This is a genomic window from Bacillus sp. JJ1566 (assembly GCF_036962685.1).
Classification (GTDB): domain Bacteria; phylum Bacillota; class Bacilli; order Bacillales; family Bacillaceae_L; genus Ferdinandcohnia.
This window is the reverse complement of record NZ_JBALOP010000039.1, coordinates 1-57671: the sequence shown is the minus strand read 5'-3', so window position 1 is coordinate 57671 and position 57671 is coordinate 1. Positions and strand designations below refer to the sequence as shown.

The following is a 57671-nucleotide window of genomic DNA, read 5'->3' as shown; positions in this document are numbered from 1 at the left end:
AAACCCTAAATATCGTGTTCCTTGAAATGTTAGTTTCCCCATGTCCCCTTCAGCTAGCTGACCATATTCACTACCAGAAACCCTAAACTCAGACCGATCCCCACTTTCAAATTCAAATGTAACATAGTAGCTAGTGGACGATGTAACATGGTCGTGGTGGTGTGGCTCTGTATGATGATGGGTATGCCTACTAACGTCAGTGCGCTTTATTTTTACAAGTGCAGGAACACTTAGTCTAGGTGAATCTTCATTCTTCTTCCACTGACTGATTCCCTTTCCCATATTAATAATAAAAAATCCAATCACAATAATGAAAACAATGATCACAAGAACTGGGACAACATTGAACATTACATCTCCTGGATACATAATTCTTCCCCCTTTTAAAGGAATCTATATTAAAGAAATACGCTTAAATATCCGGAAAGTTTCAATGTTCAAAAAATTTTCTGTGAAAAGACTTGTTGTGGGACAGTGGACCTGTCCCTCTGTCCCATAAAAAAACAGACCTTCACATGGGACAGTGACCTGTCCCAAGGGTCTGCGTTTGTTGATTATTCGCCTAGGTCGACGTTGTGGTACACCTGGCGCACGTCTTCTAGGTCTTCTAAGGCGTCGATCATTTTTTCGAATTTTTCTTTTGCATCGTCTGGAAGGGTTACATCATTTTGGGCAAGCATGGTTAATTCTGCTACTGTAAATTCAGTAATTCCAGCGCTTTTAAAAGCTTCTTGGACTGCGTGGAATTGTTCAGGCTCCGCATACACGATGACTGAATCGTCTTCCTCAAGAATGTCACGTACATCTACATCTGCTTCCATTAACAGTTCCAACACTTCATCTGCTGTTTTTCCTTCAATACCGAAAACAGCTGTCGCATCAAACATATACGCTACAGAACCGCTGACACCCATGTTACCGCCATTTTTACCAAAAGCGGCACGTACGTCTGATGCTGTACGGTTTACGTTATTTGTTAAAGCATCTACAATGACCATTGATCCGTTTGGTCCAAAGCCTTCATAGCGGAGTTCATCATAGGTTTCCTCTGAACCGCCTTTTGCTTTTTCAATCGCGCGATCAATGATTGCTTTTGGGACACTGTATGTTTTTGCACGCTCAAGAACGACTTTTAAATGTTGATTTGACTCAGGATCAGGCTCGCCTTGTTTAGCTGCTACATAGATTTCACGTCCAAATTTTGCATAGATTCTACTCGTATTCGCATCCTTGGAAGCTTTCTTTTCCTTAATATTGTTCCATTTACGTCCCATCTTGAACACTCACTTTCAACTATATAGATCTAATACTATTATAATGTAAGTTTTGACTACTTCAAAATGCCATCGTTCCATAAAGTGAAACTTCATTCAGTGGGGGTTTTCCTCATCCCCCACTGAATGTTAGTTGAACCAATCGGGCTTTTACTGGCAGTTGATCCCCCACTTATACTTCTTCGGCTTTCCCTAAAATCTTAAAGTGGGGGTCCTACTTCCAGTTAATGCGGGACAACCTACATTTTTAACAAATAATATTATACTCCAACAAATCGCGCTTTTCGAGAAAAAAATAGAAGAAAATGTAACCAATGCGGCACCATCTTCTTGAACTCATGTGTAAATGATTTTACTTTACTTTCTTCTGAAATCTAGTGTTATTGCATATGAAATCAACAATGCTACGCAAAGTAGCAGAGGTGTAAACATATATATCTTGTTTTTAATATACCCAAAAGGATAAGCTTAACCTATCAATCTAACATGGAGGAACCGATTTATGACTTTAGCAGAAAAATTGAAGCAGATGAGAAAAAATGCTTCCTTATCACAAGAACAATTGGCAGAAAAATTGTGCGTATCTAGACAGGCGATTTCAAAATGGGAAAGTGGCAGAGGTACCCCCGATGTTGAAAATCTGCAAAGCGTCGCAAAACTTTTTGGTGTTAGTGTCGACTCCTTATTAGGGGATGGGACTCTGTCAACAGAGATCATTAAGGAGAAAATTGATATTTCCCAATACGAAAAAACGGGTAAGGCTAGATCAAAATACGATGCAGTGGTCAGAGAAAAATACCCACATGCAACGGCAATCCGCCCTCTTGTCAGAAGAAAAAAATTAAACCGTTGGGAATCAATAATCGATTTCATTGTGCAACCCGGTGTACTTGCAGCGGCTGATTCATTCAATGATATGACATCTTATTATCTTGTAGAATTACAGCATAAACGAATGCTTGTAAACGTAACAAAGGAATTTATTGAAAGTCAGGATCTAAATGGTGAATTTAACGGTAAAAAGCGTGTAATTGGGGATAATCTGTTCATTAAAGCACCCTATACTCTCTAATATAGGATGCTAAAAATAAAATAAGTTGGGGTAGATAAAAAAGACATTCTTACCTACTCCAACATCATTATTTATGAATTTAAAGAAGAGTTAGTTGCCAGGAAACACCGAAGCGGTCATTAATCCAACCGAATTTTTTACTGAATCCATAATTGCCTAAAGGCATTAGTTCTCCCCCACCTTCTTTTAGCTGTTGATAGATGGAATCAATCTCTTCTTCCGTACTGCAAGTCAAGTAGATTGAAAATGAAGGCGTAAAGGTAAACTGATGCTTTATATTGCTATCGATGCACATGAACTCTTGCCCTTTTAACGTGAAAGTTGCATGCATGACGGTTCCTTCGTCACCCCCAGGTTGATTTGGTCCATATTTCACAATACTTGTTATCTCTGAATCCTCAATAAGTGAGGTATAAAAATTCATCGCTTCCTCTGCATTGCCTTCTTGAAACATTAAAAATGGTGTAACTTTTTCCATGATTATAATCTCCTTTATATTTCAATTCTTACTTTTTAGTATACCCTATAGTGCTTTATCAAGGTCACTCGATACGTTTATTCGAGATTCTTGAGTACTTTTACTATTTACAATCCATATCCCTACTAATACAAGTAAAATCCCCGCTAACGTAATTAGGCTTAAGTTTTCATCTAAAAGTATGTATCCTGAAATAACTCCCACAATAGGTACAACTAATAGAGAAGTCGATGCTTTGCTAGCTTCTGTACGCCTCAAAATATGATTCCACATCACAAAAGCAAGGGCCGAGGCAACAACTCCAGAAAACATAATATAAACTACTGGCATGAAGCCCCAATGTGATTCACCGGTTTCAAATGAAAGTGTATATACCAATAAACCTACTGCTCCAATCGTCATCTGCCAGGTGGTGAATTGAACGGTATCACAATGTTTTAGTTTTAATTTAAAAAGCAAGCTAGCTATCGCCCAAGAAATTGCCGAGCTTATCGCTAACAACACAATCCAAATAGATCCTCCAAAATGAATGTTCATTGCAAGAAATAATCCGGCTATGCCTATCATAATTCCGAACGTCTTTTTTACTGTCAGTCGTTCACCAGGTATCCACCTATGTGCCATAATTGATAGAAAAAGTGGCATACTGTAGGTCAGAACAGAAGTAAGTCCTGCACTAATATAGTTAAGCGAAATTTGAATAGCAATATTAAAATAAGTAGTTTGGAGCAGTCCACATAGGACGAACCACTTGAAATCAGATTTGTTCGGAAGCGGAATTTTTTTTATGAAACATAGGCCTAGAAGGACAATGGAGCCGGTCAGAAATCGCCAAGCTGCAAATTCGCCCGGGGGAAAAACACCGTTTCCTAATTTCATGATAACAAAATTAAATCCCCAAATTAGACAAAGAATGGCGATAGACATATACATAAGATGGAGCCTCCCTTCCTTACACCCAATAAGGGAACCTTTTAATTTGATCCTTTACCCTACTATTCTTCCATATTAATATACTCAAGCTGTTCCTCATCTAGATACATGACGGGCTGCAAATCAATACCACTCCATGAACCTCCACCATTATGAGATTTATTGGCATCTTGCCTTTCATGCTCCTTGTTATATGGAAGCCATCCTAAATACACATCATGTAGCACAGGGAAATAATCATTAAAAAATGAATCTGGTTGCCGAGCTTCCTCCACTCTTATTGTTGTTTCCATTACTTTCTGCCATTCATTCGGAAGTTCAATAATCCCATATGGTTTTTCCTCAAAATCAAGGATTGTCTTCATTTGCAGTCGAGGGTAATAGTTATCTATTCCTTCTATTCTATGATAATTTCGATTGCGAATATAATACAACTCTCCATAGCTTAGATGATCATCAGGGTGTATATTCCAAAAGACCCTGTAGCTGCTGGGGTCTTTACTATCAACCTTCAACAATTTTGGTGCACCATTGTCGCTTTCAGCCACTAGCTCCCATTTATGTTTTTCCCATATCCATAAGCTTGTTCCATATTTATTATCCTTTGTAATAAACGGTACATATACATGGCGATCATCAATTTCAAGCGTTTCAAGTATTTCAGTAGCCTCGGGGTCAGGAGAATATTTATTTAATTCTGCGAGAATTTCTTCTGATGACAGGAAGCTACTTGGCTTTGCTAGGTAAAAATAAAATACAAAGGCTACAGCACATAAAGTTAGAGCAATACCAACAATCAATTGAACTTTTCGTTTTCTTGTCATTCGTGTTTCACCCCTTCTAGAAATGAATCATCGGAGCGAAAATAATATTGTTTTTTAGAAGTTGCGATTAATAGACCTTTCCCATCTTCTTCAATGAAAATAGTTGTATGTAGATTGCTCCCCCATTTTCCTTGTATTCCAACCACTTGGTAAGGAAAACGTTCTTTCCTTGTATTCGGTTCACCAAGCATATATGTTTCCTCATACCATATATCACTAAAAAATTCGGTAATTTTCATATTAGGAAGTTGTTTATTTAATATATCCTTTTGCAATGTAACATCCTCAGCGGAAGGATGAGTATTAATAATTGTTACATTTTCCACATTAGAAATATAGGTTGAGATATTGTTAGGGGGATACAGTACATGCTGAAAGCCAATCGTTAAAAATGTCAATCCCAAAAAAATAAAGTTCCCTAAGAAACCCAACCATGCATACCTACGATACCTCTCCCATCGACCTTCTTTTGATCTAAGGAAAAAATAAAGAATCCAAACACCAAGCGGTAAGATCGGTATTTTTATGATTGTTTGAAACATATTCATATTGAAGGAAAATGAAAAAAGTCCAACCCATATTACAAAGATGACTTTCCAAAGTTTAATTTTCATCTCTTGCTTTCTATGAATTCTATAAGCAAGAACAGTAATTATTCCCCACCCTATTACTAAATAAATGAGAGAAATCAGATCTATGTCAAACTCAAATGGAAACATAATTGCTATCACCTCTTTTTCTTGTACCCTACTATATATTCGGAATGATGTACTCAATTCCTTTTTTAGGTAATTAAAAAAGTGCAAAACCATATCAGTTTTGCACTTCTTCCACTATATTTCTGTAGGCACAGCTTTCGTCTGTCCAAGTTAAACCTTGATTACTATGCTGGATTTTCTTCTTTCCAAACCTGTTGTAGTGCACCTAGGAATGTAGAAGTTGGCTGAGCACCAGAGATAGCGTATTTTTGATTGATTACGAAAAACGGTACGCCCGTTACACCAATTTGTTGGGCCATGGATTCGTCAATTCGTACATCATTCGCATATTGCTTTTCGTCTTGTAACATATCGAGCGCTGCTTGACGATCAATACCTACAGATTTTGCAAGATCAGCTAATAGTTCATGATCACTGATGAGTTTACCTTCTTCGAAATAAGAGTGTAGAAGAATCTCTGTCATTTCTTTTTCTTTCCCCACAGTTGCTGCAAACTTTGTAAGACGATGTGCATCAAATGTATTTGTGTGTTTCATACTATCAAAATTATATTTAAGCCCGACTTCTGCAGCCTGCTCCCCAACATTTTCATTCATTTGCTTTGCTTGTGCAACGCTTGTACCGTATTTTGAAGCAAGCAATTCATGGATGCTTTGTCCTGAATATGGCTTTGCATTTGGATCTAGCTCGAAGCTTTTGAATTCCACTTCTACTTGGTCGCGATTTGGAAATTGTGCTAGAGCTTCTTCTAAACGTCGCATTCCGACATAACAAAAAGGACAAACAAAGTCTGACCATACCTCAATTTTCATTTGGACACCTCATTTAGGTTATTTTTCACTATGGTAACACATACGATTGTCAAATGCTCTTGGGATGACTTCGGTTTGAAAAGGTTCCCCTGAAAATACTCTCTTCATGTCCTTAGCTCCTGTCTAAGACATTACTCCATACTTCTAACAACGATATGTCTCTGAAGGACTGTCTCAAAGACACTTCTCCCCAGTCCTGCCACCTATTTGTCTTCGAGAGCTTTTCTCAAAGACATTTAACCTCATTCCTGCCACCTATTTGTCTTTGAGAGCTTGTCTCAAAGACATTTAACCTTAGTCCTGCCACCTATTTGTCTTCGAGAGCTTGTCTCAAAGACATTTAACCTCACTCCTGCCACCTATTTGTCTTTGAGAGCTTGTCTCAAAGAGACATTTATCCTCAGTCCTGCCACCTATATGTCTTCGAGAGCTTTTCTCAAAGACATTTAACTTCAGTCCTGCTACCTATTTGTCTTCGAAACCTAGTTTCAAAGACAATTCCCACAAAACGTACTCTTGATTTGTCCACGACCCCGTCTCTCAAAGACTATCCTCATAACTCCAGTACCAATTATGTCTTCGATACCAATTAATCCAGCGATTCCTCCTGCCCAAAATACTATTTTTGAACATTTGGTGAAAAGTATTTGACAATTTTGTGAACAAGGTGAATAATTTATAGTAGGAGGATGAGGAAAAATGAAAACTACTATGCTTGAGGCTGTTAAGTATTTTGGGGGAACAGTACTTATTGCCGGTATCATTATTTTTTGTCTTGGATTCTTCGCAAGCGGTTCCAGTGTGTTAACACCGATCGGAATCGGAACGGTTATGGGGGCTATTTTCGTATTTTTAATGGGGTTATTTTTAATCGCTTCTGAAGAAGTGTTACTTAAGACACAAGGTGCAAAACAAGAATAAATAACATTCGGTTACTTATAGGCTTAGCCACTCAATCGGCTAAGCTTTTTATTTTGTCCAAATAAAAGATTTCATTCATTTCGCACATAAAAAAGAGTGCCTATAAAAGACACTCCTTGAATTTATTACATATCCCAAACAAGAATAAATAACGTACCAAAGATTGTAATTAACGCTATAAAAATCATAAAATAGACATTCGCGTAAATTGCCCATTTATCCTTTGTTTCACCTGCATGCATGAAGACGATCAGTTGCACCAATGCTTGCACAAACGCTGTAACAATGAGTATTGTTATGCCTGCCGTAAAGGACAAGTCAAGGAAGTACACGGCAAGTGCAATAACTGTAAGGAGCAATGAAAAGACAAAGCCCATTATTTGTTTTGCTGGAAATAGCTCTCTCATATTACATCATTCCTTTCAAATAGATGAAGCTGAAGATGAAAATCCAGACAACATCTAGGAAGTGCCAATACAATGAAAAGATGAATGATTTACCAGCAGTCTCTGGAGTTAAGCCTCTTTTTCTAATTTGGAGGATAATCATAGTTCCCCAGAATAATCCAAAGGTTACGTGAATTCCGTGAGTTCCTAACGTTGTTAGCAACATCGCTGTAAATGCACTTGTTTGTAAACCAGCTCCTACATGGACATAGTGAACAAACTCATAGATTTCAACACCTAGGAAGGATAAACCTAGAATCAATGTGATTACGAAGAAGCTCATCATTGCCTTAACTCTGCCTATGCGCATTGCATGAACTGCAAGACCAATTGTAAAACTACTCGTTAATAGTAAAAATGTTTCGATTAACACAGGTGTGATCTCAAAAATCTCTGCACCTGATGGACCGCTTCCGACGCGGTTCTCTAATGTAAAATACGATGTAAACAAGGTTGCGAAAAGCATGATTTCTGCACCAATGAAAATCCAGAAACCAAAAATATTTAACTCGTTATGGTGCGTACTATATTCAAGAGGTTGCGAGTGTCCTAGTTTCATAGTTTAGCACCTCCAAGTTTTTCTTCTGTTTCTTTTATTTTATCAACTGGAATATAATGTCCAGGATCCTTTTCAAATGAACGGTATGCCATACATACAAAGATAGCAATTGTTGAAATAATCAACAGTGTCCACATTGCAAATACGAAGGAGAAGCCCCACACAAAGAAGATGCTACTTAAGATAAATGGAAGCCCGCTTTTGTTAGGCATGTGAATTTTTTCAATTTTGCCTGGGAACAGCTTATGCTTTTTCTTCTTGTCATCCCAGAATGGTTCGCTTGAGTTCACATTTGGAGTTACTGCAAAGTTATACTCAGGAACTGGTGTATGTGTTGCCCATTCTAGTGTACGTGCATCCCATGGGTCACTACCGATATCTCTAGATGCGTAGCGAATGCTGTGGTAGATGTTATACACAATTAGAGCAAATCCAATTGCCATAATACCCGCACCGATGAACGAAATCATGTTCAATGGACCAAAACCAGTGCTTTCAGAATATGTGTACATACGACGAGCCTGACCGTCTAATCCTGAAATGTACATTGGGAAGAATGCAAGTACAAATCCGATTGAAAGTGCCCAGAACGTCCATTTTCCAATACGTTCACTTAGCATAAATCCGAACATTTTTGGCCAGTAATATGTGAGTGCAGCAAGCATCGCAAATACAACACCTGGAATAATTGTGTTATGGAAGTGTGCCACTAAGAACATTGTGTTATGGTACTGATAATCCGCTGCTGACATCGCAAGCATTACCCCGGTTACCCCACCGATTGTGAATAATGGAATAAACCCAATTGAGTAAAGCATTGGAACTGTCATTCGGATCTTACCTTTCCATAATGTAAACAACCAGTTAAAGATTTTCACACCAGTCGGAACAGCAATCAACATAGTTGAAATTGAGAAGAAGCTGTTCGATGCAGCCCCTTGCCCCATTGTAAAGAAATGGTGCGCCCAAACTAGACATGAAAGTACTGAGATGATGACCATTGAACCAACCATTGATTTGTAACCATATAGGTTTCTTCCTGAGAAGGTAGAAATGATCTCACTGTAAATACCGAACGCAGGTAGGATTAAGATATATACTTCTGGATGCCCCCATACCCAGAATAGGTTAGCCCAAAGCATATCCATTCCACCGTTTGTACTAGCAAAGAAATGTGTTCCAAATAGACGATCCATTGTTCCCATTGCTAACAAAACTGTTAAAATTGGAAACACTGTTACGATAATGAGGTTAGCAATTAAAGTAGACCATGTGAACATTGGCATTTTCATCAATGTCATACCAGGTGCTCTCATTTTTAAAATCGTAGTGATCATATTGATACCTGTCATCATTGTACCAAGACCTGAAATCTGCAGTGCAATCATATAGTAGTTTGTACCAACTGATTGACTGAAATCATTGCCAGCAAGTGGGAAATATGAAGTCCATCCTGCATCAGGTGATCCCCCAATTACAAAGGAGATATTAAATAGCATAGCCCCCATAAAGAAGAGCCAGAAGCTAATTGCGTTTAAACGTGGGAATGCCACGTCACGCGCACCGATTTGCAAAGGTACAACGTAGTTCATAAACCCAATGATAAATGGCATCGCCATGAACATGATCATGATAACACCATGAGTTGTAAATATTTCATTATAGTGCTGTGCGTCTAACAGCTTTGCTTCCGGTGTAGCTAACTGTGCACGCAACATAACTGCATCCACCCCACCACGGAAAAGCATAATCAAGGCGGAGATTAAATACATGATTCCAATTCGTTTATGGTCAACGGTTGTTAGCCATTCGCGCCATAGATAACCCCATTTTTTAAAATAGGTTAAACCAGCGATAATACCGATTACGGTAAGTCCAATTGCGACCATCGCTGCATAGATGGCTGGACTAGGATGTGGTATAGCAAAACGTTCAAAGAATTCCATCCGTTTGTTACTCCTTTCAATTGAAGTGAAAATTCGGCGTTCAAAATTTATTTAAAAATTAATGACTCTCATGCTCTGTTTGATCTTCCTCGTGAACCTGATGATCTTCTTTGGCATCACCTGATCCGTGGTTATGCTCCGGCGGTGGTGCGAACTCAAGGTGAGTTCCAGTAAACGTCATTTGACCAAGGTGTCCTGGTTCTAAAATCTCATCAAATTTTTCTTCAGTAATCGGCTTCGCAGTTTCTTTAACCTCGTCTACCCATTCTTCAAAATCCTTTTGAGATACGGCGTTTACGCTAAATGTGTTTTCGGCAAATCCTTTACCACTGAAGTTTGCGTTACGTCCCATTAATTCACCCTGCTCATCAGCAGCAAGATGCAAAGTCGTAATCATATCGGCCATCGCGTATTTTTGCCCGCCAAGTTGTGGAATCCAAAAGCTTGTAATTGGCCCGTAAGAATACAATCTGAATTCAAGTGGTCGGTCTGTTGGAATGTATAGGTAATTGACTGTTTCAATATCCTCTTCCGGGTAGCTAAAATGCCATTTCCAGTCTGAGGAAGAAGCATAAATCACCAATGGTTCTTGGTCTTCGTAGCCTATTGGTGCAGACTCGACAATGTAGTTACTTTGAACAGATACAACTGAAAGATAACCAACGATTAAGATTGGAATCCCGATACAAATTGCTTCAACCCAAGGATTTCCCTCAATATGTGGTGGCTCGTAATCCTCTGGCATTTTTGAAGCTCGATATTTCACAAGCATATATACTAACAATACGAAAACGACAATAATCACTACTGACATAATTCCAATTGAGAGTAGGATATCATGGGCTTGCCTCTCAGCTTGTGGACCTTTTGGGTCTAAGACCATTAATGGTTCACATCCTGTTAACACTGTGGCAATAGTAATAACCATTGATAAGAAAAACCATTTGATTTTCATAAAAGTACTCCTTTCCGAATGGATGCTCTTATTTCACAACTATGTACGTCATACCGAAATTGTGTACAACTTCACAAAGTTGTCAAAAATTTTTTAGCTACTCGTTTTTTTTGTAATATGTTGAAAACTATAGCTAAAGTTTATTTTGTAAAATAATTTCTTAAAATCTTTGTCACTGTGTAAATGATGATAACATCAAGCTCCTTGAAAAGTTGTTACAGAAAAGGGAAGGAATTTTTTGTAAAAAGAAAATCTTCTTAGCATAAACGCCTTAACCCCTGATGTGATGCATATCACAGGCATTTTCCCGTTTTTGAACATTTTGTTACAATATTAATTTTAAAAAATTCCCGCCATAATTTAATGGAATTATGAATATCCATCCATACTATAAAAAAGAATGATTCGTAAAGGTGGTGGGGACTCTGAAATTATTATGGGCTATGATGCTTTTCTTTTCTGTACAGCAATTTCATCCTCAGGATAATCTGTACATTACCTATAAAGGAAATCCGATTGCCACGGTGAATCGGGCTGAATATTCTCTTCCATTACTCGGTGTTCCTGCATTGAACACGAAAAAATATTCTGATTTTCTAACCTATTTAGATGAACAGGTATACGAGGAAGCAAAGGACGCAAAAATCGGAAAAACGGGAGAGATCGTTAAGGAGCATGTTGGCGTAAAATTAAATAAGGATAAATTTACGAAGTTATTTTACACTACTTTTTTTGGAAAAGGGGATTTCCTTGAGGTACCGATTGAGCGAATTTATCCACGAGTTGACAGTGAACTTTTATCCACAATTCGGGTAAAAAGGATTGGGCAGTATGTGACTCATTTTAATTCATCTAATAGAGAACGTTCGACCAATATTGCTCTTTCAGCCGCAGCTATCGATAGTTATGTGCTCTTTCAAAATGAAACCTTCTCATTTAATAAGGTCGTCGGAAAGCGAACCGCTGCCAGGGGCTATCAGCCGGCCCCCGAAATCATTAGAGGTGAACTGATTGAAGGGATCGGAGGTGGGATTTGTCAAACCTCCTCCACCCTATTTAATGCCGTTGACCTAGCGGGGGTTGAGATTATTAAGCGCTATTCCCATAGTAAACGTGTTGGCTATGTGCCTCCGGGACGCGATGCAACAGTTAGCTGGTATGGGCCTGATTTTCTTTTTAAAAATACATATAATCAGCCGATTTTAATTCGGGCAAAGGTGCACGGAGGAACACTTATCGTAACCATTTATTCGTCGGAGGATATCAATTATGCACCACGAAAAATTATCCCTTAGGCCAATAAAGGATAAAACAACACGACACAATAATCAACCTGGGTGAATATAATAGAATAGGGTCATGAGGACAGGTTCCTTGTCCCACCATATTTTTACTCAGGACAAGGGACCTGTCCCATAGTTTATGGAGGGAGTGTTTATGAATAAGGATAAAAGGGATGCCGTTATTTCCTCTGCTGCCAATAATATAGTGAAAAAGACGAACTCGACTTTAGATACTTTTCAATATAAACCACCTAACAATAGCGGATCAATCTTATCGATAATAGGTGGTGTCTTAGCTACGGCGGGAGACGCTTTGTCAGCTATTGGAGACTTCATTCAGCTAAATATAGATGTTTCTGAGGACTTTCAAACACAAGTTGAAAATTTTAAATCGGATCAAGAGAAGAACAAGATGCAGGATGAGATTGATGATCTTCAGGAAAAAGTGAAGCAGCTTGAGGAAATGATTAAGAAGAACCAAAACCAAAAGAGAGACCAATCCTAATTACTTTGGTCTCTCGATTTCAAACACTTCTCCTATTTTTGCATAATAATTGCCCGCCAAACGACTTACCGCTCCTAGTTTTTCTCGATCAATCCGTCCCACGCTATAAAGCTCCTCTTCAACATGAAACTGGACAACTTTTCCAATCAACAAATCACAACCTGGCATTTCCTGTCCGCCTAATTCAATTGCCTGTTCTAAAACGCATTCCATTCGGATTTTGGCTTCCTTAATCCCAGGTACTTTTATTTGTGTACTTTCGACTGGTGTTAGCCCAGCAAGTTCAATTTCACTTTCATCAGGCGGAAGATTTGCTGCCGTTTGATTTATTTTTTCTACATTGTTTTCGTCAACGATATGAACGACAAACTCTTTTCCTTCTATAATATTTCTAGCCGTGTCCTTCATGATCCCCTCTTTTCGTTGAATCGATAATGAAATGAGAGGTGGATTGGATGATACTATATTAAAATAACTAAATGGTGCGCCGTTTAGCGTACCTGTCTTTGATTTTGACGTTACAAATGCAATTGGTCTTGGGATAATGCTTCCAATTAACAGCTTATAATTATCTCTTTCTGAACTTTTACTTGGATCAATTGAAATCATTGCTCTCTCTCCTTCTAATCCAGACTTCGTATTTCAAACGGGAGTAATACATCTTTTATTTTTTGACGATGTTGTTCATATTGTGGAGGAAGCTTTAATTCTGAACCCATTTTTTCATATTCCTCATCGATGCCAAAGCCCGGAGGATCTGTTGCAATTTCAAAGAGAATTTCTCCGTGTTCTCTAAAATAAATCGCATTAAAGTAGTTTCGATCCCTTACCGTTGTTACCCCGTAGCCATGTTCGCCAATATATTGTTGCCACTCTATTTGCTCTTCGTCATCCTTCGCACGCCATGCAATATGGTGAACTGTTCCAACACCCATTTTACCTTTTTCTCCTGGAGTTCGTTTTACATCAATCACATTTCCAATGTCGCCTTCAGCTTTAAAGCGAATAAAATCGCCATCTTCACCTAAACGCTCTAGACCCATAATCGTTAGAAGCTTTTCTGTTTTTTCAGGCTGTGAGGAAAATAAAATCGCACCTCCAAAACCTTTAATGGCAACTTCAGAGGTTATTTCTCCAATTTCCCACTTATTGTGTGCTCCTTCTTCCCGTTCTACAATTTCAAGATGCAGTCCGTGGATATCATCAAATTGGAGATATTGCTCTCCAAAGCGTTCTGTTTTCTCATATGAAATATTGAATTTAGTCAATCTTGATTCCCAAAAAGATAATGCACCTTTTGGAACAACATAAGTGGTGATCCCAACCTGACCATCGCCAATCTTTCCTTGATGCGCATTTGCCCATGGGAAAAAGGTAATTATGCTGCCTGGGCTACCTACATCATCTCCAAAATAAAAGTGGTACGTTCCTGGGTCATCAAAATTAACTGTTTGTTTTACAAGACGAAGTCCTAAAACACCAGCATAGAAATCAACATTCTCTTGAGGATGTCCAACAATCGCAGTAATATGGTGAATACCTGCTGTTTTCATAGTTTCTCTCTCCTTTTTCTTTTATTTTCAACAGTTTAGGGCGGAATATTCGCTTCGATATATCATCTTAAATTAATTTATCTTGAATTCAAGATAATAGTAAAATAAAAATCACTCTTTGTCAATATATCGGACAATCGCGGCCGGATATCACCAATTCAGCGATTTATCAGACATTGCTCGAATTATATCGGACAAAAATATCAATATATTGGACAAACCCCAAATTCCCCTCCAGAAAACCAACAAAAGGCCCCCTCTGGAATGAGAGAACCCTTCTAGTGTTACTAGTCGTTAAGCTTTTCGGCAAATTGTCTGCCAAATTCTTTGCATATCAATTCGTCTTGATGGTTAGGTGTAAGTTCGACTTTTAATGGATCTGCAATGACGCTAGCTCCACGTTCTTTTAACTTGGCCACTAGTAAGTCGACAGCGCCGCCATAATTCGAGTATAGTGTGCTACCAGATCCGAACACAGCCCCTTTTTTAAAATGAAAATCAAGATGGTCCATTTCGTCATAAAAATCTAGTAATTCATCGGGGAGCTCTCCCTCCCCCCAAGTATAGCTACCAATGTAATTCCATCGTAGTTAATAAGTTCTTCGGGGTCAATTTCAAAGCACTCTTTGACGTCCAGTTGGACCCCTTTTTCCTTTACCCCTTCTGCAATATACGTTGCCATTAATTCTGTATTCCCCGACATGCTTGCATATATGAGAATGGCATTGTTCAAGGCTATCACCTTTTTCTTTAGTTGTTCGCTTTCTTTTTAAGAGGATGTTTAAAAAGTGCGGTGAATATGACGCATCGAATTTCTGCGTTGGCTTGCTTCTCCGGTCCTCACGTATTAACTGCATACGCTCCGGTCCTCAAAGCTGCACCGCCTTGAAATTCTCGGTCCTCTTCATCCTCCTTTTTAAACTAGTTTTTTAAGCTCTTCTAGTTGTTTGATGATGATTTTTCTTTGTCCTTTTAGCTCAATTAGGCCTTGGTTTTGAAATGCCGAAAGCCTGCGACTGAGTGTTTCCTGTGAGGTTCCAAGGTAGGATGCGAGGTCTCCTTTGCTAATCGGTAATTGAATGATCATCGATGCTTCATCTTGGGCATCAATTAGTTCCACTAAATATCCCGCGACACGCTTTTCTACATCCTGTGAGTTTAATTTTTCAATGAGTGATTCCGTTTCATTCAGTCTACTCGTGAATTCCTCTAGGATTTTTAACGAAATGGTTGGATAGCTTAGGAGTAGTTGATGAATGTCCTGCTGCTGGATGGTACAAACTTCAGTATCTTCCATTGCCTCCGCAAAGCTTGTTGTCATTGATTTTGAAAAGAGAGCAAGCTCGCCGATGAAGTCACCTTCTTCAACAAACCGAATAATTTGTTCTTTCCCATTTTCAGTAATCCGGTACATTTTTACCAAGCCTTTGTGGACAATGAAAAGATGTTCTGAGAGCTCTTCTGAGTGGAATAAAAGCTCGCCTTTCTTGAGACGTTTGCTCACTGCCACCTGTGAGATTTCAGCCATTTCAGTTTCGGTCAAATGGTTAAAAATCGGAACCCTTGAAATACATGAGGTTTTCATGTGGTCGCTGTGATTACAAGAATGACTAGACATTTAACAACTCTCCCTTGTATATAGTCCAAGATAGTCGTAACTACTGTTTGTTGGTTTATTTTTTTTGGAAGTTAAGCAAGACACTTCCCTTATGGTTAAACATACCAGATTCAGGAAACTCTGTCCTCGCTGGGATAACAATTAATAAATTTGTCATAATTTACAACCACGATTTTTTTCTACAACTTTATTTTAAGCTAAGGTGAAAGGATAAACTTTGACGCAGGTCAAAATTGCGAAGGGATTTAGTTTTTGAGGCAAATAAAGAAGAGGAGGCGACCCTCCCCTTAGTTTTGTCTGGTATTTTTCGAATAGCCATCACGCGAGCGGTATTGCTGAGGTGCTCTTGCTGGGTAGCGCAATGGGAAACTGAACATATGGACTAGCTTTGTAAAAGGAATCGATGCAAATAAAAGGAACGACAGGATGACATGAATTTTAAATAAGGTTGGAACTCCGAGCATTAACTCAGGTTGTGGATTAAGTGTGAATAAGCTTCGAAACCACGGCCCAATTGAAATTCGATACTCATATGCCGCAACTGTTGTGTTATACACTAGTGTCATATACGTCCCTAAACCAGCAATTATTAGCAGTAGGATGATTGTAAAATAACTACCTGCCGAAGTATGAACATGGACGCGCTCAATTACAAATTTCCGAATCAAAAATAGAATTAATCCGAGCACAACCATAAGCCCTGCTAGGCCACCTCCAGCTATGGCAAATAGGTGATAGGTATGGTCGTCGATTCCGATTGCATTGTAAAACTCAAGAGGAATCAGCATCCCCATAACATGACCGATAAAGGCGAAAATGATTCCGTAGTGAAAAATGACTGATGCATAGCGTAGCCACTTTTTCTCAAAGATTTCTGTTGATGGTGCGGTCCAGCTTTTTCCTCGGAACACAAACCGATAAAATGTCCCTACAACAAGGATTGCTATGCATATATATGGGTATGCCGTCCACCAGAAATGTAATTCCATCCATTAACCTCCTTTCAAAATCATGAAGTAAAAATATCTTATCCACATAAGAACATTTGTTTTCCACAGCCTGTGGATGCTTTTGTGGATAGTGTTGAAAATTTACTGAATATTTTTTTCCACAATATCCACATTGTCCACAATATCCACAGAGTTATGAACATCATTGATAAAGCATTGGATATGGAAGCTCCTCTAAATCCGCTTCCTCACGCTGATTTTCTAGCAATGTGATTTCTTCTGCTTCTGGCGCTTCAAAGACAAACATCATTAAAAGGTTCACAATTTTGTGGTATGGATTTGAATCAAAAAGGTTTTTATGAATTCGATTGACCGCAAAGGCTAAGCGGCGGTATAACCGTTCAAAGTTTTCGCCTTCAGGTGCATGTGCTAAAAGCTCAAACAGCATTGGGATATAATCCACAATTTCCTTTCCGTGATATTCAAATCCACCTTCGACGATTAGTTTTTGTAGCTTAATTAAGGCTGCTCCACGTTTTCGGCTATCACCTAATTCGTGTGAGGTTAAATAAAGACTTGTTCGATCCTTATAATCGAAGGTATCCACATAGAGCTCCTGTAATTCAAGCAATGGCATTTTAAAAAGAGGCGCAATTCGTTCTAAAATTTCATTTCTCATGTTTACAGAGCCCACTTCTTCGTTCACGTATTTCTCTAAATCCGGATAATTTTCAAGAAGAGTCTGGTCCGGATAATCGAGGATACGTGACATGATCATTAAGATTGCTTTTGCTTCACTGGTCATTGATTTCCACTTCTTTCAAATGGATATGTCACCATACCTTCTGGTGGTGCTAAATCCTCAATGCTACATGCGCCTTGCTTGTAATGAAGGTCATCATCCATTTCGCGTCGGCCTGTTGGAATCACAAAACGCTCATTGTATTTCGCAACACCTAATAAGCGCTGCATTTCCTCAAGCTCTTCCGGTGTTGTATTTGCTTCCTTTATAAGCTTGCTCATTGACTCACCGTCAATTCCTCCAACCGTTTTGGAACGCATATGAACACGCATGGCAGCCATCTTCAGTAAGACACGGCGAATCACATCTGTATCATCTGCCGATAAAATTGATGCCAAGTACTCCATCGGAATTCGCATATCATCAACCGCTGGAATATATCCTTCTGCATTCAAGCTTTGCTCGTTTGTGATATGGTTCATAATTGGACTAAGTGGCGGCACATACCAAACCATTGGCATTGTGCGATATTCAGGATGCAATGGCAACGCAATCTTCCACTTCATCGCCATTTTATACACAGGTGACTCCTGCGCACTTTGAATCCAACTTTGATTTATTCCTTGTTCTTGGGCTTTTTCAATCACATCTGGATCAAATGGATCTAAAAAGACAGAAAGCTGTGATTCATATAGGTCTTTCGGATTCTCTACAGATGCCGCTTCTTTCACGCGGTCTGCATCATATAAAACAACCCCGATATAACGGATACGACCAACACATGTTTCCGAACAAATAGTTGGAAGACCTGCCTCTGTACGCGGATAACAGAAGTTACATTTTTCTGCCTTATGAGTGTTCCAGTTATAGTACACCTTGTGATACGGACAGCCATTCATGCAAAAACGCCAGCCACGACAAGCATCCTGGTCAACGAGAACAATTCCGTCCTCATCTCTTTTATAAAGCGCACCTGAAGGACAAGACGCGACACAGGATGGATTCAAGCAATGTTCACAAATTCGCGGTAAATACATCATGAATGTTTTTTCATATTCCATCGCAATATGCTCTTGAAGCTTTTGAACGTTCGGGTCCATCGGGACGACCTCGCTACCGCCAGCAAGGTCATCATCCCAGTTCGGACCCCATTCCGGCTTATCCATGTACTTACCTGTAATCATTGACTTTGGTCGTGCAACAGGGATGTTTTCCCCTTTTTTTGCAGTATGAAGATGTTCATAATCGTATGTCCAAGGCTCATAAAAATCATCTAGCTCTGCCATATTTGGATTGTAAAAAATGTTTGCAAGTTTGGAAATTGGACCCCCTGCTCGTAGATGCAGTTTTCCATTTCGCAATGTCCAACCACCTTTGTAGCGATCCGTGTTTTCCCATTCCTTCGGGTACCCTGGTCCAGGACGAGTTTCAACGTTATTGAACCAGACGTACTCCATGCCGGGTCGATTCGTCCATACATTTTTACATGTGACAGAACAAGTATGACAGCCGATACACTTGTCTAAGTGCATGACCATCGCCACCTGTGCCTTAATTCTCAAGCCAGTCGACCTCCTTTAATGGGCGAACAATCGTTAACGTATCTCGTTGGCTACCTGTTGGTCCATAATAATTGAATCCATAGCTTAGCTGTGAATAACCACCAATCATATGTGTTGCCTTTGGATAAATTCTCGTCACGCTGTTATGTGTTCCACCACGATTTTTATTGATTGTGTTTCCTGGTACTCCCATAACCCGGTCTTGGGCATGATGCATATAGACCGCGCCGCGCGGCATTCTGTAGGTTAACACAGCCCTAGCTACAACGGCACCGTTTCGATTGTATAATTCAATCCAGTCATTATCCTTAATACCGATTTCAGCAGCATCCTCCTCGTTCAACCAGACAACCTGCCAGCCTCTAAATAGCTGCACCATGTTTTTGGTATCCGTGAACATCGTGTGGATACCCCACTTTTGGTGTGGCGTCATATAACGAAGCGTAATTGACTTTCCACTGTTCTCAACCTCTTTTTCCCCTTTAATAAAAGGACCTTTGTTAATTGGCGGCAGGTAGAGTGGAAGCCCTTCACCATAATCGAGCATGACTTCATGATCTAAATAAAAGCTTTGTCTTCCTGTAAGAGTGTGCCATGGAATATGAAACTCTTTGTTTACTGTAAATGGTGAATAACGGCGACCGTCATTCTCAAGCCCACTCCAAACCGGTGTTGAAAGGGTTTGTCTTGGCTGAATGGTCAAGGCATCTAATGTAAAGTCTTCTTCTTCACGCTCTTTAGCAATATGACTGAGCTTCTTCCCTGTTTTTTGTTCCATAGACTTCCAGCCTTCAACAGCACGCTTCCCATTTGTGGCCCCTGACATGAGAAGGATTGCATTGATTGCTTTGACATCGGAATATAAAGATGGGAGTCCTTTACCGACACCTTCAGATTTTGAAGGTCCGAGGCGATCCGTCAAGGATTGGAATACTTTATCCCCAGGGATTTTGACTCCTTTCGTTCCGTATCCATTTTTAATATTCGGTCCGACAGTTATCCACATATCATACACATTTGGATAATCTCGCTTCACAAAATTGAGGTTCGGCATCGTTTTTCCTGGAATACCTTCCACTTCGCCTTTACGCCAATCCTTCACTTTTCCAAAAGGCTGAGCTATTTCATTAATCGTGTCATGGGCAAGTGGGGAAATGACGAGATCCTCTTGGGCTGGCAAATGGTCTTTTGCAAGCTCCGAGAATGCTTTTGCGATTTCCCTAAATGCATCCCAGTCACTTCTTGTTTCCCATGGCGGGCTAATTGCCGCATTAAATGGATGCACAAATGGATGTAGATCCGTTGTACTGATGTCTTGTTTTTCATACCATGTAGCAGCAGGCAGGATAATGTCAGAGAACAGCCCTGAACTAGTCATTCGGAAATCCATACTTACAAAGAGATCCGTTTTTCCTTCAGGCGGTTTTTCTGAAATGTTGACATCCTTTGGCTGCCAAGATTGTTCTGGGTCTGATAAAACCGTATCCTTTGAGCCAATTAAATGCTTTACGAAATACTCATGACCTTTCCCGCTGTCTCCTAATAAATTGGAGCGCCAATTAAAGAAGACTCTTGGGAAGTTTCGTGGATCATTTGGATTTTCAATTGCAAAATCTAACTCCCCATCGACCAGTTGTTTTGCGATATAATCCGTCACGGATTTGTCATCACTATGTTTCGAACGGGCTTCCTTCATGACCTCCAATGAATTTTGCGAGAGTGTTGGGAAGCTTGGTAACCAACCAAGACGTGATGACATCGCATTAAAATCAGCAGGGTGCATATTGGAATACTTGCTGCCCCAGTCCGTTTCTTTATCATCAAAATCGTATTCATAACGGAACTGCTCAGTTGCAAAATAGAAAAAGGATGTACCGTTCATGAGACGAGGTGCTTTTACCCAATCGTTAGCAAACGCAATTTGAGAGAATCCCTCTAATGGACGCACCTTCTCCTGTCCTACATAGTGCGCCCAACCACCACCATTGACGCCTTGTGAACCTGTTAGGAGAACAAGGTTTAAAATGGCACGATAGATTTGGTCACTATGGAACCAGTGGTTTGTTCCTCCGCCCATGGCAATCATGGATTTACCTTGGGTCAGTTCTGCATTTTCTGCAAATTCACGCGCAACCTGGATAACATGTTCCTTTTTCACACCTGTTATGCTTTCCTGCCATGCAGGTGTATATGGTCTCGCTGTGTCATTATAATCAGTCGGATAATCACCTTGAAGCCCGCGGCTAATACCAGTGTGCGCAAGCATTAAGTCATAAACGGTTGTTACAATCAGTTCATTGCCCGATTGGTCCTTCATCCGTTTAATTGGAACACCGCGCTCTACTTTTCCGCCTTCTTTTTCCGCAAAATAAGGGAATTCGACCATGGCAACATCATCTGAATCGTTGATAAAGCTTAGCTTTGGATTGATACTTGTGCCATCCTCCGTAGTCATGTCAAGATTCCATTTCGTGCTGCTGTCCCATCTGAAGCCTTGGCTTCCATTTGGTATTGCGATTTGATTTGTCGTTTCATCCCAAACCACAGTCTTCCAATCACCAAGCTCGTGTTGGTCGGAAAAATCAGAAGCTCTTAGAAACCGGTCAGAGCGATAGCTTTCTCCTTTTTTACTCAGGGTAATTAAGAACGGTAAATCTGTGTATTTTTTCGCATAATCACGGAAATAAGGTGTTTCTTTATCCACATAAAATTCCTTTAAAATCACATGGGTCATCGCCATGGCTAGTGCACCGTCTGTGCCCGCTTTTGCGGGAAGCCATATGTCGGCAAACTTGTCATATTCCGCGTAGTCCGGGCTTACCCCAACTACCTTTGTTCCGTTATAACGAGCTTCCACCATAAAATGGGCATCTGGCGTTCTCGTTTGTGGAATATTGGTACCCCAAATAATGAAGTATTTTGTGTTGTACCAATCGCCGCTTTCCGGAACATCGGTCTGGTCACCCCACACCTGTGGTGATGCAGGCGGCAAGTCCGCATACCAATCATAGAAGCTAAGAATGGTTCCACCGATTAGAGATAAAAATCTTGCCCCACCAGCATAGCTCACCATTGACATCGCGGGAATTGGGCTGAATCCTACGACCCGATCGGGACCGTATTTTTTAATCGTATGAATGGTGGATGCTGCAATCATTTGGCAAACATCCTTCCAGTTTCCTCTTACGAAGCCACCCTTACCACGGACAGAAACATATGCTTTTCGCTTTTCTGGATTGCTGACGATATTTTCCCATGCTTGGACAGGATTATCCGCCTTTGCGACTTCATCCTTCCAAAGAGCGAGAAGGTCACCACGAACATAGGGATATTTCACTCGCGTTGGGCTGTATGTATACCATGAAAAACTCGCACCACGTGGGCATCCACGGGGCTCGTAATCTGGGAAATTATCTCCCGTTGAAGGATAGTCTGTTTGCTGAGTTTCATAGGCGATAATCCCGTCTTTGACATGAATTTTCCAACTGCATGAGCCCGTACAGTTCACTCCATGTGTGGAACGGACAACCTTATCATGGGCCCAACGATTTCGGTAAACCGATTCCCAGTCTCGCGGGCGTGGATTTTCTTCTGTCCAACCATCGTTTATACGCTCTCCACGCACTAAATGCTTTAGCGAGTGAAAGAGACTATTTTGCTTTGCCAATGTCTCCATCCCTTCCCTTCAGGATATTAGCCAATGGGTTAAAGTCCTCGCCCACTAACCTGAAACTTTGTGTGCCTGCTTGAAATTCTTCAAGAAAGACCTGCCAGCTTGAGGCATTTGCGGCCGCTAAGATAAGACGCTGAAGTGTGCTCATATCCTGGATTTCATAGATTTCTTCAATCATTTTTCCAGGAATATCACCAAATCTCATCCGTAAAACAGCAATCAAGTCTTCTCGATCATCAATTAACATTGCATCATTCTCCATGGAAAACAACAAACCAACCCCTTTATAAGAAAAGTGCAAAGCGCCCGTTTATCGGCGACAAGCATAAGACGAGCGCTGACAGAAGGCGCTTTTTGCCTTCCGAAGCGATTGGCTTAGACCCGAGAGCCGATGGCGCATGGAACTAGACATCAAAAACTAAGTACGACATTTTCAAAGTTTAATCATCTTGTAATAGTCTGATATCAATTGATTCTTACATTTTTCAGCTGTTTCTTTGAAAAAGGAAGCTATCTCTTCATCGGGATCATTTGCTTGTTCAAAGCTTATAAAGGCTGTAACAGATTGTGAAAATGATTGAGAGAATCTTAATGTTAAGTCATAGCCTTCCTCCTGCTTCACCACGGTTGCATAGATATCGTAGGAATGAATGTTATATTCGAAAAATGTATCAACCATCTTTTGATATAGATTTGGCGCAGCAAACCTTAGTAGTTTTTCCTCAATTGCATCTTTTTTACCCATTTACATCTCCTTTCCACTTCTTCCTAATTTTTCATTTTATTATTCGTTATTCGCTAGCAGTTTATTCATCTCGTCATCGTTATGGATTTCATCAATGATAATTAAGCTATCTAAGAGAGGAATCATGCGATGATCAGCCTCTTCTGTTTCCAAGCTTTTCTTCATTGTCGCAACGATTCGACGCATTAAATCATGATCGCGTGTAAGCTGATTTACCAGTTTTTCAAGCTTTGGATTTTTTTCGATTAGTTCTTTATATAAGCCCTCTTCTTCTGAATCAGCATGTTTCAGAGTTCTAGATTCCCAATGGTCAATTGCAACCTCGGCAACCTGAAGTGCTTTTTCCTTATTTCCTTCTTCAACGCACTTTCTAAATATGTTTCGGAGCTCCTTTGCCTCATGTAAAGCCGCCTCGTGAATCGCTGAATGAGAATCTGTTTTTCGTAAACTTGGTCCTGTTGCCATTACGTTCATCCTTTCTTCCTTACAAAATTAGAACTATCCTCATAATCCTTTCCATCTAGATTCTACTTAAACTCCTATGCGTTCATTTCCTCAAAAATGTCATAATTGAAATATGAAAAATTCGGGTATAACATTTTTGAATTAAATGCACAAAAAGAGCCGGGGTATACACCCCGGCTCTCCATATAACAACACTTTATTCTTTTGTCTTTTGGTTATGTCCATCCGGTTATTAGCTTATTCATTCCAAGGCTTTGTATGACTTGCAATGACCTCTTTGTATGAATCTGCAACGGATTGCGGAATTAAATCTTGCGCTAATAGGTTGTCGACAGAAGCATTCATTTTTGAAACCCAATTCACTCTTGTACCATAAAGCTCATTAAGCTTGTCAACACTAAACATTGTCATAAAATCATTTTGGATCATGTACGAAGCAAGTGGATTATCTGACAATGGATGGCGGATTCCTCCGGTCACATTACCGTTTGCATCTCTTGTAAGTTTTTGTGAATTTGTGTCTAACTCTAACCATTTATCATCTGCTGCCGGGAAGTATTTTTCCGAGTCTGCATTTGGATTAGCTTTTTTAGCAGCAGCATATTCATAAAGGTTATCAAGCGCACCACTTACAAACATATCGATATGCAAATTACTCTTTATCGTATTTGGAAGCGGACTAATCGGATATTTTCTCGGGCTCACTCCAGCTTTTATAAGAGCATCATTATTCTGGATAATCGGCGAAATTGCATCTGAATGTGGAGCATTCGCTACCTCATATAGTCTAAAAATATCCGACTTGCTGTTTTGATCTTGTTTATTTTTATAAGATGGGAAAAGCCCTTTTCCTTCCTTAAATCCAGCTTCTGCCTGAGACATGATGACAATTTTCGGAACGCCCATCGCCTTATAAACAGACTTTGGTGTATTCTTGTCATATAAAGATGGCATCACATCTTTCGACGGCTGAATCGAGGTTGGGATTGCACCTACCCAATTATAATAACCGTCAAATAAATACTCGTCTTTTTCAGCATTGTATAAGTAGGGTTGGAACACATCTGTATACGTATTCAAATACATTCCCGACTGACTTTGTCCACCCAAGAACACAAAATCAGGCTTTGTACCAAGAATTTGCTTACTTTGATTCTCATCATTTAATGCAACTCCAAGCTGGGAAAGCATATCCCAGAACAAACCATTTTCATACTGACCTTCTTTATCCGCAACCCAATCAATATCGGAATAACGGACAGGATCGAATGTTTTCAATGCTGTGACATTTACATTTTTCGAAGTGATCCCGATATAACCATGCCCATTATCCATGAAATATTCCCAGCTTCTTCTCCATGTATCTTCCATATCAGAATTATTGGAGGCATTTAAAATATCAATATAAACTGCACCGGAGAAATCTTTCATATCCTTTGGCATACGCACAATGATTCTGTTCGTGTAATCATAGGGTCCACTTTTTACGGTTGGCACATCATTCCCTTCAACATTGCCAAGCTCGTAAATATTGGCATTTCCGGAAACGAAAAATTCCTTTTCCGTATAATCATAATCATTCCAAATATCAATCTTGCCAACAGAATCAAGCATTGAATTATATGGATGGCTTAGCTCTGGATTAGTAGCTGTGTCCTGTTCGTTATGATCAAAACCGACTTTTTCAGGATTAAATGGTTTTTCTTCAATCTTATTTGGTTTAGCTTTTGAAATAGCGTAAATCTCATTCGCGTCAGGTCCGCCAAAGCCTTTCTTTTCATTGACATAGTCAACTAGCTTGTCATAACCTTCTTGTAAGATATATCCGTCATCTAGTAGCTTTTTTGCCTGCTCTAAGAAGGGCTTCTTGTAATCTTTCTCATAATTAGAGTATAGCTTTGCAATTTTATCAGCAGTAAAGAAAACCATACTTCCATTCGTTTCAAAAGGCAGACCATTTCTACTAGGATAATAGGTCGCAATTGGATACTCAATCTGTGGTGCACGAATACCACCCAATGCATTACCATGCTCATCTTTTTTAGGAGTATAAATGGTTTTACCGTCTACAATTGATTCATTAAAATCAATCCATTTGTCATCAGCAGAAGGGGCCGGAATTCCTTCGGTTACCCACTTATGCATGTTTTCCTGTGCAGCATTTACATAAATCTGCAAATTTAAATCGCTTTCATAATGGCCAGGATCATACTCTTTTGGTGGTCTTCCCTTCCCATTTCCAAGTTTAATTTCATCGCTAAACGGAATAACGTCCAGGGTTGGATCTGTATGTGGTGTACCTGCTACTTCATAAAATCTAAACTTATTTTTGGTTGAAGATGAATCATGTTTTCTCTCATATTCATAGATTGGTAGGTTTGCAAACATATGCTCAAATTCAGACATAATAACAATATATGGAACACTCGTTTCTGAATAGGTAACACTTGGTTGAGGACCTCCTGAATGAACATTTGTTGTGCCGGGGCCAACCAAATTCATATAGCCATCAAATAATGGCTTTCCACTATTTGAATTTTTTAATAAACTGTCAAATAAAGTAATATAAGTATTTAAATAAAAGCCTGATTGACTCTGTCCAGATAAATAGACATATTCAGGTTTTAGACCACCTAAAATGTCGCCTGCACTTTCGCTGCGAAGCTTAGTGCCCAATTGGGAAAGCATATCCCAAATCAGACCATTTTCATCCTTGCCATTAACCAGCCAATTAAGGTCAGCATATCTCTCACTATCAAATCTTTTCAAAGCATTAATGGTATCTGTTTTTGAAGTAATCCCAATATAGGCATGTCCTTCGTTCATGTACCAATCATAGCTTCTCCCCCAAGTATCCTCTAAGTCTACTCCACTTGAAGCATTCAAGATATCAACATACACGCGGCCAGAAAACTTTGCTGTTTCCTTTGGAAATCTTACTAGCAGCCTTGTTGTATAATCATTGTCAGATGACTTGATAAAAGGAACATCCTTATCATCTATACTATAAACATTTGCTTTCCCTGACATGAAAAATTCCTTTTCGTCATAGCCGTAATTATTCCAAATATCTACTTGTCCGCTTGAACTGTACATGGAACTGAATGGGTGGCTGATGTCAGTTGGTTCACTATGAAAAGTCATCCCCTCTCCGTAAGGAATTTCTTTTACAGTTGGAAGCTGCTTTATCGCCTTCTTAATTTTACCTTGGTCTTTATGTGCATTTGCATTTTGTGCCCGTTCCACCTTGTGGGTACCTTCATTCGCTGCCATTGTTGATATTCCCCCGCTTAGTAATAGCATAGCTGAGAGAATAACAACGGAAATTTGTTTTCCTCGTTTCAAAACTTTCACCCCGTCTTCTTGTAATTAAACGCTTACATTTTTTAAAAATAAATCACCTACCTCCTTAATTTTTGTTATCATGCATATTAATATATCAGTAGTATAGCGTTATCTACTTACCGCTTCTATAATATTTTGAATAATTAAAATAAAACAGTTATTTAGTCCCGAAAACAAAGTAAGGGTAACTCCTCCTAAAGTCGTCTTTTTACATAAAAAAATGCCGAATTGGCAGTTTAATGGGCAAAATAAAAACGCTCAGATTTGAGCGTTCAATATTTAATCAGCTTAATTAAATTTAAGTCCCGATAGTTGACCTTTATAAATCATACATTTTTGTACAGTTTTACCCTCAGCTTTTCTTTGTTATGAGTCCTGTTCGGTTAGATCATTGAAGAGCCCAACGTAATACTTGACCTCACCAACTTCATTTTTCACTTCACTAATGGTCAGCCATTCTCGATAGAGTTCTTTGTTTTTCCGTCTATTCCAAATTTCACCCTGCCAATAGCCTTGTTCGTGTATAGAATTCCACATCTGATCGTAAAAGGCGGAATCATGCTTCCCGGAACGTAGAATACTTGGCGTTTTTCCGATTGCTTCTTCTGGGTCAAAGCCCGTAACCGTTGTAAACGCATGGTTGACTTTTTGAATAATTCCCTTTGGATTTGTGACCATCATCCCCTGGGCGACATTTTCGATAAGCTTTGCTTCGAGCTGAATTTTTTCAGTGTAGAACATCCACACGACGAATACTGAGCTTAAAAGTGCAAACATTGCAAGGGACATAAATCCGATTGCGTAGTGCCCCGTCATACCAAACACAATTGAAAGCACGAGCGGTGGGAAGAATCCGCCTAATCCACCCATTGCCGACACGATTCCGTTGACAATTCCAGCTTGCTTTGAAAAATAATACGGAACGAGCTTGAAAATCGTCCCATTGCCGATTCCAGCGCAAATCGAAACGAGCAGGCAACCAAGGGTATATAAGACAATATCAGGTGTAAAAGCAAGAAGCACTCCTGCAAAAGTGATGACGTTAAATACAATAAACAAAATTAAATATGGATTGAATTTATCACCAAGCCATCCCCCAACTGGCCGTAAAAGGGTTGCAAGCGTGATAAATCCAGCCGTCCGCAATCCTGCATCAACCGTTGTTAATCCAAAATAGGATACTAAAAAGTTTGGCAAATATACAGTGAACGCTACAAATGAACCGAATGTTACAAAATAAAATAAGCTAATGAACCATAGCTTCTCATTTTTATAAACACTTTTTATCTGTTCACTCAACGGTTTATTTACTTTAGGTTCATTGCGGTCACCCAATAAAAAATTTAAGAGTGCAAATAAAATAACCGGGATGAGAAATAATCGTACCGTGCTTTGCCACCCAATGTTTACTGCTAGCACTGGGGCTGCAAATGATGTGATCGCTGTACCGATATTTCCGGCACCATATATCCCGTTCACAAACCCGTGACGTTCCTTCGGGTAGTACTTCGGCAGTGAAGTAACCCCGATTGAGAACAAGGCTCCTCCAACCCCAATAATGAGCCCGCCAAGAATTAAATCGAACATAGAATCAGCTATACTAATATAAAAGATCGGAAAAATTAGTATGAGAAAGCCAATTAAAAACAACCATCTAGCTCCATATCGATTCGTCCAAAATCCTAATAAAATTCGTAAAAGTGATCCTAAAATGACCGGAACGGCGGTGACAATTGCAGTTTGGTTATCGGTTAATGGAATATCTTGTTTAATACTCGACATTAGGGATGACAAAATCACCCACACCATAAACCCAACAACCAAGCTTGCGGTTTGAAGTGGCAGCTGCAATTTTTGTGTCTTCATACCTTTACTCCTCCTCCAAACATTCCTTATGTATTCTTCCTAGTTTATGAAATACCAAGAAAATCAAACATACTTTTTTTTGTGGGACAGAGGGACAGGTCCCCTGTCCCTGTAAAAAAATGGTGGGACGCTGGACCTGTCCCCCTGTCCCAGATGACAATTGTCATTTAAGTTGATGACATTATCCACTAATCGGGATTGTTTTGAGGTTCTACAATGATGGTGGAGGTGTTTTTTATGGAACCGATTATTGAGTTAAGTCAGGTTAGTAAGTTGTTTAAAAATAAGACGGCTGTAGATCAAATTTCTTTTTCGATTCAAAAGGGTGAGGTTGTTGCCATTTTGGGACCAAATGGTGCTGGTAAGACAACAACGATGATGATGATGTTAGGGCTATTAGAGCCAACTGATGGTAGTGTTCAAGTTTTCGGACATTCACCAAAGGATAAATCAACCCGTGAAAAAATTGGTGCTTTGCTGCAAGAGGTAAGTGTGATTGACGCATTAAAGGTTCGGGAGATTATTCAGCTTTTCAGGAGCTATTATCCACATCCTTTATCCTATGAGGAGTTGGTGACATTCACTGGATTTACGAAGGATGAATTACAAAAACGAGCGAATAAGCTTTCTGGAGGTCAAAAGCGACGCCTTGGCTTTGCACTGGCTATGGCAGGTAACCCCGATGTCTTATTCTTTGATGAACCGACAGTCGGCATGGATGTGACGGCAAGAAAACTTTTCTGGAATACTGTTAGCGAATTAAAAAATCGCGGCAAAACTGTCATTTTCACAACCCACTATTTACAAGAAGCTGACGATATTGCCGAAAGAGTAATTCTTTTTCATGAAGGCAAGATTGTTGGGGATGGAACGCCTAAAAATATTAAAGCAAGGTTACTTAAACAATCTGTTTCTTTTACCCTAACTTCCGCAATAAGCCACGAAGAAATTAAAACCATTGCCAACGTAACAGATGTATATGAAAAGAATGGTCGGATTTATGTATTAACTAACAATACTGATGCAGTTTTGGCCTCTATATTTGACCGTAAACTCCCTGTCCAACATATCGAAATTGAGCGCGGTCGTCTCGAGGATGCATTTGAACAATTAGTAGAAAAAAGGGAGGCTATGTAAAATGAACGGTTTTTTGATGCAATGTAAATTCGAGATTTTAAGGATTTTTAGAAATCCCTATTATGTATTTTGGTCATTGTTCATGCCGATTGCTTTTTACGTCGTATTTACAAGAATTTTTAATTCAGGCATGGATGATCAGGAATTGTGGAAAGCTCATTATTTAATGTCAATGACGACGTTTAGCGTGATGGGCTCTGCAATTATGACACTTGGCATCCGACTAGTTGAAGAAAGAAAACAAGGCTGGTCCACGTTTATGAGAATTACCCCATTGTCTGACCAAGCATATTTTGCTTCAAAAATGCTCGCTCAAACGGTGATTCATATTTTTTCAATCATCGTTATTTTTGTAGCTGGTGCACTCATTAATGGAGTATCTCTCTCAGCATCAGAGTGGATCATGTCTGGATTATGGATTTTATTCGGTTCATTGCCATTTCTTGCTTTAGGGACACTTGTAGGCACGATGAAAAGAGTGGATACAGCAGCTGGCGTTTCAAATATGATTTATATGATTCTCGCCATTAGTGGCGGCATGTGGATGCCGTTAGAAATAATGCCAAACTTCATACAATCTATTGGAAAATGGCTACCTTCTTATCACTTTGGCAGTGGTGCATGGGAAATTGTACGTGGTGGATATCCAGATTGGCTTAATTTTACACTTTTGATTGGGTATCTCTTCTTGTTCATGGTAATATCAGGGTATACAAGAAGAAAACAGGAAGCGGCGGTGGTAAGCTGAATGCTTCAAAAACTGAAGGAATTTAGGGTTTTTCCTGCTAGGTATGGATTTTTCCCCTATGTTTTTTTGATTTATCTTGCCATGCCAGCATACTACGTTACTATTGAGCATGGATGGAAACAAATTGCTGGGATCGGGCTGCTACTATTGTTTCTCGTTACCTATCGGCAACTCTATAACTCATTTGATAAAAATTCCTACACATTTTGGTTTGTTGTGCAAATTATTATAGTTTTAATTCTTGCAATCTCTTATAATCTTTATAATATATTTTTAGGATTTTTTTCAGCCCATTTTATTGGATGGTATAGGAGTAAGTTGTCATTTTATCGTGCGTTGGGATTGTTTGGACTTGCCATTATCATTCCACTGTTTGTTAAGTGGGATACTTTGATTATAGAGACGATTTACTTTTATGCAATTTTTATGATAATTATGCTCGTTTCCCCATTTGGTATTCGCTCCATGAATAGCCGTATGGAGCTTGAAAAAAAGCTTGAAGAAGCGAACGAACAAATTGAAGAGCTCGTGAAGCGGGAGGAACGAATGAGAATTGCTAGAGACCTCCACGATACGTTAGGACATACGCTGTCGATGATTACCTTAAAAAGTCAGCTCGTTCATAAATTAATTAGTAAGGACCTTGAAAAGGCAAAGCTTGAAACGAAAGAAATTGAACGAACCTCCCGCTCAGCACTGAGACAAGTGAGAGAATTAGTATCTGACATGAGGGCAGTTACGATTGCGGAGGAACTCATTGAAACAGAAACGATTTTACGGGCTGCAGGTATTTCGTTTGCATTTGATGGAGACTCAAAGCTTGAGGATGTACCACTGCTTACTCAAAACATCCTTAGCTTATGCCTTAAGGAAGGTATTACAAATGTTGTAAAACATAGCAAGGCAACAGACTGTGCTGTCCAGCTTTTGAATAACCCAGGCGAAATTGAATTATCAATCTATGACAACGGTAAAGGAATGGATGACAAGGCTAGAGACGGTAACGGGTTAAAGGGAATCAATGAAAGGTTACGTTTAATCGACGGTTTTGTAAAAGTCATTTCGCAAGATGGAACAAAACTTATTATTACAATTCCTATTATCGCTAAAGAGAAAAAGGCTGGTGTTGGTTCTTGATTAGAGTAATGATCGCCGAAGATCAAGGGATGCTTAGAGGCGCTTTAGGCTCTTTACTAGATTTTGAGGAGGATATTGAAATTGTCGGAGAGGCCTCCAATGGCAAAGAAGCGTTGAAATCGATTCTCACCCTTAAGCCCGATGTTTGTTTAATGGATATCGAAATGCCTTATATGAGTGGTCTTGAAGTAGCAGAAGAAGCGAAAAAAAGATTTTCCACCTGTAGAATCATTATTTTAACTACCTTTGCTCGCCCTGGTTATTTTGAGCAAGCCGTCAAAATTGGCGTAAACGGATATATGTTAAAGGATGGCTCAGTTGATGAGCTTGCAGAGTCGATTCGAAGTGTCATGAAAGGAAAACGTGAATTTGCCCCTGAATTGATTTTCGGCAGCATGAAAGAAGACAATCCGTTAACGGAACGTGAACAGGATGTACTACGATTGGCTTCAGAAGGAAAAACCTCAAAAGAAATTTCTGCGCAATTATTTTTATCAGCTGGCACCGTCCGGAATTATATATCCGAGATCATTAATAAACTTGGCGTAAAAAACCGCACAGAAGCAGTCACCGTCGCCAAAGAAAAACGGTGGATTTAGGTTATTTTAATGGAAGATTTACATTGCAAACAATTAAGTCTAAATGGTTTTTCGTAATACTGGTCATTTTATTCATCAGTTTGATAGGTCAAGCTGCAGTACATTGGAATTCAAATATGAAGCTAGTGTGGCTTAATGGAGTTTTTGCCTTAATACTCGGGGTTATGATGATATTGATTCGCAAAAGATTCCACAATCATTAATAGAGAACCTGTGACCACAAAAGGGACTCCCCCTACTTTTTAAAAGTTTTTTTAAAAAGAGAGAAGAGTCCTTTTTTTTCGGCATTTTTCTGTTGGGGCAGTACTGGTTTTATTTTATTACTAATATAAATGTCTTCTTTATCAATAGCATGATCGAACGCGAGTACAAGTCCAAGGTCTGAATTGTGGTCTTTATTTGAGACAATAGTGTACTCAATGTTATTTGCACCCGCTAGCTTCACATATTTGGACAAAAAGCGGTAATCTACATGGCCATTCAAGTACATATGTACTTCGTTGTGCTTTTTACAAGCATCCTGTATCTCCTGATATACCTGATTCTCTCTGACCTGCGACTGTGTTAGTGCAAATTCGACTCGTTCTCTAATGGTCCCAAGGAATTTTTTACGCTCTTCAGGCTTTATTTCTTTCGCCCCATGTATTCCCTGTTGAAGATAATCGTCCACATTCGTCTTCGTCATTCCATCCTCCCATTTCGCTCGTCTTATTTATTTCTAATTATAACAATATCTTGCTCTTTTTATGAGTATTCCGGCTTGCACGTCTATGTTCAACAATGTTAAGAATATACAAGCCAAATATGGGAAAAATGAATAAAATGAAAAATAGTACGAGGAAGTGGTCAATTGATTTCTCATCGGCACGAAGTTTTTGACAAATTTATTTCCATGCGTGAAGAGCTAGCTCAATTTGGAATCGAATATTGGAAACAGTATTCGAATTTGGGGACCTGGCAGTTTTGGGTAGTTCTATTAATGCTGCTTATTCCTCTTTTGATTGTGTATTTTGCAATTGACAGGGAGAAAATTTTCAAAATTGGCTTTTATGGCTTTGCCGTCCATGTTTTGTTTGCATATGTCGATTCTTATGGAATTCAAGCTGGACTATGGGGGTATCCATTCCAGGTTGTCCCTTTTTTACCAAGTCTATCTCTCGATGCAGCCTTTGTCCCGGTAACCATAATGATGGTGTATCAATGGACCTTAAACCATGATAAAAGTTTTTATTTATATTGCTTGATTACATCATTGATTTTAGGGTTTATCTTTAAACCATTACTTGTTAGCATCGATCTATTTGAAAAATACCAATGGGTCAATTACTTCTATCTTTTCTTATTCTATTTCATTATCTTTGTTATACCCTATTGGCTCACTCGATTGTTCGAACGAATGCAAGGGAATACTGGGAGGCTATAGACTTTCTCATGGCTATACCTATAAAATTGGAGCATCTCCCTGGTGCTCCGTTTCTTTTTTCTTACCTTGCAATATGTACTTTTAACTGTTTTCCTTTTATGGTTGTATGTTTCATTGCCGCTAAAACATGCTGGCCTTTACCGTTAAGGATATCTACATAGGTTGCATTCTCCTGGATGGTGATGATTCCAATATCCTCGGCTGTGATTCCAGGAATTTTTGCAATCGTACCAACAAAGTCGACCACTCGAAGCTTCTTTTTCTTCCCACCATTAAAATAAAGCTTTAGAATATCTTTGTTTACTTGTTCAGCTTTATCGTGTTTAAGACGAGGCTGGGCGTTCATTTTTTCAACAAATGCTGATTTTGCACGGGCAACCTCGGCATTGCTCGGGGATTCAATCTTCCTAATCTCCTCCCCAATGTAGTCTTCGATTTCCTCTACTACATTCTCTTCTCTTGCTGTTGCAAAAGTAATTGCCTTCCCGCTTTTACCTGCACGACCAGTCCTCCCGATTCGGTGAACATACCTCTCATTGTCCTGAGGTACGTCGAAACTGATGACAAGAGAGATATCTTCAACATCTATCCCCCGTGCCGCAATATCGGTAGCCACTAGATAACGGAATTTTCCTTTTTTAAAATCATCCATAACGGCTAATCGATCTTCCTGAACCATACTGCCATGGAGCTTGTCACAGGAATAATTGGCTTTTTCCAGCTTTCGATACAAATCGTCCACACCCTGCTGTGTCCTGCAGAAAATGATACAACTATCCGGATTTTCAACAATCGTAATAGCCTTTAAAAGGGAGAGTTTGTCTTCTTCCTCCGTATGTATCAAAAAATGATTAATGTTTGCTTTAGAAACATTTTCTACATCAATATACGTTGGTGATTTCATATATTGAACCGATAGATTTTCAATATCCTCCGGTAAGGTTGCCGAAAATAACATTGTAACTCGATCTTCCGGCAGTGCTTTGATAATAGCCTCTACCTGCTCAATAAAACCCATATTCAGCATTTCATCCGCTTCATCAATCACTAAAAATTTCAGATTATCCACATGAAGGGTTCCCTTTGTAATATGGTCAAGCACCCTTCCTGGTGTTCCGACAACAACATGCGTCTTTTGCTTCAGCTCTAGCTTTTGGCGTTCATAGGATTGCTTTCCAAAGATGGCGGTTGCTTTTATTCGCTTAAAGCGACCGATATTGATCACATCATCCTTCACCTGTGCCGCAAGCTCTCTCGTCGGGGTTAAAATCAAAGCTTGTGGCCTGTTTTCCTCCCATGCAACCAATTCACAAATTGGAATCGCAAACGCAGCTGTCTTACCACTTCCAGTTTGGGATTTTCCAACAATGTCTTTTTTCTTTAGCGCAACAGGAATCACCTTCGCTTGAATCTCAGTCGGGACTTTATAACGTAAACCAGAAAGTGCTTTTTTGATTTCATCACTCAAATTAAATGTATTAAAGCCATTCATTAGAACTACCTCGTTTTTTCTTTATATTATAACCGGGACAGAGGGACAGGTCCATTGTCTCAATGGTGGGACGCGGGACCTGTCCCTTCGTCCCAAAATTTTCTTTTTGACATCTAGGTTAAGTTGTAATAGTTTAGTATAGTTGTTATTTAATAGGATCGGATTTTAATGATTGAAAAAATATATACGATGAGGTGTATGGATGACGAGAGACCAACGTAAAAAAATGATCATTTTGATGATCAATATGTTTATTGCAATCGGGAGTTTTGGGATTATTATTCCCATTTTACCTGCTTATCTTGAATCGATTAATGAAGGTGGAAAAGCAGCTGGCCTCATGATTGCCATTTTTGCCGGAGCACAATTTATTTTTTCTCCAATCGCTGGAAAGTGGACTGATCAATATGGCCGCAGAAAAATGATTATCTACGGACTATCGGGTCTGACACTTTCCATGTTTATTTTTTATTTAGTGGATTCCATTTGGCTGCTGTATGCATCTCGCGTCGTTGGTGGAATTGGTGCAGCCCTTCTCATCCCGGCTATATTTGCTTATGTTGCAGATATTACAACGATGGAGCAACGTGCAAAAGGTAACAGTTTTATATCCGCGGCTATGTCTCTTGGAATTGTGGTGGGGCCTGGGATAGGTGGATTTTTAGCTGACTATGGGATAAAATTTCCCTTCTTAATTTCTGCTTTAGTTTCCCTTGTATCAGTGCTTTTCTCGTTTGCTGTCTTAAAGGAAAGCCAACAAAAAGTGGATGGCTTCATGCATGTTGATGATGAAACGATGGCGAAAAAGCTAGTCCGTTCAGTACGTATGCCATTTTTCATTCCATTAATTATAACACTTGTTATGAGCTTCGGTTTAATGGCATATGAATCGGTCATTGGTCTTTTTGTCGATAACCAATATCGTGCAACACCACAGGACATCGCCCTGATGGTTACATCAACTGGAATTATTAGTGTAATCGTTCAATTATTTGTGGTAGATCGTATGGTAACTCGATTTGGAGAAGGAAAAATCTTAAACATTTTTATCTCTGTAGCGGCGTTCGGTTTCCTTCTTTCATTATTCGCGAATAGTTTTGAGATGTTTTTTGGAATTTCACTACTCATTTTCCTTGCAACTTCCATTCTACGTCCTGTGTTAAATACACTGATTTCAAAGCTTGCAGGTAATGAACAAGGATTTGCAATGGGGATGAACAATGCCTACATGAGCATTGGAAATATATTAGGACCAACATTAGCTGGCTTATTATATGATGTCCAAATCATCTATCCATTTATGTTGGGTCTTTTCCTTCTAATGGTTACATTACTCATTACAATCATTTGGCAAAAAAGCACAAAGACGAAAACACGTGTAAAAGCAATGGTATAAAAATAAGCGCATGGCTTCGGGGGTCGGTTTCCAAAGCCATGCGCTTATGTATTATTTATGGACTTTAGGTCTCAAACTATCTTTGTATGAGTGTATGATTGATAATATCGTGTGTTGAAGGTCATTAGGATTGGATTCAAGGTATAACACTTCATTCTTTCCCGCTTGGCCCGGGTCAAACTCATCTTTAGAGTTTAGTACCAGCACGACCTTACTCTCGGGGAGATGCTTCATTATAAATGAGCCCAATTTATAAATATTGTATACATAGGATTGAGGCAAAAAGACAAGCGACTCCTTGTACATTCGCAGCTTGTCATAAAGCTTTGCCTCGTGTGCAAGCCATTCAACCTGAAACCCGCTGTCTTCCAAACTTGATTCAAATATTTCTATCATTTTTTCGTTTTCTACTAATGAAAATATTTGCATCCTAATTCACACACCTTTTTAATTAAAAATCATCACAGTACATTTTGAATGAGATAAATTATTAATGGTCCCATCAATACGATAAAAATAGATGGGAAGATAAATAGAATCATCGGGAAAACCATTTTGACCGGTGCCTTCATGGCCTGTTCTCTTGCAAATTGAGTTCGTTGTTCTCTAATTCTTTGTGTCAATTGCTGCAGTACCTTTGCCATTCCTACTCCCAGCATGTCCGCTTGAATGAGCGATGTTATGATGCTTTGAAATTGAGGAATTGGTACTCTGGCGCGAAGATCTGCAAATGCTTCCCTTCTAGATTTCCCTAGCTTCATATCCTCCATTGTTTGCATAAATTCCTCTGACAATGGGCCCTTCATTTGTTTGCATACCTTTTGAATCGAGGCATCTAGTCCCATACCAGCCTCAATCGATAGGTTCACCATATCAAAAAAATCGGGCATACTCTTTTGTATCTGATGTCTTCGCTTTTTAATAATCGTACTTAAATAAAAGGATGGATAGTAAATTCCTAGTGCTGCAACGACACTTGCAAGTAAAATCCTTGAAAAAAGAACCGAGCTTCCTAACAATAAAAAGACGGATAGAAACAGAACTCCCCCCATCAGCAGCTGCATAAAGCGGAAGTCAATGGCTGACATTTTCAACGGATATCCCGCTTCACGAAGTCGTCTTTCAAGGTCTCTTTTTTTTGAACTCGCCATTTTTTTATCCACAGCTGATTTTAGCTTGTCATTATATCGTTTAATTAGACGTAACTGAAGTTCCTTTTGTTTCTTTACAGGTACTTCCTTATCCATGTCGGAGCCAAAATAATGTTTAGTCCGCATTTCAATGGCAATGTCTTTATTATAAATCAAACTAAGCAGCCCACCAATGACCATTACAAAGCAAAGAATGCTCGAGAGCATAAAAAAGATTTGTATCATTGGAACCTACACCTCAATGTGTACAATTTTTTTAATAAAAAACCAGCCCAGAACCATATTAAACCCACCTACCACAAGCATAGCCCAGCCGAGTGGATGTGAAAAAAGCATATTAAAATACTCCGGATTCACAAGTGTTAAATATAAAGCTAATGCTGGTGGTAATAGCGTAATAATAACTGAGGACATTTTCCCTTGCGCTGTCAGGGTTTTTACCTCATCCTGCACCCTTGAACGGTCAATGATTGTTTCTTGCATTGTTTCAAGTAGATATGCAAGATTCCCCCCACTTGATCGTTGAATTAACAATGTGTTTAACACCATTTCAAGCTCACTATCAGGCAATCTTTTTAAAAGATGATCAAAAGCATCCTCGATTTTGACCCCATAATTGATTTCCTTTAATGTATTCAAAAATTCCGGTCCTAACGGATCCTCGATTTCCTCTGCGACCATTTTCATCGCTTGCATAAAACTAAAGCCTGCCCTTAATGCATTTGCCATTGTCCCTAACGCTCCCCCAAGCTGTTCGGAACATTTTCTTAATCGAAGTTTTCGTTTGCGTTTGATATACAAAATCGGAAGGTAAAACCCAATCATTCCGCATAAAATTAGCAATATGAAATGGAGCTCATAAAAGTACCCAATCCCTACTCCTATACATGCAACTATGAGTCTCGAAATGAACAATTCGGCTTGGGACATCTTCAATCCGGATTGTTTTAGAACGGTCTCATATTTTGAAAAATGAATTGCCTGTTCAATACGTTCGCTGGTCTTTTTTACGAAAACTCCTTCACGCTTCTTCTTTTTTGGTTCTTCTGCTTTTTTAATAGGTAGATACTTGTTGATTCGTTTTTCGTACTTTCCCTTTTCAAAAATAATCGTAAAAATAATCCCAGTAAAAAATGTGACAACTAAAAACGCAGATAAAGCGATTAAAAGGGAATTGCTCATGTCCACTCCTCCCTTATCATCGAGCGTACATCAAAACCGGCTAACTCAAGTTTTTCAGCACATCTTGGAAGAATTCCTGTGCTAACAAATCCTTGTTTTTTCCCATCGGCATACACAAAAAGATCCTGCAAGACAATCGTATCTCCCTCTAGTCCCAATACTTCTGTGATTCTCGTAATTTTTCTTGTTCCATCCTTCATACGTGATTGTTGGACAATTAATTCAAGGGCACCCGCAATTTGTTCACGAATTGCTCGGATAGGTAAATCAAACCCGGCCATCAAAACCATTGTTTCAAGTCTTGCTAAAAGATCACGAGGAGAGTTCGCATGGCCGGTACCTAAGCTACCCTCATGGCCAGTATTCATTGCTTGAAGCATGTCAAGTGATTCAGCACCACGAACCTCACCAACAATGATTCGATCCGGACGCATCCGTAAAGAATTCCGAACAAGGTCCCGAATGGTGATTTCACCTTGTCCCTCAATATTCCGTGGACGCGACTCCAATGAAACAACATGTTCCTGAGAAAGCCTTAGTTCAGCAGCATCCTCAATCGTTACAATTCGTTCATTACTCGGGATAAAGGATGACAGGACATTCAATGTACTCGTTTTACCTGAACCCGTACCACCACTAATAAAAATATTTAGTTTAGACTCTACCGCAGCCTTTAAAAAATCTGCCATTTGATCACTTAATGTCCCCATGCGCAGCAAATCATAGATGGTAAAGGGCGTTTCAGAGAATTTTCGAATCGTGATTGTTGGACCATTGAGTGCTAATGGCGGAATAATCGCGTTTACACGCGATCCGTCTGGAAGTCGTGCATCAACCAATGGTGAGCTTTCATCAATTCTTCTTCCAAGTGGTGAAACAATTTTTTCGATAATCCTTAATACATGCAAATCATCCCGAAATTGCACATCCGTTTTTTCTATTTTCCCCTTCGTTTCAATGTAGACATCCTTTGGACCATTTACCATCACTTCAGAAATATCAGGGTCAGCAAGTAATGGTGAAATTGGTCCAAAACCCGTTAACTCGTAGGACATATCAAATTTCAACTGTTTCTTTTCTTCGTAAGCGAGCTGTTCGCCCTCTGCTTCAAGAAATCCCTCTGAAAGCTTGTTAATCACTTCATCTAAATGCTGGTCCTGATAGACTGGCTTTTTTAGTTCTTCAACAAGGTAGTTATGAAGCCGCACTCCTAGTTCACTTGATTTCACACTTGCTGTTTTTAGTTTTGGAGGCTCCTTCTTTAGCTCTTTGACGGGATTCTCTCCACCAAGTCTTGCTAATAATGACATCAGACATAACCTCCTGCATGGACCACTCGCTTCGACTTAAGCTTTTTACGACCCGATGTTTTTGCAGGTACGACAATCGTGTCAGCCATTTGAAAAATCTTCTTCGCTACCTGGGACCTTGGGTAACTATACACGAGTGGCTTCCCTTCATTAACCGACGTAACCATGATTTTTTCCATAGCTGGTAATGTAAAGGCAATCTTTTGACCAATGATTTTTTCAACGGTTTCAATAGTTAACCCTTTTACCTTAGCTTGTCGGTTTAAAATCATTTTTACCTTTTCAAGTAGCTTGAGTGTTTCTAATGTATCGATTAGTAATTTCGTATTTTTTAAGGTTGGAAGATCCTGATGAGTGATGAGCAGGATTTCATCCGAATTTTCGAATGCAACAATTGAATTTTCATCCAAATGTGGTGCAGTGTCGACAACAACAATATCGTAGGTTTCCTTTAATGCTTTAATTGCCCTTTTCACGTCTTCTCCTGTAATCACCTCTGCAAATTCGGGACGCTGTGGGGCTGCTAAAATGGAAATTCCATTTTTGAATGGTGTCATAAAGTTTTCAATTTGGGACCCGGTACGATCTTCTTTAGCCCAGTCATAGATGGTTCTTTTTGGCTTAACATCATAGAACATTGAAACGTCACCAAACTGAAGGTCTAAATCAAGTATCGCTACCTTCATCAGTCTTTTTCCGTAAGATGCAGCTAGGTTAACGGAAATACTCGTTTTTCCAACCCCGCCCTTTGTGCTGCCAACTGTAATAACTTTTCCGTTCTTTTTAGGCTGTCCCATCTGATAGATAACCTGATTTTTACTTTCTAGAATTGCATTTTGAATATCTGCACGAATTTTTGAAGGGCTTGACGATAGAAAAATCACGTCTGTCGCGCCTGCACGAATTGCCTGCTTAGAATCTAGTTCTGTCTCGTCTTGAAGGACAAGCAACACTTTAGCAGCTTGGTATTCTTTCGTAATCTTTGAGCATAGGTTGTACATATCATAGGAGGTTGATTGTGAGAGAAGTACAAGTGCTGGATCAGTTGGAATTAGCTTTTCGAAAAGTTCTTCTTTTTTTACCCAGTCTATTTTTCGTTCTACCTTTTTAGCAACTGCATCAAGCATCGATTTTGTTTCTTCATTTTCAAATATAGAAAGTAGTTTTATCATCACTTAAACACTCCTTCGTGAAGTTGATCCTCATGAACATGCGTATGTGTTGGTTCCACATCGTGGTCCCCATCTTCTCTAAGCATTAAATACAATTCATATTTTGACGCGAACCCTAGCGCCAGGCCCTGCTTGGGTGTAACTTCAACAGTTACCATTTGGTATCGCTTCTTCTCCGTTTCAGGGTCATCTGCCATATGACCGGTTTCCAGTACCTTCACATTTTGTAAAAGGAGTGTTGCGGAGTCGTGCTGCCCTTCCGCTTTGTACTCCTCAGGCACAGTCATCACCGCGACAACATCAACAAACGAACCTGGTTTGACAAGTCCAGCGACCCCTTGAACATCAGTAACGGCAATTGTCATCGCACGGTTTCCTTTTGCAATTTGAATTGCTTGTGATTCAACATCTACTGAAGCCACCTCTGTTTCTTCCGGCTGTACCGTCTCTTCTTTTTCTTCATCCTTGTCTTTTTGGGCAACCTCTGCACTAGCGGTTTGAGTATTAGTTGGTTGTTCCGTATTCAGAAGTATGTATAACAGTCCTGATGCAACAAGACCAAAAACCATTGCAACTATCCAGATTTTTTTCGTGTTCATACCGTCACCTGCTTTTTTAGTTTTCTAGTTTACTAGTTTTACTCCAGAGATTCCGTAATATTTTCCTGGACCAAAGGTTCCATCCCTAACAATTTCTTTAAAGCGTGCAATTACTTTATGCTGTTGTACTCTTTCAACATAGAATGCAGCAAACCCGACTATTTTGACCATTGACTTACCTTCCACGTTTTCAAACGTTTCGATTAATGGGATCGTTACGATACGTTCACAAGTGTTATCAGCATCTACGTATCTTTGGCAATTGTCTTTATCCTTATCTTCATTTATCCTATATTCAAAACCTGCCTTCACATTTCCCCATGACAAACCAGTTTTTGTCCATACGAATAATTCATGACTTGTTGGATCATATAATTCCATATCTGACCCATTCATAATGCCTTCCTTTAGATCATTACCACCAGGACCATCAATAGCTAAAAAACCAAAATTTCCACTTATAGATGAATTCGCTTCATTATTTCCTTGGCCTGGATGAAAGTTTAAGGTGAATTCATTTCCATTTTTGAAAGAATCATACTCACCAACTTCTACCGCTACAGGAACAATTTCTGACCCTGCTAGCAAAGTATTTTGTATTTCTGCTTTTGCACGTGCCGCTACATCTGTTTCAGTAAAACCAAGAACCCTTGCAAAAAAAAGGCCTTTTGTTACCTTTTTTTCTATTTCTATTGAGTTACCTTCTGCTTTTATTTCACCCTCCGTCACGGTATATCCATTTTTATCTGCAATTTCGATAGCTAAACCTTCCGCAGCATCCTCTGAATTTTTTAGAAGCTGCGCCCCACCTAATACAGCAGCATCTAGAGCTTTTTGTAACCTGCTTTTCTCTAGGTATAGCATTCCAGCATCTACCACAATTGCTGAAAAACCCATGATCATAAACATCCCGAGTGATACCAAAATCATAGTCATTCCACTTTGTTCTTTATATAATTGCCGAAATTTCCACATAATCTATTCCACCCTCATAACCGTGGTATCTTTTAGATCAAACTCTCCAATAATTTGACCAATAATTGGAGTTAAAAAATCAACCTTATACGTTAATTCAATTTTTACTTCGTCTCCGCTAGTAGGGGTTGCTGTTGTATCAGTTACGATCGAAGCACCAAAAAATACTTTTTTCCCAACACTGCTTCCTAGGGAGTCAGTTGCATCCGTGATTTTGGTATGAATTGTCCCTAAATTGGAACCAACTGTTGCAACTCTGGCAGCTTCCCTCCCTGCATGATCGAGTGTTAAATATGCATGAAAAATTCGTCCAAAGTCCGTTATTCCAAAAATCAACATCAATAAGATTGGTAGGATAAGTGCTGTTTCAACTAATGATTGACCCTTTTGAGATTTCATATGTAAGACTCCAATATAAATGTTAGAAGCGTGCCAATCGCTATTGGTATTGCATACGGTATTGAAACAGTTCCTTGTTTTCCAGAACTAATATTGAGCGAGCCTTGTGTTCCTCTAAAAAATAATAGTGAAAATAGCATACTTTTAAATGTGAATCCAAGCTTTCTTTGTTTAATCAGAACGACGATAGCAATAAGTCCACCAATAATTGCAGCATAAATACCTGTGTAAAAAACGAACATTGCTCCCTTCCATGCTCCAATTGCAGCTAATAGTTTAACGTCCCCTGCACCAATTCCTCCCATAACAAATGGAATGAATAGCAAACCGAGGCCTACCAAAAATCCTTTCCCACTAAATAAGAAACCATCGAATCCAGAGAAAAGAGTGAAATAAACGAGGCCGCCAAGAATGGCTGGAAAGGTGACAATATTTAAGATTTTACGATTGCGAAGATCTGTTATGACGGAGATGATTAGGATGAGGCAGATGATTAGGTTTTCCATTTTGATATTCCTCCACTTGATTTTGATAAAATAGAAACCCCGCCGGAGCAGGGCTTTGATCTAATAAAATATTCATGATTATAATTTGTTAACTTCTGTTTGGATCTTTTGAAAAACTTCTAAAAGGTCTTTTCCGATTAGTGTTATAGTTCCTACAACTATTAACGCAATCAATCCAACTAGCATTCCATACTCAGTTAACCCTTGTCCTTCCTCTTCCTTAACTAATCTTCCTACTAAGTTTTTCATCATCTTCTTTTCCTCCTAAAATTTGTTTTTGGTTTGTTTCTTGTTCTTTATATTGAACTTAAAATTAGTATATATCGAACGTTCTGTATTGGAAACACCTAAAATAGGTCGTTTGTTCTATATAATGACCATATTTCTCTATTAATCTCTCTTTTTCTCTCTCTTTCTTACTATTTTGTTTTTTATTTAGAACAAAATATACTATATAATGAACAATACCGAACAATCTAATAGGAGGAATGAATTATGAAACGTTCTTTAGAGCTAGATCTACCAATTATCAAGGCTGATACATTTATGAAGCGATTCAAAGGATTGATGTTTGAAAGGAAACCATATGTAAATAAAGCACTTCATTTAACACCGTGCGATTCTATACATATGTTCTTTATGAGGTTTCCGCTAGATATTGTCTTTTTAGATAAGGAAAATAGAATTGTGGATGTTCGCCATAACCTCCAGCCTTGGAGAATTGCGATACCAAAGAAAAGAGCTTATTCCACGCTTGAGCTTCCAGCGGGGACAATAAAAAAGAACAACATACAAATTGGTGACCAGGTTGTTCTTTAATAAGAACAAATAAACCCATTCCCAAAAAACGAAAAGAAGGTGACCATATCTTTTGGGTCACCTTCTTTTTTATGCCGGGACGCGAAAGCTATGCCCCTAGCAAAATTCATATAAACGTTCGATACGGTAGATCACTATTTTATGGTCATACATTTCGACGATACCTTCGCGTTTCCAGCCGTTTAAGAGGCGGTTAACGCTTTCACGGGTGGTACCGATGAAATCTCCCAAATCCTTATTTGTTAGTTCAATCCCAATTAAAATCCCATCCTTGCATTTGACACCATGTGTTGTGGTTAATTTGATTAATGTCGATGCAAGGGCACCTTGCTTATCGAGAAATAGGAAATCGTATAGTTTGTTTTGCAGGATCCGCTGTGTCCAGCCAATCCAGCTCATGAATTCGACTGCAAAATTACCGAATTGATATAATAATTTTTTCAAATCATTGATATGGATAATGCCGATTTCTGCTGCCTCTTCTACATCAGCGCGGTACTTGTAAAATAGTTTTTCAGTAAAGCCTCCAAATTCTCCAATTAGACTTCCTTTTTCTTTAATGGATAATAAGATGTCCTTCCCGCGTTCTGAGGACGCACGAAGCTTCACTCTTCCAGAGATAATATAGTACATTTTTTCTGCTTCCTCACCATCCCAAAAAAGGTGAGTTCCAGCTGCTACTTTTCGAATACGCATAATGCTTTGTAATTTATTTAAATTTTCTTCAGATAGAAATTGCTCGATGCTTTCATTAACGGACTCTATGTGAGGAATCTCGCTTTTTAGTTCCTGTACAATCATTGCCATTTTGAATCCCCCCGCCATGACTTTATACTATAATCATACGGCTAATAATGAAAACAAGGTATCGGGGGAATACCTGAACTTTCCCTCCAATTTCCCCTATTTATTCTCCCATGAATTTCCCCTAACCTAGCTAATTCCCTAGGAATCCCCCCTAAAGCTGGTCTAAATATCATCTTTTTAAGCAATAAAGTTAAGGGAATTCCCTGACATACAATCACGTTAAAAAGATTTACAATAGATAGGAAGATAAAAAATTCCTTTTTTCGTCTATATAAAGAAATCACCATCGTGGTCGAGGAGAGATACTCATGGAAGCGATACAAGTGGAAATTGAACAAAAACTTCATGATTTGTGTACGAACACCTCAAGTGATTTCTCTGCGATTGCACATGTTGATCAAGGAAATCAAACAATCCGCTGGGAATATGCACATGGCTTTACAAATAACCGCTTTAAAAATATGGTGATTCGACCTGGCAAGGGATTATCGGGCTCTGTTGTTCGTTTCGGTACAACCATGATTTTGGACATTGATACACCAGATCGACAGCGCACTCGACTTCAATACCCAATTATGCTGGCCGAAAACCTGGTTTCGGCTGTTGCAGTACCTATTCATATGAGTGGTAAGGTTGGTGGAGTCCTTCTTATCGGTTCGCGAACTGAAGTAAAATACACATCAGAACAAGTGGAACTCGTAAAAAAGATAGCAGATGAGATTGCCGAAATAAAAAAATGAATCCCATGTCAGGATTCATTTTTTACTTTATTCAGCAAAAGCTCCTTACTTCTTTAAGCGGGAGAAACATAAAAATTCACAAAAAATTCAGCAGGGGTTCATACCCCGACTGAATAAAGTAAAATTGCCTCCGGCGGATGCCACGATTTTTCAAAGGAAATTTTTCGAGCGATAAGATCAAAGACTAAGAACGCCACATCCTGTGGCAACGTCTTTATGACCCACCTCCTGTGGGCCTAAAAATCGGGCGCAAATACACCAAGGTGTATTTGATTTGTTTAACCTTGTTTAATTTGTTTGCCGGTCATATCGCTAAGCATACCAGCGTATTGAACGATATCTCCAGATTCATTTTTAATCGCACTGATTGTGAGCCATTGTAGGTAAGCTGATCCGTCCTTGCGCTTGTTCCAGATCTGTCCTTGCCAGAAGCCTTCTGTTTCAATTTTTCTCCAAAGCTCCCCGTAAAATTCCTTTGTTTGCTTACCAGATTTCAAGACGTTTGGTGTCTTCCCAATAATTTCTTCTGCTTCATAACCAGTAATCGTCGTAAAAGCTGGATTCACAGAAACAATTTTTCCATGCAAATCAGTAACCATAATTCCTTCAGCCGTATGGTCAATGACCTGTTTCGCAAGCTCCATTCTTCCATGAAAGTACATCCATACCACAAGAATTAAGCTTGCTAATGCCACCTCAGACAACGCCATAAATCCAATTGCGTAGTGTCCATTGACATGGTATAGGATTCCCAAAAGAATAGGTGGGAAAAATCCTCCTAGCCCTCCGATAGCAGAAACAATACCGTTCACAATCCCGGCTTGCTTCTGGAAATACATCGGTACTAATTTAAAAATAACACCATTTCCCATGCCCGCACAGAAAGCGATTGTTAAGCAGCCGATTGTGTACCAGCCGATTGATGGAGCAAAGGAAAGAATCATTGCAGACACGGTATAGCATCCAAACACAAACATTAATAGTTTTAGAGAATGGAATCGGTCCGCTAGCCACCCACCAACTGGTCGCATCACTGTTGCAAGGACGATAAATCCTGCCGTTCTTAGACCTGCATCTATCTTATCTAAACCGAAATTCTCTACTAAAAAGTTTGGTAAATAAACAGTAAAAGCCACGAAAGAACCAAATGTGAGAAAATAGAATAAGCTTAGGAGCCATAGTTTTTCATTCTTATAAACTCCCTTGATTTGTTCCATCAATGGGGTTTGAACCTTTACTTCCTTTTTATCTCCTAAAAAGAAGTTTGCTACGATAAAGATTGCAAGAACAATCAAATACAGTTGTACGGTTAAAGACCAACCTATTTTCGTTGCAATCACAGGTGCTGCAAACGTTGAAACCGCAGTTCCAAGGTTCCCTACGCCATAAATTCCGTTGACAAATCCGTGTTTTTCCTTCGGATAATATTTTGGTAGTGATGTAACCCCAACTGAGAAAACTGCTCCCCCGATTCCAAGGAAAAGTCCCCCTACTAAGAGGTCTGTAACCGAATTCGCTATGCTAATATAGTAAACTGGGAACAGTAACAAGATAAAACTAAGTAAAAAGATTTTCCTTGCACCGAATTGGTTCGCATAATAACCTAACGGAATTCGTAATATAGAGCCAAGCACTACAGGTAATGCGGTAACCAATGCTAATTGATTCGCTGGGATTGCAATGTCCTCTTTCATAAACGGTAAAAGAGATGAAATAAGCACCCAGACCATAAAACCAATGACAAGGTTTAATGTTTGTAAGGGAAGTTGAATTTTTCTAACCACTTAGACCATCCCCTTTTTTACGACATAGGTTAATCCCGATTGCGGGTCAAAAGCTGACCAAATGTCATCACTTATCGCTACCTCTGCTGTTAAGGGAACAGCAAAAAATCGAAGGCGGTCAAAATAAATACGAAGATGTGTTTTATCAGGACAAAGCTCGGTTTTGAAAACAGCCTTTTTTACAAAGGGGGCTAGATCTTCCCCATCTTTATCCAAAATTGCTACTTCCACATCCTCCAAAATAAACGACTCTAAACTTTTGATTTCAGTTAACTCCACAGCTGCTGCACCCCTTCTTTGCAGGATAGATGAACATTTTATAGCCTTGAAGATAGGACCAAAAGGCTTCGTCGGCATGTGTTTCGATATAATCAGTCGCTTCATCCTCTGATTGCCATCGGCTCATGCCCTTCACCTCGGCAATGACAATGTCAATGCCTTCTTCTGTCTTTTCTTCCAAATACCAATTCAACCGTATACCCTTAAAAAGATTTGTTAAGAGTTCATTGATTTCATCAGAGAAATTTCCGGTTGCCTCTCTTATAAAACAAAAATCAAGATAGGTTTCGCTGTTCATGTTTGTCACGCCTTTTTCAACTTTTTATAGACAATCAATGCGACCGGAAACAATAGGATGTTTAAGCCGCAAAAGATGAGCGTATTTACATAGTTTTCGTAAAAATATTGGTGAACCATTTTTTGAGTAAAAATGATATTTAACAACAAGATGACAGAAAGGGCAAGAATACCTTTATATTTAAGCTTCATAACGTTTCACCCTTACCGCATAAACTGCACCATTTTCCACCTTCACTTGAATTTCTGGCAGTGGACGTCGTGGCGGACCTGCAGTCGGTGCGCCAGTTTCTGCATCAAAGAACCCGTGGTGACATGGACAAACCATTTGCCCTTCCTCCTTCACCCAAAAAACAGGGCAGCGAAGATGGGTACATGCATTTTGATAAGCGACATATTTATTGTCAGAAAGCCTAATTAAAATCGCATCATCATGGTCGCCAGGGAAGGTAAAATTCGTTGAATCCCCCACAGCCAGCTTACTTACATCAATAATTTTTTTATGGGAATATTCTTTATCCCCTAGACCCATCAATTCCTTTGCAGCTACTGCACCCCATGGCAAAGACGAAATTGCAAATACACCTGCTGCTCCAACCAATGTCTTCATGAAGCCACGGCGATCAAGGCTTCGTTCATTATTGCGGTTAATATTATGCGTGTAATTATCCTCGTTAAAAGGGATTTTATTGTTTTTATCAGACGGCATTCTACTCACTCCTAAAATAACTTCTCAATGCCCTGTAAAATACCAGGTAAGCTAATTTTGACGTTTGTTTCTCCTTCAAGCGGCATGCTTGTTACCCATTTTCCGTTGTCGAGATTGTGACTTTGTTTCTTAGCCTCAATTTCTTCATCTGTTAGCCATTGAATCGTGTTTGATGGACAAACACTCGCACACATTGGTGGAATCCCATCCTTTGAGCGATCAATACAGAGGTCACATTTGTACATTAAGTTTTGCTCTTCATCGAATTTTGGAATCCCGTATGGACAGGCAATTGTACAGTTTTGACAGCCAATGCATTTTTCAACAAGCGCAGATAGCACCGCACCTGACTCATGGATTTGAATCGCTTGAGCCGGACAGCTTCTTGCACATGCTGGGTTTACACAGTGAAGGCACATAAGCGGCATGGTCTGCCTATTCACAAGTGGGTTGACGTCATATACATAGTTTCTGTTTCGCTCTTCATGCCCGCCACATTGTGTACAAGCCGCAAGACAAGAGCGGCAACCGATACAGTTTTCAAGTTCTAAGTAAAGCCTCTTTTGCATTTACTGCACCTTCTTTACAACTAGTTTTTCAATCTGGGCAGCACATGCTTTGAACTCTGGCATTTTTGAGATTGGATCAAGCGCTGCAATTGTCAGTAGATTAATAGATTCCTCGTGACCGAAATGATATGGAACAAACACGGTATCTTTTCGGATGGCTTCGGTAATTTTGACTTTATAAATACTTTCACCCCTTCTTGTAAAAAGGCGAACTCGTTCTTCATGCTGAATATCGTATTTTGCTGCTGTTTCTGGATGGACCTCAACATATGGTTCTGGACACATATCGTGCAGGAACGGAATACGTCTTGTTTGGTTTCCAGATAAATAGTGATACACGACACGACCTGTTGTTAAGCGAAGCGGATATGTTTCATCTGGTTCTTCAGCCGGTGGACGGTATGGCAATGCACAAATCTTTGCTTTTCCGTCTGGATGATAGAATTTCTTATCGAGGAACATATGTGGCGTCCCCTTGTCTTCCTCATCACGGCACGGCCAGAACACACCGTCTTGCTTGTCGATTTTATCCCATGTTGCCCCGTAGTAGTCAGCATAGCCACCCTTACTTGCAAGGCGGAACTCATCAGCAACATCTCTAGCAGTTTTTAAGTGTGAAAAATATTTTCCTCTTCCTAGACGCTCCGCAAGCTCGACCTGCATTTGCCAGTCAGGCTTTGATTCCCCAATTGGTTCTTGAGCTTTATTGATTTTGATGATGCGTCCTTCGAGATTCGTAACCGTTCCTTCATCCTCAGACCAAGTCACTGAAGGAAGAACAACATCTGCAAACTCTGCTGACTCTGATAAATAGAAATCTGCACACACCATAAAATCTAATGATTTAAGAGCTTCCCTAACAAAGTTTAGGTTTGGTGCTGATACAGCTGGATTTGAGCAAAGTAGATATAGTCCACGAATCGTTTTTTGCTCCATTAGCTCAAACATTTCATACGCAGATACGCCTGGTTGTGGCATTTCTTCCGTTGTAATTCCCCAAACTTGGCAAACCTCTTTCACGTGTTCCGGGTTTGTCAGTTTGCGGTAGCCTGGTAATAGATCCGATTTTTGACCATGCTCACGTCCACCTTGCCCATTTCCTTGACCAGTGAATGTGGCAACCCCTGATTTTGGTCGACCAATTTTACCAGTGACAAGCGCCATATTTGTATAGCCGGATACATTATCCACACCTTTATGCTGCTGCTCAATTCCACGCGCAAACATGACCACAGCATTTGGTGCTTTTCCGTAAATTTCTGCAGCACGAATAATTTTTTCTGGTGCCACTCCGGTTAACTCGCTAGTGTACTCAGGTGTGAATTCCTTCACAAGTTCCATCGTCTCTTCAAAGCCATTTGTGTGATTGGCGATAAATTCTTCATTTGTATATCCATTTTCAATCAGTAAATGTAAAATTCCGTTTGCTAACGCTAAGTCTGTTCCTGGTTTTAGATCTAGATGTACATCCGCTCTTCTTGCTAAAGGTGTTTCACGCGGGTCCGCAACAATGATGTATCCGCCTCGTTCCTGTACATTCCAAACGCGGAACATGGAAGTCGGATGGCACTCTGCAGTGTTACTTCCAGCAATAAATAAACAATCAGTTTCGTGAATATCGGTCCATGGAAGTGTCGATCCACGGTCAACCCCAAAGGAGCGAAGGAATCCACCGGCCGCACTCGACATACAGAAACGTCCATTATAGTCGATGTAGCGAGTACCTAGTGCTACACGGGCGAACTTCCCAGTCAGATAACATTTTTCATTTGTCATCGACACACCACTGAAGACGGATAATGAATCCTTCCCATATTCCGCTTGCAGCTTCGTAAAATTTTTAACGATTAAGTCATACGCCTCATCCCAGCTTGCTTCACGGAAGCCTTTTGTTGTTCCTTTTAAAGATGCATCATCACGAATGAGCGGCTTTAAAATTCGATCCTTGTGATTCGTTTGCTGGTATGCCGTAACTCCTTTCGGACACATTTTTCCAACTGTAACTGGCCAGTCATAACGTGGTTCGACTCCGATAATTTTATTGGTGACTGTATTGACTCTCAGATTCATTCCACATTGCATACCGCAATAGCTACAATGTGTTTTGATTAATTTTTCATTTGGATGAATGACATTTTCAATTTCTTTAAAAAACTTATCCCTTTGCATTCTGATTAGCCTCCTTGACTTTTACCTCGTGGGTTGGGAAGCCGGAAAATTGTGCAATCCGGTATTTTCTACGACATGGAAGACACATTTCTGCTAAATGATGGCCTTCACTTGTTTTAAAATGAATATCGTTTACATCGAGTACATCGATGACATCTTGAGATTGTTCAGCGGAAACAAAGCCATTTCCACAAACCTTACATTTCTTCGTTTCTTTTTCTGCGTAATGCTCACGATAGTTTCTTGCCAACACACTCATTGGGCGGAACGGAATATGAGCTAGCTTTCCAAATGGTAAGTAAATCAATGTCATAATAACGGACCATTGATGAATCAAGGACATCACAGGCTGACCTGCACCGTGCAAGAAAATATTCATGAAGGTTAAAAGTAAACCGGTAATGCTGACGAACAAGAGCATGTAGAGTGGCAACAAATCATAGATGAATTTTTGTTCTGCTTTTGCTTGAAAGTTTTTCACTCGACGGTAAAGTGCCATACAAACCCCGGCGATTACCATGACAGCTGTAATATTTAACGCATTATAGGAAAGGTTTGCGATGATGCCATCTGCAGGTACTGTCATGATTTGTATCCCCATCGCGATAATGTTGTAATAGCCGCTTTCATCCATTGTGAAATACATCCAACCGAAGACTAGCGGAAATGTTACCATACAGGCGAGGATGCATCCCCAACCAATTAAAATGTGCTGGGTCCATCGGTAAATTCCCCTATTCCAGATGAAATTGTATGTACCTAAATGCTCAACTGATGTTTTCGGGGTTGATTTTCGAAATAAAAGTTTTAAGCCTTTTTTTATGATGATCTTTGTTGGTGGTCTTTCTCCCCACGCAATGAAGCGATAAAAGAACCCCCCAATAAAAACAATTGTTCCAACCATATAGCCATAAAGATTTAAATCAACATGTGTAAACATTCTTGTTCCGATAAATGATAAAATGGCCAGCCCTATTACGGATAAAAACATGGACTTGGCAAACTTTGAAGCAAATGCATTGTTATAAGCCGGTGACTGCTTCTTTTGGACGGCAGCAGCTCTTGCCTGCATACGAACTCCTCCTCAATCGATTAACTTATCCCTATTGTAGAAGAAGTGTGATTTAAAACATATCAGGGAACCTCCCTATCTTTGAAAGAAAAATCCCTTATTTGTAACAATTTCTTGAACTCAAAATCACATCGCGAACATGGTATAATTAGGTTATTGAGAAATGGGGAGGATGAATGTGGTTAAACTACTGATTGTTGACGACCATGCCGTTGTCCGTTCAGGACTGATGATGCTGTTGAACGGTAAAAAAAATATAGAAGTTATTGGCGAAGCATCTGAAGGTGATGAGGCAATAAAGAAAGCAAAGGAATTAAACCCTGATGTCGTACTCATGGATTTAAGTATGCCACACGGAAAAGATGGATTAACTGCAACAAAGGAGCTTCATGAGCTTCTGCCAAATATATCGATTTTGATTTTAACAATGCATGATGATGAGGAATACTTATTTAGAGCCATTCAAGCTGGAGCTTCTGGTTATATTTTAAAAAATGCTCCTCACGAGGATTTGCTCGGAGCGATTGAATCCGTTTCTTCAGGTAATGCCTACTTAACTCCTTCCGCAACAAAGGTTTTAATGAGCGGCTATTTAGATCGTGTCAAAAATGGGGATAACGCAGATTCATTTGCTTTGCTGTCTGAGCGTGAAAAAGAGGTACTTGAATGGGTTGCAAAGGGATATTCCAATAAAGAAATCGCAGAGCATCTTGTGATTAGTGTAAAAACCGTCGAATCCCACAAGAGCAATTTGATGGAAAAACTCGGATTGAAAACACGACCTGAACTAGTGAAATATGCAATGAAGAAAGGATTGCTACATTTTGAATAAAATTGATCGACTCAAACACCAATCAGAAATTGGTGGTCCTAGCGTCGTTAAGCTTCTTGCTGAGCTAGAAAAGCATATTGAGGATTCGAAGTTTCGTGATGATGTTGAAAAATCATTGCGACATCTTGTGGATTTAACATTTGCTTTGGATGAATCCTCGATAGTGGCGATCACTGATCGACAAGGAAAAATTCAATACATTAATAATAAGTTTTGTGAAATCTCGAAGTATTCAAAGGCAGAGTTAATGGGACAGGACCACCGAATCATTAATTCTGGTCACCACGACAAGGAATTTTGGAAGGAAATGTGGCGTACGATTGGTTCAGGACATGTCTGGAAGGGTGAAATTAAAAACAAAGCGAAGGACGGTTCTTATTATTGGGTCGATACGACAATTGTTCCGATTTTATCTGAAAATGGACGTCCGAATCAATATTTAGCTGTTCGCCACGAAGTCACTGCTTTAAAGGAAACCCAGGAAGAGTTAAAAAATATGATGACGCGGGTAATCAGTATCCAAGAGGAAGAACGGAAACGTTTTTCACGCGAGCTTCATGATGGAATTGGGCAAAGTATGTTTTCATTACTAATTCAGCTCGATCAAATGCTTAGTGAAAAACCGGATGAGCGACTTGGACGTCTTCGCCAGGATGTTTCTTTTATGATGGAGGATATTCGCGGTCTAGCTTGGGAGCTTCGCCCTTCTGTTCTGGACGATCTCGGCGTTGTGCCAGCTCTTCGCAAGTACATTGAAAATTACTCACAGCATTACGGGATTCACGTGAAGTTTGAGTGTACATTAAAAACGCGCCTTGATATCCATAAGGAAACAACGATTTATCGCGTTGTCCAAGAGGCGTTAACGAATATCGCGAAATACGCAAATGTGTCGGATGCGGTTGTTAAGATACATGAAGCAGAGTCTGAAGTTGCTGTTGAAGTGATTGACAACGGTCAAGGCTTTACTGGTAATGAAAAAGGAAACGGTGTTGGCTTGTTTAGCATGGAAGAACGTGCTCGAGGCATCGGTGGCACCATCATGCTACACTCCGAACCCGGCCAAGGCACCACATTGAAGTTAGAGGTTCCGAAATAAAAATGACAGGCACTTTTCGAATTTGACTAGTGTCTGTCATTTTGTAGTTTCCTCTGATATGTGGATAATACCACACCACCCACAATAAATAATGACCCTACTATTTCTTCTCCAGTTATCGGTTTAGATAATATAATCAACCCCATAATCATTGCTACAAATGGTTCTAGATTAGATAAAACGGAAGCCTTCGAGGCATCAACATATCTTATATAAATATTCCAGATAAGATTTGCAAGACCATGTACTACAATAGCAGTTACGATTAACAATGCCCAATCAGAAAAATCAGTGCTGATCTTTAGTGGCGAGTCTAGTATAAACACAAATGGAATCGACACAATTAGCCCCACGATATTGGTATAAAGCGTAATGGTAAGTGGGTCGATTCGATTAGATAGCCGCCTTGTCATGATAATCATAATTGCAAATGTGATCATTGTTAAAACAATCCATAAGAGCCCCTCATCAACTTGAATGGATGAGAAGGTTCCTTTTGTTACCACAAAGTAAATCCCGATAATAGCGACAATAGACCCTATCAGCATATGTATTGTTAGTTTTTCCTTTAAAAATATGGCTGCTAAAATACTTGTTAAAATGGGAGTCATTGCTAAAATAAGTGCTGATGTCGTTGGGTCAGCTGTTTGCAATCCTTTAAAAAACGACCACTGGTTTATGAAAACACCAACAATCCCAAGTATGATAACAGGGGCAAGGTCCGATCTATTGATACGTTGTTGCTGCTTATTGAATGAAAATAGTCCAATTAAAAATAGGACAATAAATAAAAGTCTTAACATCGTTAGTAGAGTAGGCGAAAAACTCAAAACTAAAATTTTCCCAAATATAAAATTGCTCCCCCATACTACTACACAAAATGTGAGCCAAGAATAGGCTTTTAACATCTATAACACCTTCCGTTGATTGCGGCTACTTATTTTATTTTGCTCGATATAATTGATTTCAACCATTTGTTGTTACGATTTTTCTTTGAATCTACTAAATTTTCAAATATAATGGCTTTAACTACTAGAAAGGATGTGGACTATGCTTTTTAAAGCCCGTAATAAGTCAGGCGAATTAATTACTCTTGAAATTTTAAACAAGCGATCAGATTTATCAAGTAAGGACAAGCAGTACTTTTTAAATCTGAAAAAAGGATACGAAGGTGAGCTATTATTCGATTCTTTAACGGAAAAGCTTCAATGTGAATGTTTAATATTAAATGATCTATTACTTGAGGTTAACAATACCACCTTCCAAATTGATTCCTCTATTTTTATCGATGGGAAAATTCATTCTTATGAGGTTAAAAATTTTGAAGGCGACTACTACTATGAGTCAAATAAATTATTAAAGATTACGACTAATGTTGTTTATGATTGGTGTCAGGGTAATCCCACAAAAAGAAAGCTTCAAAAAATATTAACAAGCAACTTTAAAAGTGTTGGGGTACATCAATGGACTTATTATGAAAAAAACTAATATGTTTTTCCCTGTATGTATTCATTTAGAATAATGGTTAATCCATCATCAAATATTGATGATGGTTTTTTTGTAGCAATGTGCTTTTAAGGTTCTTATTATGATGACGACCGTTTCTGGGATTCAACGGCGGCAGTTTGGTCCTCATCTTCCCATTGATAACCATTTCTACGATTAAGAGGCGACAGTTTGGTCTTCATCATTCCTATGATAACCATTTCTGCGATTCAGCAGCGCCACTTTGGTCTTCATCATCCCGATGATAACCATTTCTCGCGATTAAGTAGCAACGTTTTCGTCTTCATCCTCCTGATGATGACCATTTCTCGCGATTAAGTAGCAACGTTTTCGTCTTCATCTTCCCGATGATAACCGATTCTAAGATTCAGTGGCGACAGTTTGGTCTTCATCATTCCTATGATGACCATTTCGGCGATTCAGCAGCCACGTTTTCGTCTTCATCATCCCGATGATAACCGTTTCTACGATTAAGAGGCGACAGTTTGGTCTTCATCTTCCCGATGATAACCATTAC

59 protein-coding genes and 2 pseudogenes (1 of these 61 running past the window's edge) are annotated in these 57671 nt (G+C 39.4%); 15 read left to right on the top strand and 46 right to left on the bottom strand.

Features of this window, described 5'->3' with window-relative positions; all coding sequences use genetic code 11:
• Positions 1–369, bottom strand: partial view of a DUF2500 domain-containing protein gene (locus V7112_RS15235; protein ID WP_335421268.1) — the 5' portion only. The gene continues 18 nt to the left of window position 1, outside the view; the window shows 369 of its 387 coding nt (coding positions 1–369); the start codon lies at positions 367–369; the stop codon falls past the left edge of the window.
• Between the two features lie 185 nt (positions 370–554).
• Positions 555–1274 carry a YebC/PmpR family DNA-binding transcriptional regulator gene (locus V7112_RS15230; RefSeq protein WP_335421266.1) on the bottom strand — a complete coding sequence of 240 codons (720 nt, stop codon included), beginning with the start codon at positions 1272–1274 and terminating at the stop codon, positions 555–557.
• A 502-nt stretch (positions 1275–1776) separates the two neighbouring features.
• Here V7112_RS15230 and V7112_RS15225 point away from each other — a divergent pair.
• Positions 1777–2346 (top strand): helix-turn-helix domain-containing protein, encoded by a 570-nt coding sequence (locus tag V7112_RS15225; RefSeq protein WP_335421265.1) that lies wholly within the window; start codon positions 1777–1779, stop codon positions 2344–2346.
• A gap of 79 nt (positions 2347–2425) precedes the next feature.
• Here V7112_RS15225 and V7112_RS15220 read toward each other — a convergent pair whose 3' ends face one another.
• From V7112_RS15220 to V7112_RS15200, 5 genes and pseudogenes are all read right to left on the bottom strand, one after another.
• Positions 2426–2824, bottom strand: coding sequence for a VOC family protein (locus V7112_RS15220; protein WP_335421263.1), 399 nt, complete (start codon positions 2822–2824; stop codon positions 2426–2428).
• 45 nt (positions 2825–2869) lie between these two features.
• Complete coding sequence (locus V7112_RS15215; RefSeq protein ID WP_335421261.1) at positions 2870–3757, bottom strand: DMT family transporter; 888 nt, start codon at positions 3755–3757, stop codon at positions 2870–2872.
• A gap of 62 nt (positions 3758–3819) precedes the next feature.
• Positions 3820–4581 carry a hypothetical protein gene (locus V7112_RS15210; protein WP_335421259.1) on the bottom strand — a complete coding sequence of 254 codons (762 nt, stop codon included), beginning with the start codon at positions 4579–4581 and terminating at the stop codon, positions 3820–3822.
• Positions 4578–4985 carry a hypothetical protein gene (locus tag V7112_RS15205; protein WP_335421257.1) on the bottom strand — a complete coding sequence of 136 codons (408 nt, stop codon included), beginning with the start codon at positions 4983–4985 and terminating at the stop codon, positions 4578–4580. The genes V7112_RS15210 and V7112_RS15205 overlap by 4 nt, the downstream gene beginning before the upstream one ends.
• A 482-nt stretch (positions 4986–5467) precedes the next feature.
• A pseudogene (locus tag V7112_RS15200) lies at positions 5468–6112 on the bottom strand (DsbA family oxidoreductase); the annotation flags it as partial.
• 699 nt (positions 6113–6811) lie between these two features.
• Between V7112_RS15200 and V7112_RS15195 the strand changes: the two are divergent.
• Entirely contained in the window at positions 6812–7033 is a 222-nt protein-coding gene (locus V7112_RS15195) for a hypothetical protein (RefSeq protein ID WP_335421256.1), read from the top strand.
• A gap of 125 nt (positions 7034–7158) precedes the next feature.
• On the opposite strand, the gene qoxD is transcribed toward V7112_RS15195, so the two are convergent.
• The 4 genes from qoxD to qoxA are packed head-to-tail and all read right to left on the bottom strand — an operon-like array spanning position 7159 to position 10939.
• Positions 7159–7440, bottom strand: coding sequence for a cytochrome aa3 quinol oxidase subunit IV (gene qoxD, locus V7112_RS15190; RefSeq protein ID WP_335421254.1), 282 nt, complete (start codon positions 7438–7440; stop codon positions 7159–7161).
• Position 7441: 1 nt separating this feature from the next.
• Positions 7442–8038, bottom strand: coding sequence for a cytochrome aa3 quinol oxidase subunit III (gene qoxC / locus V7112_RS15185; protein ID WP_335421252.1), 597 nt, complete (start codon positions 8036–8038; stop codon positions 7442–7444).
• A complete protein-coding gene (gene qoxB, locus V7112_RS15180; RefSeq protein WP_335421250.1) occupies positions 8035–9984 on the bottom strand; it encodes a cytochrome aa3 quinol oxidase subunit I in 1950 nt (649 codons plus the stop codon). The genes qoxC and qoxB overlap by 4 nt, the downstream gene beginning before the upstream one ends.
• 58 nt (positions 9985–10042) lie before the next feature.
• The gene (qoxA, locus tag V7112_RS15175; RefSeq protein ID WP_335421248.1) at positions 10043–10939 is read right to left on the bottom strand and encodes a cytochrome aa3 quinol oxidase subunit II; all 897 of its coding nucleotides are present in this window, start codon (positions 10937–10939) and stop codon (positions 10043–10045) included.
• A 443-nt stretch (positions 10940–11382) separates the two neighbouring features.
• Between qoxA and V7112_RS15170 the strand changes: the two genes are divergently transcribed.
• Together V7112_RS15170 and V7112_RS15165 are read left to right on the top strand one after the other, a co-directional pair.
• Positions 11383–12234 (top strand): VanW family protein, encoded by an 852-nt coding sequence (locus V7112_RS15170; RefSeq protein WP_335421342.1) that lies wholly within the window; start codon positions 11383–11385, stop codon positions 12232–12234.
• Positions 12235–12376: 142 nt separating this feature from the next.
• Positions 12377–12727, top strand: a complete 351-nt coding sequence (locus tag V7112_RS15165) for a hypothetical protein (RefSeq protein WP_335421246.1) — start codon at positions 12377–12379, stop codon at positions 12725–12727.
• Here the strand turns inward: V7112_RS15165 and V7112_RS15160 are convergent, their stop codons facing one another.
• From V7112_RS15160 to V7112_RS15100, 13 genes and pseudogenes are all read right to left on the bottom strand, one after another.
• Positions 12728–13336, bottom strand: a complete 609-nt coding sequence (locus tag V7112_RS15160; RefSeq protein WP_335421244.1) for a flavin reductase family protein — start codon at positions 13334–13336, stop codon at positions 12728–12730.
• Between the two features lie 14 nt (positions 13337–13350).
• Entirely contained in the window at positions 13351–14280 is a 930-nt protein-coding gene (locus V7112_RS15155) for a ring-cleaving dioxygenase (protein ID WP_335421241.1), read from the bottom strand.
• A 287-nt stretch (positions 14281–14567) separates the two neighbouring features.
• Positions 14568–15013 (bottom strand): annotated as a pseudogene (locus V7112_RS15150) (flavodoxin).
• Positions 15014–15196: 183 nt separating this feature from the next.
• Positions 15197–15898 (bottom strand): Crp/Fnr family transcriptional regulator, encoded by a 702-nt coding sequence (locus tag V7112_RS15145; protein ID WP_335421239.1) that lies wholly within the window; start codon positions 15896–15898, stop codon positions 15197–15199.
• Between the two features lie 287 nt (positions 15899–16185).
• Positions 16186–16887, bottom strand: coding sequence for a respiratory nitrate reductase subunit gamma (narI, locus tag V7112_RS15140; RefSeq protein ID WP_335421236.1), 702 nt, complete (start codon positions 16885–16887; stop codon positions 16186–16188).
• A gap of 163 nt (positions 16888–17050) precedes the next feature.
• Positions 17051–17653: a nitrate reductase molybdenum cofactor assembly chaperone gene (narJ, locus tag V7112_RS15135; RefSeq protein ID WP_335421234.1), complete on the bottom strand. Its 603-nt coding sequence runs from the start codon at positions 17651–17653 to the stop codon at positions 17051–17053.
• Positions 17650–19152 carry a nitrate reductase subunit beta gene (gene narH / locus V7112_RS15130; RefSeq protein ID WP_335421232.1) on the bottom strand — a complete coding sequence of 501 codons (1503 nt, stop codon included), beginning with the start codon at positions 19150–19152 and terminating at the stop codon, positions 17650–17652. Before narH ends, narJ begins: the two co-directional genes overlap by 4 nt.
• Entirely contained in the window at positions 19142–22819 is a 3678-nt protein-coding gene (locus tag V7112_RS15125) for a nitrate reductase subunit alpha (RefSeq protein WP_335421230.1), read from the bottom strand. The genes narH and V7112_RS15125 overlap by 11 nt, the downstream gene beginning before the upstream one ends.
• Positions 22803–23087, bottom strand: a complete 285-nt coding sequence (locus tag V7112_RS15120; protein WP_438823895.1) for a hypothetical protein — start codon at positions 23085–23087, stop codon at positions 22803–22805. The genes V7112_RS15125 and V7112_RS15120 overlap by 17 nt, the downstream gene beginning before the upstream one ends.
• A 171-nt stretch (positions 23088–23258) precedes the next feature.
• The gene (locus V7112_RS15115) at positions 23259–23570 is read right to left on the bottom strand and encodes a hypothetical protein (protein WP_335421226.1); all 312 of its coding nucleotides are present in this window, start codon (positions 23568–23570) and stop codon (positions 23259–23261) included.
• A 39-nt stretch (positions 23571–23609) separates the two neighbouring features.
• Positions 23610–24035, bottom strand: a complete 426-nt coding sequence (locus tag V7112_RS15110) for a hemerythrin domain-containing protein (protein ID WP_335421224.1) — start codon at positions 24033–24035, stop codon at positions 23610–23612.
• A 237-nt stretch (positions 24036–24272) separates the two neighbouring features.
• The gene (locus V7112_RS15105) at positions 24273–27380 is read right to left on the bottom strand and encodes an alpha/beta hydrolase domain-containing protein (RefSeq protein ID WP_335421222.1); all 3108 of its coding nucleotides are present in this window, start codon (positions 27378–27380) and stop codon (positions 24273–24275) included.
• A 366-nt stretch (positions 27381–27746) separates the two neighbouring features.
• Entirely contained in the window at positions 27747–29246 is a 1500-nt protein-coding gene (locus V7112_RS15100) for a nitrate/nitrite transporter (RefSeq protein ID WP_335421220.1), read from the bottom strand.
• Between the two features lie 237 nt (positions 29247–29483).
• Between V7112_RS15100 and V7112_RS15095 the strand changes: the two genes are divergently transcribed.
• The 4 genes from V7112_RS15095 to V7112_RS15080 are packed head-to-tail and all read left to right on the top strand — an operon-like array spanning position 29484 to position 32867.
• A complete protein-coding gene (locus V7112_RS15095) occupies positions 29484–30383 on the top strand; it encodes an ABC transporter ATP-binding protein (protein WP_335421218.1) in 900 nt (299 codons plus the stop codon).
• A 1-nt stretch (position 30384) separates the two neighbouring features.
• On the top strand, positions 30385–31131 hold the full coding sequence (locus V7112_RS15090) for an ABC transporter permease (protein ID WP_335421216.1): 747 nt from the start codon (positions 30385–30387) through the stop codon (positions 31129–31131).
• Complete coding sequence (locus tag V7112_RS15085) at positions 31132–32268, top strand: sensor histidine kinase (protein WP_335421214.1); 1137 nt, start codon at positions 31132–31134, stop codon at positions 32266–32268.
• On the top strand, positions 32265–32867 hold the full coding sequence (locus V7112_RS15080) for a response regulator transcription factor (protein WP_335421212.1): 603 nt from the start codon (positions 32265–32267) through the stop codon (positions 32865–32867). The genes V7112_RS15085 and V7112_RS15080 overlap by 4 nt, the downstream gene beginning before the upstream one ends.
• A 235-nt stretch (positions 32868–33102) precedes the next feature.
• On the opposite strand, the gene V7112_RS15075 is transcribed toward V7112_RS15080, so the two are convergent.
• Positions 33103–33552 carry a YueI family protein gene (locus tag V7112_RS15075; protein ID WP_335421210.1) on the bottom strand — a complete coding sequence of 150 codons (450 nt, stop codon included), beginning with the start codon at positions 33550–33552 and terminating at the stop codon, positions 33103–33105.
• 165 nt (positions 33553–33717) lie between these two features.
• Here V7112_RS15075 and V7112_RS15070 point away from each other — a divergent pair, with 165 nt between their 5' ends.
• A complete protein-coding gene (locus V7112_RS15070) occupies positions 33718–34290 on the top strand; it encodes a CBO0543 family protein (RefSeq protein ID WP_335421207.1) in 573 nt (190 codons plus the stop codon).
• Between the two features lie 61 nt (positions 34291–34351).
• Here V7112_RS15070 and V7112_RS15065 read toward each other — a convergent pair whose 3' ends face one another.
• Positions 34352–35782, bottom strand: a complete 1431-nt coding sequence (locus tag V7112_RS15065; protein ID WP_335421205.1) for a DEAD/DEAH box helicase — start codon at positions 35780–35782, stop codon at positions 34352–34354.
• A 202-nt stretch (positions 35783–35984) separates the two neighbouring features.
• Between V7112_RS15065 and V7112_RS15060 the strand changes: the two genes are divergently transcribed.
• Positions 35985–37178 carry an MFS transporter gene (locus V7112_RS15060; protein WP_335421203.1) on the top strand — a complete coding sequence of 398 codons (1194 nt, stop codon included), beginning with the start codon at positions 35985–35987 and terminating at the stop codon, positions 37176–37178.
• Positions 37179–37229: 51 nt separating this feature from the next.
• Here V7112_RS15060 and V7112_RS15055 read toward each other — a convergent pair whose 3' ends face one another.
• The 10 genes from V7112_RS15055 to V7112_RS15010 form a co-directional block, all read right to left on the bottom strand.
• Positions 37230–37607, bottom strand: a complete 378-nt coding sequence (locus tag V7112_RS15055; RefSeq protein WP_335421202.1) for a hypothetical protein — start codon at positions 37605–37607, stop codon at positions 37230–37232.
• Between the two features lie 32 nt (positions 37608–37639).
• A complete protein-coding gene (locus V7112_RS15050; protein ID WP_335421200.1) occupies positions 37640–38554 on the bottom strand; it encodes a type II secretion system F family protein in 915 nt (304 codons plus the stop codon).
• A 6-nt stretch (positions 38555–38560) separates the two neighbouring features.
• Positions 38561–39511 carry a type II secretion system F family protein gene (locus V7112_RS15045; protein ID WP_335421198.1) on the bottom strand — a complete coding sequence of 317 codons (951 nt, stop codon included), beginning with the start codon at positions 39509–39511 and terminating at the stop codon, positions 38561–38563.
• Positions 39508–40821 (bottom strand): CpaF family protein, encoded by a 1314-nt coding sequence (locus V7112_RS15040; RefSeq protein ID WP_335421196.1) that lies wholly within the window; start codon positions 40819–40821, stop codon positions 39508–39510. The genes V7112_RS15045 and V7112_RS15040 overlap by 4 nt, the downstream gene beginning before the upstream one ends.
• On the bottom strand, positions 40821–41993 hold the full coding sequence (locus V7112_RS15035) for an AAA family ATPase (RefSeq protein WP_335421194.1): 1173 nt from the start codon (positions 41991–41993) through the stop codon (positions 40821–40823). The genes V7112_RS15040 and V7112_RS15035 overlap by 1 nt, the downstream gene beginning before the upstream one ends.
• Positions 41993–42592 (bottom strand): Flp pilus assembly protein CpaB, encoded by a 600-nt coding sequence (gene cpaB, locus V7112_RS15030; RefSeq protein WP_335421191.1) that lies wholly within the window; start codon positions 42590–42592, stop codon positions 41993–41995. The genes V7112_RS15035 and cpaB overlap by 1 nt, the downstream gene beginning before the upstream one ends.
• Positions 42593–42616: 24 nt before the next feature.
• Entirely contained in the window at positions 42617–43567 is a 951-nt protein-coding gene (locus V7112_RS15025; protein ID WP_335421190.1) for a Tad domain-containing protein, read from the bottom strand.
• Between the two features lie 3 nt (positions 43568–43570).
• On the bottom strand, positions 43571–43966 hold the full coding sequence (locus tag V7112_RS15020) for a TadE family protein (RefSeq protein WP_335421188.1): 396 nt from the start codon (positions 43964–43966) through the stop codon (positions 43571–43573).
• Positions 43963–44472: an A24 family peptidase gene (locus V7112_RS15015; protein WP_335421186.1), complete on the bottom strand. Its 510-nt coding sequence runs from the start codon at positions 44470–44472 to the stop codon at positions 43963–43965. Before V7112_RS15015 ends, V7112_RS15020 begins: the two co-directional genes overlap by 4 nt.
• Before the next feature lie 78 nt (positions 44473–44550).
• The gene (locus V7112_RS15010) at positions 44551–44724 is read right to left on the bottom strand and encodes a Flp family type IVb pilin (protein ID WP_335421183.1); all 174 of its coding nucleotides are present in this window, start codon (positions 44722–44724) and stop codon (positions 44551–44553) included.
• 243 nt (positions 44725–44967) lie between these two features.
• Here V7112_RS15010 and V7112_RS15005 point away from each other — a divergent pair, with 243 nt between their 5' ends.
• Positions 44968–45291, top strand: a complete 324-nt coding sequence (locus V7112_RS15005) for a DUF192 domain-containing protein (protein WP_335421181.1) — start codon at positions 44968–44970, stop codon at positions 45289–45291.
• Positions 45292–45387: 96 nt separating this feature from the next.
• Here the strand turns inward: V7112_RS15005 and V7112_RS15000 are convergent, their stop codons facing one another.
• A complete protein-coding gene (locus V7112_RS15000) occupies positions 45388–46098 on the bottom strand; it encodes a Crp/Fnr family transcriptional regulator (protein WP_335421179.1) in 711 nt (236 codons plus the stop codon).
• A gap of 308 nt (positions 46099–46406) precedes the next feature.
• Here V7112_RS15000 and V7112_RS14995 point away from each other — a divergent pair, with 308 nt between their 5' ends.
• Positions 46407–46838: a GAF domain-containing protein gene (locus V7112_RS14995; protein WP_335421177.1), complete on the top strand. Its 432-nt coding sequence runs from the start codon at positions 46407–46409 to the stop codon at positions 46836–46838.
• Between the two features lie 278 nt (positions 46839–47116).
• On the opposite strand, the gene V7112_RS14990 is transcribed toward V7112_RS14995, so the two are convergent.
• The 8 genes from V7112_RS14990 to V7112_RS14955 are packed head-to-tail and all read right to left on the bottom strand — an operon-like array spanning position 47117 to position 53717.
• Complete coding sequence (locus tag V7112_RS14990; protein ID WP_335421175.1) at positions 47117–48622, bottom strand: nitrate/nitrite transporter; 1506 nt, start codon at positions 48620–48622, stop codon at positions 47117–47119.
• The gene (locus V7112_RS14985) at positions 48623–48901 is read right to left on the bottom strand and encodes a hypothetical protein (protein WP_335421173.1); all 279 of its coding nucleotides are present in this window, start codon (positions 48899–48901) and stop codon (positions 48623–48625) included.
• Positions 48888–49199: a hypothetical protein gene (locus V7112_RS14980; RefSeq protein WP_335421171.1), complete on the bottom strand. Its 312-nt coding sequence runs from the start codon at positions 49197–49199 to the stop codon at positions 48888–48890. Before V7112_RS14980 ends, V7112_RS14985 begins: the two co-directional genes overlap by 14 nt.
• Positions 49200–49204: 5 nt before the next feature.
• Positions 49205–49390 (bottom strand): hypothetical protein, encoded by a 186-nt coding sequence (locus V7112_RS14975; protein WP_335421169.1) that lies wholly within the window; start codon positions 49388–49390, stop codon positions 49205–49207.
• Positions 49380–49907, bottom strand: a complete 528-nt coding sequence (locus V7112_RS14970; RefSeq protein WP_335421168.1) for a ubiquinol-cytochrome c reductase iron-sulfur subunit — start codon at positions 49905–49907, stop codon at positions 49380–49382. The genes V7112_RS14975 and V7112_RS14970 overlap by 11 nt, the downstream gene beginning before the upstream one ends.
• An 11-nt stretch (positions 49908–49918) precedes the next feature.
• Positions 49919–50476: a 4Fe-4S dicluster domain-containing protein gene (locus V7112_RS14965; RefSeq protein WP_229141444.1), complete on the bottom strand. Its 558-nt coding sequence runs from the start codon at positions 50474–50476 to the stop codon at positions 49919–49921.
• Positions 50477–52645 (bottom strand): molybdopterin oxidoreductase family protein, encoded by a 2169-nt coding sequence (locus tag V7112_RS14960; RefSeq protein ID WP_335421164.1) that lies wholly within the window; start codon positions 52643–52645, stop codon positions 50477–50479.
• A complete protein-coding gene (locus V7112_RS14955) occupies positions 52632–53717 on the bottom strand; it encodes a hypothetical protein (protein WP_335421162.1) in 1086 nt (361 codons plus the stop codon). The genes V7112_RS14960 and V7112_RS14955 overlap by 14 nt, the downstream gene beginning before the upstream one ends.
• A gap of 178 nt (positions 53718–53895) precedes the next feature.
• On the opposite strand from V7112_RS14955, the gene V7112_RS14950 reads away from it, so the two are divergent.
• Both V7112_RS14950 and V7112_RS14945 read left to right on the top strand, forming a co-directional pair.
• The gene (locus tag V7112_RS14950; RefSeq protein WP_335421160.1) at positions 53896–54549 is read left to right on the top strand and encodes a response regulator transcription factor; all 654 of its coding nucleotides are present in this window, start codon (positions 53896–53898) and stop codon (positions 54547–54549) included.
• The gene (locus V7112_RS14945; RefSeq protein ID WP_335421158.1) at positions 54542–55648 is read left to right on the top strand and encodes a PAS domain-containing sensor histidine kinase; all 1107 of its coding nucleotides are present in this window, start codon (positions 54542–54544) and stop codon (positions 55646–55648) included. The genes V7112_RS14950 and V7112_RS14945 overlap by 8 nt, the downstream gene beginning before the upstream one ends.
• Positions 55649–55674: 26 nt before the next feature.
• Here the strand turns inward: V7112_RS14945 and V7112_RS14940 are convergent, their stop codons facing one another.
• Entirely contained in the window at positions 55675–56556 is an 882-nt protein-coding gene (locus V7112_RS14940) for a DMT family transporter (protein WP_335421156.1), read from the bottom strand.
• Between the two features lie 142 nt (positions 56557–56698).
• Here V7112_RS14940 and V7112_RS14935 point away from each other — a divergent pair, with 142 nt between their 5' ends.
• Positions 56699–57136, top strand: coding sequence for a nuclease-related domain-containing protein (locus tag V7112_RS14935; protein WP_335421154.1), 438 nt, complete (start codon positions 56699–56701; stop codon positions 57134–57136).
• The last annotated feature ends 535 nt before the right edge of the window (positions 57137–57671 follow it).

Bases quoted from the DNA above. Each gene is read 5' to 3' on its own strand.
- V7112_RS15230 (WP_335421266.1), bottom strand. From the start codon at position 1,274: ATGGGACGTAAATGGAACAATATTAAGGAAAAGAAAGCTTCCAAGGAT.
- V7112_RS15225 (WP_335421265.1), top strand. From the start codon at position 1,777: ATGACTTTAGCAGAAAAATTGAAGCAGATGAGAAAAAATGCTTCCTTA.
- V7112_RS15220 (WP_335421263.1), bottom strand. From the start codon at position 2,824: ATGGAAAAAGTTACACCATTTTTAATGTTTCAAGAAGGCAATGCAGAG.
- V7112_RS15215 (WP_335421261.1), bottom strand. From the start codon at position 3,757: ATGTATATGTCTATCGCCATTCTTTGTCTAATTTGGGGATTTAATTTT.
- V7112_RS15210 (WP_335421259.1), bottom strand. From the start codon at position 4,581: ATGACAAGAAAACGAAAAGTTCAATTGATTGTTGGTATTGCTCTAACT.
- V7112_RS15195 (WP_335421256.1), top strand. From the start codon at position 6,812: ATGAAAACTACTATGCTTGAGGCTGTTAAGTATTTTGGGGGAACAGTA.
- qoxD (WP_335421254.1), bottom strand. From the start codon at position 7,440: ATGAGAGAGCTATTTCCAGCAAAACAAATAATGGGCTTTGTCTTTTCA.
- qoxC (WP_335421252.1), bottom strand. From the start codon at position 8,038: ATGAAACTAGGACACTCGCAACCTCTTGAATATAGTACGCACCATAAC.
- qoxB (WP_335421250.1), bottom strand. From the start codon at position 9,984: ATGGAATTCTTTGAACGTTTTGCTATACCACATCCTAGTCCAGCCATC.
- qoxA (WP_335421248.1), bottom strand. From the start codon at position 10,939: ATGAAAATCAAATGGTTTTTCTTATCAATGGTTATTACTATTGCCACA.
- V7112_RS15170 (WP_335421342.1), top strand. From the start codon at position 11,383: ATGATGCTTTTCTTTTCTGTACAGCAATTTCATCCTCAGGATAATCTG.
- V7112_RS15165 (WP_335421246.1), top strand. From the start codon at position 12,377: ATGAATAAGGATAAAAGGGATGCCGTTATTTCCTCTGCTGCCAATAAT.
- V7112_RS15160 (WP_335421244.1), bottom strand. From the start codon at position 13,336: ATGATTTCAATTGATCCAAGTAAAAGTTCAGAAAGAGATAATTATAAG.
- V7112_RS15155 (WP_335421241.1), bottom strand. From the start codon at position 14,280: ATGAAAACAGCAGGTATTCACCATATTACTGCGATTGTTGGACATCCT.
- V7112_RS15145 (WP_335421239.1), bottom strand. From the start codon at position 15,898: ATGTCTAGTCATTCTTGTAATCACAGCGACCACATGAAAACCTCATGT.
- narI (WP_335421236.1), bottom strand. From the start codon at position 16,887: ATGGAATTACATTTCTGGTGGACGGCATACCCATATATATGCATAGCA.
- narJ (WP_335421234.1), bottom strand. From the start codon at position 17,653: ATGACCAGTGAAGCAAAAGCAATCTTAATGATCATGTCACGTATCCTC.
- V7112_RS15120 (WP_438823895.1), bottom strand. From the start codon at position 23,087: ATGGAGAATGATGCAATGTTAATTGATGATCGAGAAGACTTGATTGCT.
- V7112_RS15115 (WP_335421226.1), bottom strand. From the start codon at position 23,570: ATGGGTAAAAAAGATGCAATTGAGGAAAAACTACTAAGGTTTGCTGCG.
- V7112_RS15110 (WP_335421224.1), bottom strand. From the start codon at position 24,035: ATGGCAACAGGACCAAGTTTACGAAAAACAGATTCTCATTCAGCGATT.
- V7112_RS15100 (WP_335421220.1), bottom strand. From the start codon at position 29,246: ATGAAGACACAAAAATTGCAGCTGCCACTTCAAACCGCAAGCTTGGTT.
- V7112_RS15095 (WP_335421218.1), top strand. From the start codon at position 29,484: ATGGAACCGATTATTGAGTTAAGTCAGGTTAGTAAGTTGTTTAAAAAT.
- V7112_RS15090 (WP_335421216.1), top strand. From the start codon at position 30,385: ATGAACGGTTTTTTGATGCAATGTAAATTCGAGATTTTAAGGATTTTT.
- V7112_RS15085 (WP_335421214.1), top strand. From the start codon at position 31,132: ATGCTTCAAAAACTGAAGGAATTTAGGGTTTTTCCTGCTAGGTATGGA.
- V7112_RS15075 (WP_335421210.1), bottom strand. From the start codon at position 33,552: ATGACGAAGACGAATGTGGACGATTATCTTCAACAGGGAATACATGGG.
- V7112_RS15065 (WP_335421205.1), bottom strand. From the start codon at position 35,782: ATGAATGGCTTTAATACATTTAATTTGAGTGATGAAATCAAAAAAGCA.
- V7112_RS15060 (WP_335421203.1), top strand. From the start codon at position 35,985: ATGACGAGAGACCAACGTAAAAAAATGATCATTTTGATGATCAATATG.
- V7112_RS15055 (WP_335421202.1), bottom strand. From the start codon at position 37,607: ATGCAAATATTTTCATTAGTAGAAAACGAAAAAATGATAGAAATATTT.
- V7112_RS15050 (WP_335421200.1), bottom strand. From the start codon at position 38,554: ATGATACAAATCTTTTTTATGCTCTCGAGCATTCTTTGCTTTGTAATG.
- V7112_RS15045 (WP_335421198.1), bottom strand. From the start codon at position 39,511: ATGAGCAATTCCCTTTTAATCGCTTTATCTGCGTTTTTAGTTGTCACA.
- V7112_RS15040 (WP_335421196.1), bottom strand. From the start codon at position 40,821: ATGTCATTATTAGCAAGACTTGGTGGAGAGAATCCCGTCAAAGAGCTA.
- V7112_RS15035 (WP_335421194.1), bottom strand. From the start codon at position 41,993: ATGATAAAACTACTTTCTATATTTGAAAATGAAGAAACAAAATCGATG.
- cpaB (WP_335421191.1), bottom strand. From the start codon at position 42,592: ATGAACACGAAAAAAATCTGGATAGTTGCAATGGTTTTTGGTCTTGTT.
- V7112_RS15025 (WP_335421190.1), bottom strand. From the start codon at position 43,567: ATGTGGAAATTTCGGCAATTATATAAAGAACAAAGTGGAATGACTATG.
- V7112_RS15020 (WP_335421188.1), bottom strand. From the start codon at position 43,966: ATGAAATCTCAAAAGGGTCAATCATTAGTTGAAACAGCACTTATCCTA.
- V7112_RS15015 (WP_335421186.1), bottom strand. From the start codon at position 44,472: ATGGAAAACCTAATCATCTGCCTCATCCTAATCATCTCCGTCATAACA.
- V7112_RS15010 (WP_335421183.1), bottom strand. From the start codon at position 44,724: ATGATGAAAAACTTAGTAGGAAGATTAGTTAAGGAAGAGGAAGGACAA.
- V7112_RS15005 (WP_335421181.1), top strand. From the start codon at position 44,968: ATGAAACGTTCTTTAGAGCTAGATCTACCAATTATCAAGGCTGATACA.
- V7112_RS15000 (WP_335421179.1), bottom strand. From the start codon at position 46,098: ATGGCAATGATTGTACAGGAACTAAAAAGCGAGATTCCTCACATAGAG.
- V7112_RS14995 (WP_335421177.1), top strand. From the start codon at position 46,407: ATGGAAGCGATACAAGTGGAAATTGAACAAAAACTTCATGATTTGTGT.
- V7112_RS14980 (WP_335421171.1), bottom strand. From the start codon at position 49,199: ATGAACAGCGAAACCTATCTTGATTTTTGTTTTATAAGAGAGGCAACC.
- V7112_RS14975 (WP_335421169.1), bottom strand. From the start codon at position 49,390: ATGAAGCTTAAATATAAAGGTATTCTTGCCCTTTCTGTCATCTTGTTG.
- V7112_RS14970 (WP_335421168.1), bottom strand. From the start codon at position 49,907: ATGCCGTCTGATAAAAACAATAAAATCCCTTTTAACGAGGATAATTAC.
- V7112_RS14965 (WP_229141444.1), bottom strand. From the start codon at position 50,476: ATGCAAAAGAGGCTTTACTTAGAACTTGAAAACTGTATCGGTTGCCGC.
- V7112_RS14960 (WP_335421164.1), bottom strand. From the start codon at position 52,645: ATGCAAAGGGATAAGTTTTTTAAAGAAATTGAAAATGTCATTCATCCA.
- V7112_RS14955 (WP_335421162.1), bottom strand. From the start codon at position 53,717: ATGCAGGCAAGAGCTGCTGCCGTCCAAAAGAAGCAGTCACCGGCTTAT.
- V7112_RS14940 (WP_335421156.1), bottom strand. From the start codon at position 56,556: ATGTTAAAAGCCTATTCTTGGCTCACATTTTGTGTAGTAGTATGGGGG.
- V7112_RS14935 (WP_335421154.1), top strand. From the start codon at position 56,699: ATGCTTTTTAAAGCCCGTAATAAGTCAGGCGAATTAATTACTCTTGAA.